Source organism: Hymenobacter sp. AT01-02, from assembly GCF_000961955.2.
Lineage (GTDB): Bacteria > Bacteroidota > Bacteroidia > Cytophagales > Hymenobacteraceae > Hymenobacter > Hymenobacter mucosus.
Map to the genome: position 1 here is coordinate 1 of NZ_JZIR02000025.1, position 57,671 is coordinate 57,671.

Annotated in this window: 42 protein-coding genes and 4 pseudogenes (1 of these 46 running past the window's edge); 29 read left to right on the top strand and 17 right to left on the bottom strand. The window is 55.5% G+C overall.

All coding sequences use genetic code 11. The features are described 5' to 3' along the window. The coding region (locus VI25_RS25115) for a hypothetical protein (RefSeq protein ID WP_055562460.1) at positions 1–479 on the top strand (479 nt) is incomplete at its 5' end. Between the two features lie 102 nt (positions 480–581). Here the strand turns inward: VI25_RS25115 and VI25_RS09825 are convergent. Continuing rightward, a complete protein-coding gene (locus tag VI25_RS09825) occupies positions 582–1,244 on the bottom strand; it encodes a DsbA family protein (RefSeq protein ID WP_055562461.1) in 663 nt (220 codons plus the stop codon). Positions 1,245–1,609: 365 nt separating this feature from the next. Here VI25_RS09825 and VI25_RS24020 point away from each other — a divergent pair, with 365 nt between their 5' ends. Beyond that, positions 1,610–2,896, top strand: a complete 1,287-nt coding sequence (locus VI25_RS24020; protein WP_152981560.1) for a T9SS type A sorting domain-containing protein — start codon at positions 1,610–1,612, stop codon at positions 2,894–2,896. Positions 2,897–2,969: 73 nt separating this feature from the next. On the opposite strand, the gene rho is transcribed toward VI25_RS24020, so the two are convergent. Beyond that, positions 2,970–5,231, bottom strand: a complete 2,262-nt coding sequence (rho, locus tag VI25_RS09835) for a transcription termination factor Rho (RefSeq protein ID WP_055562462.1) — start codon at positions 5,229–5,231, stop codon at positions 2,970–2,972. 483 nt (positions 5,232–5,714) lie between these two features. Between rho and serS the strand changes: the two genes are divergently transcribed. Further along, a complete protein-coding gene (gene serS / locus VI25_RS09840; protein WP_055562463.1) occupies positions 5,715–6,989 on the top strand; it encodes a serine--tRNA ligase in 1,275 nt (424 codons plus the stop codon). Positions 6,990–7,071: 82 nt separating this feature from the next. Here the strand turns inward: serS and VI25_RS23335 are convergent, their stop codons facing one another. From VI25_RS23335 to VI25_RS09855, 4 genes are all read right to left on the bottom strand, one after another. Next, the gene (locus VI25_RS23335; protein ID WP_072144789.1) at positions 7,072–7,338 is read right to left on the bottom strand and encodes a UBP-type zinc finger domain-containing protein; all 267 of its coding nucleotides are present in this window, start codon (positions 7,336–7,338) and stop codon (positions 7,072–7,074) included. A gap of 266 nt (positions 7,339–7,604) precedes the next feature. Beyond that, positions 7,605–8,258, bottom strand: coding sequence for a hypothetical protein (locus VI25_RS09845; protein ID WP_045687586.1), 654 nt, complete (start codon positions 8,256–8,258; stop codon positions 7,605–7,607). A 250-nt stretch (positions 8,259–8,508) separates the two neighbouring features. After that, positions 8,509–9,567, bottom strand: a complete 1,059-nt coding sequence (locus VI25_RS09850; protein WP_045687587.1) for a glycosyltransferase family 9 protein — start codon at positions 9,565–9,567, stop codon at positions 8,509–8,511. Positions 9,568–9,867: 300 nt separating this feature from the next. Further along, complete coding sequence (locus VI25_RS09855) at positions 9,868–11,505, bottom strand: helix-hairpin-helix domain-containing protein (RefSeq protein ID WP_316934298.1); 1,638 nt, start codon at positions 11,503–11,505, stop codon at positions 9,868–9,870. A gap of 212 nt (positions 11,506–11,717) precedes the next feature. Here VI25_RS09855 and VI25_RS09860 point away from each other — a divergent pair, with 212 nt between their 5' ends. From VI25_RS09860 to VI25_RS09875, 4 genes and pseudogenes are all read left to right on the top strand, one after another. Next, positions 11,718–12,113 (top strand): hypothetical protein, encoded by a 396-nt coding sequence (locus VI25_RS09860; RefSeq protein WP_045687588.1) that lies wholly within the window; start codon positions 11,718–11,720, stop codon positions 12,111–12,113. 68 nt (positions 12,114–12,181) lie between these two features. Continuing rightward, positions 12,182–12,588 (top strand): annotated as a pseudogene (locus tag VI25_RS09865) (EVE domain-containing protein). A gap of 175 nt (positions 12,589–12,763) precedes the next feature. Then, positions 12,764–14,323, top strand: coding sequence for a hypothetical protein (locus tag VI25_RS09870; protein WP_045687589.1), 1,560 nt, complete (start codon positions 12,764–12,766; stop codon positions 14,321–14,323). A gap of 66 nt (positions 14,324–14,389) precedes the next feature. Continuing rightward, positions 14,390–14,950, top strand: a complete 561-nt coding sequence (locus VI25_RS09875; protein WP_045687590.1) for a DUF4252 domain-containing protein — start codon at positions 14,390–14,392, stop codon at positions 14,948–14,950. Positions 14,951–15,384: 434 nt separating this feature from the next. On the opposite strand, the gene VI25_RS28445 is transcribed toward VI25_RS09875, so the two are convergent. The 3 genes from VI25_RS28445 to VI25_RS09890 form a co-directional block, all read right to left on the bottom strand. Beyond that, positions 15,385–16,260, bottom strand: a complete 876-nt coding sequence (locus tag VI25_RS28445; protein ID WP_052695031.1) for an OmpA family protein — start codon at positions 16,258–16,260, stop codon at positions 15,385–15,387. Then, positions 16,224–16,850 carry an outer membrane beta-barrel protein gene (locus tag VI25_RS09885; protein ID WP_055562464.1) on the bottom strand — a complete coding sequence of 209 codons (627 nt, stop codon included), beginning with the start codon at positions 16,848–16,850 and terminating at the stop codon, positions 16,224–16,226. Before VI25_RS09885 ends, VI25_RS28445 begins: the two co-directional genes overlap by 37 nt. Before the next feature lie 331 nt (positions 16,851–17,181). Next, entirely contained in the window at positions 17,182–18,477 is a 1,296-nt protein-coding gene (locus VI25_RS09890; protein WP_045687592.1) for an aminopeptidase P N-terminal domain-containing protein, read from the bottom strand. Between the two features lie 274 nt (positions 18,478–18,751). On the opposite strand from VI25_RS09890, the gene VI25_RS09895 reads away from it, so the two are divergent. The 9 genes and pseudogenes from VI25_RS09895 to dnaE all read left to right on the top strand — a co-directional run bounded on the left by VI25_RS09895 (position 18,752) and on the right by dnaE (position 32,912). Continuing rightward, positions 18,752–19,786 carry a glycosyltransferase family 9 protein gene (locus VI25_RS09895; RefSeq protein WP_045687593.1) on the top strand — a complete coding sequence of 345 codons (1,035 nt, stop codon included), beginning with the start codon at positions 18,752–18,754 and terminating at the stop codon, positions 19,784–19,786. Positions 19,787–19,971: 185 nt separating this feature from the next. Next, a complete protein-coding gene (locus VI25_RS09900; protein ID WP_045687594.1) occupies positions 19,972–21,204 on the top strand; it encodes a M16 family metallopeptidase in 1,233 nt (410 codons plus the stop codon). 125 nt (positions 21,205–21,329) lie between these two features. Beyond that, positions 21,330–21,767, top strand: coding sequence for a YDG/SRA domain-containing protein (locus tag VI25_RS09905; protein ID WP_045687595.1), 438 nt, complete (start codon positions 21,330–21,332; stop codon positions 21,765–21,767). Between the two features lie 90 nt (positions 21,768–21,857). Next, entirely contained in the window at positions 21,858–22,502 is a 645-nt protein-coding gene (locus VI25_RS09910) for an O-methyltransferase (RefSeq protein ID WP_045687596.1), read from the top strand. 126 nt (positions 22,503–22,628) lie between these two features. Continuing rightward, a complete protein-coding gene (locus VI25_RS26745; protein ID WP_072144790.1) occupies positions 22,629–23,159 on the top strand; it encodes a carboxypeptidase-like regulatory domain-containing protein in 531 nt (176 codons plus the stop codon). Between the two features lie 671 nt (positions 23,160–23,830). Beyond that, on the top strand, positions 23,831–25,597 hold the full coding sequence (locus VI25_RS09915) for an outer membrane beta-barrel protein (RefSeq protein ID WP_236705002.1): 1,767 nt from the start codon (positions 23,831–23,833) through the stop codon (positions 25,595–25,597). A 327-nt stretch (positions 25,598–25,924) separates the two neighbouring features. Beyond that, complete coding sequence (locus VI25_RS09920) at positions 25,925–28,075, top strand: lytic transglycosylase domain-containing protein (protein ID WP_045687598.1); 2,151 nt, start codon at positions 25,925–25,927, stop codon at positions 28,073–28,075. 61 nt (positions 28,076–28,136) lie between these two features. Then, entirely contained in the window at positions 28,137–28,850 is a 714-nt protein-coding gene (locus VI25_RS09925) for a LysM peptidoglycan-binding domain-containing protein (protein ID WP_045687599.1), read from the top strand. Between the two features lie 376 nt (positions 28,851–29,226). Next, positions 29,227–32,912, top strand: a pseudogene (gene dnaE, locus VI25_RS09935) (DNA polymerase III subunit alpha). Between the two features lie 65 nt (positions 32,913–32,977). Here the strand turns inward: dnaE and VI25_RS09940 are convergent. Further along, on the bottom strand, positions 32,978–33,859 hold the full coding sequence (locus VI25_RS09940; protein ID WP_045687601.1) for a YsnF/AvaK domain-containing protein: 882 nt from the start codon (positions 33,857–33,859) through the stop codon (positions 32,978–32,980). 36 nt (positions 33,860–33,895) lie between these two features. Further along, positions 33,896–34,378: a YsnF/AvaK domain-containing protein gene (locus VI25_RS09945; protein WP_045687602.1), complete on the bottom strand. Its 483-nt coding sequence runs from the start codon at positions 34,376–34,378 to the stop codon at positions 33,896–33,898. A gap of 309 nt (positions 34,379–34,687) precedes the next feature. Here VI25_RS09945 and VI25_RS09950 point away from each other — a divergent pair, with 309 nt between their 5' ends. The 9 genes from VI25_RS09950 to ureG all read left to right on the top strand — a co-directional run bounded on the left by VI25_RS09950 (position 34,688) and on the right by ureG (position 42,269). Beyond that, the gene (locus VI25_RS09950; protein WP_045687603.1) at positions 34,688–35,209 is read left to right on the top strand and encodes a GbsR/MarR family transcriptional regulator; all 522 of its coding nucleotides are present in this window, start codon (positions 34,688–34,690) and stop codon (positions 35,207–35,209) included. A 101-nt stretch (positions 35,210–35,310) separates the two neighbouring features. Then, positions 35,311–36,228: a TIGR01777 family oxidoreductase gene (locus tag VI25_RS09955; protein ID WP_052695034.1), complete on the top strand. Its 918-nt coding sequence runs from the start codon at positions 35,311–35,313 to the stop codon at positions 36,226–36,228. A gap of 70 nt (positions 36,229–36,298) precedes the next feature. Further along, a complete protein-coding gene (locus tag VI25_RS09960) occupies positions 36,299–36,667 on the top strand; it encodes a hypothetical protein (protein WP_045687605.1) in 369 nt (122 codons plus the stop codon). A gap of 202 nt (positions 36,668–36,869) precedes the next feature. After that, positions 36,870–37,199, top strand: coding sequence for a thioredoxin (gene trxA / locus VI25_RS09965; RefSeq protein ID WP_044003005.1), 330 nt, complete (start codon positions 36,870–36,872; stop codon positions 37,197–37,199). Between the two features lie 226 nt (positions 37,200–37,425). Then, positions 37,426–38,025, top strand: coding sequence for a hypothetical protein (locus VI25_RS09970; RefSeq protein ID WP_045687606.1), 600 nt, complete (start codon positions 37,426–37,428; stop codon positions 38,023–38,025). Positions 38,026–38,070: 45 nt separating this feature from the next. Beyond that, on the top strand, positions 38,071–38,805 hold the full coding sequence (locus VI25_RS09975) for an urease subunit beta (protein ID WP_045687607.1): 735 nt from the start codon (positions 38,071–38,073) through the stop codon (positions 38,803–38,805). A 169-nt stretch (positions 38,806–38,974) separates the two neighbouring features. Further along, the gene (gene ureC / locus VI25_RS09980; protein WP_045687608.1) at positions 38,975–40,690 is read left to right on the top strand and encodes an urease subunit alpha; all 1,716 of its coding nucleotides are present in this window, start codon (positions 38,975–38,977) and stop codon (positions 40,688–40,690) included. An 88-nt stretch (positions 40,691–40,778) separates the two neighbouring features. Then, positions 40,779–41,459, top strand: a complete 681-nt coding sequence (locus VI25_RS09985; protein ID WP_045687609.1) for an urease accessory protein UreF — start codon at positions 40,779–40,781, stop codon at positions 41,457–41,459. A 57-nt stretch (positions 41,460–41,516) separates the two neighbouring features. After that, positions 41,517–42,269 (top strand): urease accessory protein UreG, encoded by a 753-nt coding sequence (gene ureG, locus VI25_RS09990; RefSeq protein WP_045687610.1) that lies wholly within the window; start codon positions 41,517–41,519, stop codon positions 42,267–42,269. 69 nt (positions 42,270–42,338) lie between these two features. Here ureG and VI25_RS09995 read toward each other — a convergent pair whose 3' ends face one another. Continuing rightward, positions 42,339–43,199, bottom strand: a complete 861-nt coding sequence (locus tag VI25_RS09995) for an urease accessory protein UreD (protein WP_045687611.1) — start codon at positions 43,197–43,199, stop codon at positions 42,339–42,341. Positions 43,200–43,481: 282 nt separating this feature from the next. Between VI25_RS09995 and VI25_RS10000 the strand changes: the two are divergent. The 3 genes and pseudogenes from VI25_RS10000 to VI25_RS10010 all read left to right on the top strand — a co-directional run bounded on the left by VI25_RS10000 (position 43,482) and on the right by VI25_RS10010 (position 50,867). After that, a pseudogene (locus VI25_RS10000) lies at positions 43,482–44,428 on the top strand (1-phosphofructokinase family hexose kinase). Between the two features lie 329 nt (positions 44,429–44,757). Continuing rightward, positions 44,758–49,274 (top strand): annotated as a pseudogene (gene gltB, locus VI25_RS10005) (glutamate synthase large subunit). 123 nt (positions 49,275–49,397) lie between these two features. After that, positions 49,398–50,867 carry a glutamate synthase subunit beta gene (locus VI25_RS10010; RefSeq protein WP_045687612.1) on the top strand — a complete coding sequence of 490 codons (1,470 nt, stop codon included), beginning with the start codon at positions 49,398–49,400 and terminating at the stop codon, positions 50,865–50,867. 68 nt (positions 50,868–50,935) lie between these two features. Here VI25_RS10010 and VI25_RS10015 read toward each other — a convergent pair whose 3' ends face one another. From VI25_RS10015 to VI25_RS26755, 4 genes are all read right to left on the bottom strand, one after another. Then, entirely contained in the window at positions 50,936–51,895 is a 960-nt protein-coding gene (locus VI25_RS10015; RefSeq protein WP_052695035.1) for an energy transducer TonB, read from the bottom strand. A gap of 451 nt (positions 51,896–52,346) precedes the next feature. Continuing rightward, a complete protein-coding gene (locus VI25_RS10020; RefSeq protein WP_045687613.1) occupies positions 52,347–52,814 on the bottom strand; it encodes an AsnC family transcriptional regulator in 468 nt (155 codons plus the stop codon). Positions 52,815–53,538: 724 nt separating this feature from the next. Then, on the bottom strand, positions 53,539–54,453 hold the full coding sequence (locus tag VI25_RS26750; protein ID WP_236704998.1) for a thioredoxin family protein: 915 nt from the start codon (positions 54,451–54,453) through the stop codon (positions 53,539–53,541). Continuing rightward, a complete protein-coding gene (locus VI25_RS26755) occupies positions 54,417–55,733 on the bottom strand; it encodes a cytochrome c biogenesis protein CcdA (protein WP_236704999.1) in 1,317 nt (438 codons plus the stop codon). The genes VI25_RS26750 and VI25_RS26755 overlap by 37 nt, the downstream gene beginning before the upstream one ends. A gap of 206 nt (positions 55,734–55,939) precedes the next feature. Here VI25_RS26755 and VI25_RS10030 point away from each other — a divergent pair, with 206 nt between their 5' ends. Beyond that, positions 55,940–57,274 (top strand): hemolysin family protein, encoded by a 1,335-nt coding sequence (locus VI25_RS10030; RefSeq protein ID WP_045687614.1) that lies wholly within the window; start codon positions 55,940–55,942, stop codon positions 57,272–57,274. Positions 57,275–57,370: 96 nt separating this feature from the next. Here the strand turns inward: VI25_RS10030 and VI25_RS10035 are convergent, their stop codons facing one another. Continuing rightward, a protein-coding gene (locus VI25_RS10035) for a gamma carbonic anhydrase family protein (RefSeq protein WP_045688929.1) crosses the window boundary here: on the bottom strand, positions 57,371–57,671 show its 3' portion. 218 nt of this gene lie beyond the right edge of the window; 301 of the gene's 519 nt are visible here — the last part of the coding sequence; its start codon lies off the right edge, out of view — the gene reads right to left on this strand; the stop codon is at positions 57,371–57,373.

Here is a 57,671-nt window from a genome sequence, read left to right on the forward strand (position 1 = left end):
GGGCCGCGGCCGTGGACGCGCAATCGGACACGTTGAAGGTGGTTCGGAAACGCCACGTATTCTCCTCCCCCTCCGTACCCGACGTCTTTATGCTAGTGCTACGGGGCCCCAACTTGCTGAGCGCAGAAGCGGCCTTCACCATTACAACCGCTAGTGGTCAAGTGATTTTTCGGGAAATGCTGAGCGCCTCTGACTTGGAGGCAGCACTAGTGTATGAGATGAAAGGCCCAACTGCTACCCAGGCCGAGCGGGAAGCCTACGTACGCCGCCGCATGGACGAATTTTTCGCCGACAAGAATTTTCAACGTCCCGCCGTACCGGCTTCCGCTACCTACCAGCCGGGTTTGGCCGACCGGGCCGCCTGGGATGATCTGCGCCGCCGTCCCGATGCTACCGGCTTCCATTACCTGGTAGGTAAAGAAGACCGCCGGGTCATTGCGTGGTCAGTGCCCAGCAAACAAGTGGTACGAGTGCAGTAATGCATTCGTAATTTCTATAGAAAAGCCCTGCCGGCGTATAGTCAGCAGGGCTTTTCTATGCGTAGTAACTGCCTCTGTTTGGCACCAGGCCTGGTACAGGACCTAACGCGATTCTTCTTCGGCCTGCATTAGTGCCTGCTCTAGCCCTGCCGCAAACACCTCGTACGGCTGATACCCGCGTGCTAGAACATAGCCTTGCTGACCAACGCGTAAGATGCAGGTTGGGAACCCCTGGACGCCAATTTTAGCCACGGCCGCAAATTCCAACTGAGTACCGCGGGCAGTTTCGGGTAGGGCCAGCTGGCGGCGAAAACTAACCATATCTACTCCGTAAGCAGCGGCTAAGGGCTCGTAGGTACCCATATCATTCAGGTCGGCGCCATCGTGGAAGTAGGCGCGCTGCACGTCATGGGCAAAAGGGGCAGTGTGCTCCTGCCGGAGTTGTCGGAAAGCGTGAATGGCCCGGCATGGCGGCTCTGAGTTTTGCACGTAGGTACCGGCAGCTCCCAGCGCCCGAAAACCCGCGCCAAATGGCACTCCCGTTACGGTCTCTACCTGCTGCAAGCCAGCTTCCATATCGGGCCAGTCTTCACCAATAGGTCCTACCTGATTGCCGGTAACCATACCGCCACATAGTACCGAAACCTCAATTCGACCGGCCCACTCCTGCTGTATTCGCTGGATAGTGGGGCTCATACCATAGCACCAGCCACACAGAGGATCAGAAATGTAAAGAATTTCGGGGAGGTCGGGCTGGTGCTGCATATTCCGCAAAGAACCGACAGTTTCCCCTTTCTGCAAGCCAAACCGCCTTTTATTACCATTTAGCTACTGCTCAGCTTCACTCAGCAACATAATTGGCGCGTTCAACGAGAAGTACAGCCCGACATCATATTTTTCATATGAGCATTTTAATACCTAACTTGAGAATCGATGATCCTATTTTGGGAATTAGCTTTAATACACCCCGTTAGCGTCATCCTTTATCTAGTTAACTGCTTGCCATGCAAAAGCACTCTGGTTGTGCCATTGCCAGCTCTCGACTAGCCGAACACCACTACATATTCTAGTTGTAATCTAATTCTCAAGCTTCCGGTCATCACACCGTGCCGGGCATACTCACCACCTTCATGAAAGTTCCTCTACTCTCTCCCACACACCACAAACTCGCAGCAAAAATTTTATCAGCAGGTGCTTTATTCCTCCTAGGAACCGCGCTTCCTGGAATGGCTCAGTTTACGAGTACTCAAAATTTCGATGGTACAGGCAATTTATCTTACACAAACAGCACAATAGGCAATACAGGGTATCCTGGAACTATAAGATCAGGTAATGCATCAAGTATCAGTGGTAGCAATGCGCTTCCTAATCAAGGAGCTAATTACCCCAATAATTATACAAGCAGTTCAAGTGGATTTGTAGTATACAATCCTAATGGTACTGGTATTGCAAGGCCTATTTCTCAGTTGACTTTCTCTCCTGTATCCTTTTCTAGATCGGAGGGCAGCACAATTAGCTTTCGTTTAGCAGCTTATTCAGATGGTGCCAATAGTGGTCTTGATGCCACTGGAAGAGTTGTATTGAGCTTAGCAACTAATCTTAATAGTAATTTTACTGATTACATTACAGTACAAGGCCCTTCTTCACGTGGCTCTTATTGGGATTTTGGGGCCAATGGTGTAGCATCATCCACTTATCCAACAGTTGCCAATGCAGTGCCTACACCAGTAGGTAACCTTGGAAGCAGTACTTATGGTGGAAATGGAACTGGCACTAGCACTGTTAGACTAACCTTACCTGCTGGCATAACTACAGCCACTCTTCGAATTACACTAGAGGCAAATGCTAAGTCTGCTTTAGTTATAGACGATGTAATTATCACTAGTGCTAGTCCACTTCCTGTTAGTCTAACCAAGTTTGCAGCGGCTCGTCAGGGCAACAACGTATCAGTAAACTGGGCTACGGCTACGGAGCTGAACAACGCGTATTTTGAGATACAGCGTAGCAGCAATAGCAAAGCTTTCAAGACCATTGGCCGAATTGAAGGAAAAGGCACTACCAATACGGCAGCTACCTACACGTTTACGGACAATAACCCACTAAATAGTACGGCTTACTACCGCTTGCACCAGGTAGATACCGATGGCAAAGACACGTACTCTGCTGTGGCCGCAGTTGCAGGACTCAACCAACTAGAAACTGCCGTGTACCCCAACCCAAGCGCCGGCACCATCACCCTACCGGCCACCGACGAAACGGTGCAGTATCGCATCTATTCCGCTACGGGCCAAACAGTAGCAGCAGGCACTGCTGCTGGTGGTGCAACGGTAAACATCCAGAATGTACCCGCTGGCATGTATTTCCTAGAATTGACTACGGGTGGCAAACATTCTACCCAGCGCTTCGTGCGTCAGTAGTAACCCACGTTGCCAACAAAAAGCCCCGCTCATTTCTCGTGAGCGGGGCTTTTTGTTGGGTTAAACTAGGGTCCTAGCCATTCATAGCCATCAAGAACTCCTCGTTGTCCTTGGTGCCTTTCATGCGGTCTTTCAAGAACTCCATAGCTTCGGAGGCAGTCATGTCCGACATGAACTTGCGCAGAACCCAAATTCGGTTCAGTTCATCCTTGCTCATGAGCAGGTCTTCGCGGCGGGTACCGGAAGCAGGTACGTCAATGGCGGGGAAGATGCGCTTGTTAGCCAGCTTGCGGTCCAACTGCAACTCCATGTTGCCGGTGCCTTTGAATTCCTCGAAGATAACCTCGTCCATTTTGGAGCCAGTTTCAATGAGGGCCGTAGCAATGATAGTGAGCGAACCACCATCTTCCACGTTGCGCGCCGCGCCAAAGAAGCGCTTGGGCTTGTGCAAAGCGTTGGCATCTACACCACCCGACAAGATCTTACCCGATGCAGGCTGTACCGTATTGTAAGCACGCGCCAAACGGGTAATAGAGTCAAGCAGGATTACCACATCGTGGCCGCATTCCACTAGGCGCTTGGCTTTCTCCATGGCGATAGTGGCAATTTTCACGTGGCGGTCGGCCGTTTCATCGAAGGTAGAGCTGAGTACCTCAGCTTTCACCGAGCGCGCCATGTCCGTTACTTCTTCCGGGCGTTCGTCGATGAGCAAGATCATCAGGTACACCTCGGGGTGGTTTTCACTGATGGAGTTGGCAATTTCCTGGAGCAGCACCGTCTTACCGGTTTTCGGCTGAGCCACAATTAGCCCCCGTTGCCCTTTACCAATTGGCGAGAACAAGTCCAGAATGCGCGTGCTATACTGCCCCGATTTGGTAGTGAGCTTAAGACGCTCCTCCGCAAAGAGTGGAGTCAGGTTGTTGAATGGAATACGGTCGCGAGCTTCTTCTACCGAACGTCCGTTAATGCTTTCCACCCCCACCAGCGCGAAATACTTTTCGCCTTCGCGAGGCGGACGTATAGTGCATTTCACCGTATCGCCGGCTTTCAGAGCAAACTGCTTCACTTGTTGCGGCGACACGTAAATGTCGTCGGGAGAGGCGAGGTAGTTATAGAACGGACTGCGGAGGAAACCATAGCCCCCATCGGGCATCATTTCCAAGGTGCCGTCGCCGGGAATGACAATGTCGAACTCCGGCCGTGAAGCGGGGCGGGGCTGCTGCTGATCAACAACGGGGCGGGGCTCCGTACCATTCAGGCGGGCTTCTCCGTGCTGACCCTGGCGCTGCTCTAGGCGCTCGGCCTGGCGCTGCTGGCGTTGCAGTTCACGTGCTGCGTAGCGCTCCTCCCGGCGTTGCTCCCGTCCTTCACGCCCATCGGGGCGGACGCCATCGCGCAGGGGACGCTGCACTACATCACGGGGCTCGCGAGGCGCATCGTTGCGGAAGTCGCTGCGGGGCTGGTCATTGGCGGGGCGAGGCTCCCGGCCATTCTGCCCAAGCTCCGAGCGACCATCGCGGCCATCTCGTTGAAAACGTTGGTCGCGACCATCGCGCAAGGGCGCAGGTGCCGTGGGGTCAATTGGGCGCAGCTCGCGGGGTAGGCTTTGGGGAGCCAAGGCGGGCGCTGGAGCTACTGAGGCTTCTACTTCCGCAACCGGAGTTTCTGCCACGGGAGTTGAGTCTTCTGCGGGGGCTTCTAACACCGCCACTTCAGAAGCGGTAGCAACAGCGCCGTTAGTGGGGCGGCCGGCACGGTCGGTGCGCTGGCGACGCTCTGGGCGCTGGTATAATTTCACAGGGCGGTCGGGGCCATCGGCAGCCGCGGGAGCGGGTAGTGCTTCTACTGGCGCAGGGCTAACCTCTGGTGCAGCACTAGGCACCTCCGTGGAAGGCACTTCTACGGGAGCAGGAGCGGGTGCTTCGGCTACTGGTGCCTGCGGTGCTACTTCTGCAACGGGGGCGGCAGGGGCTTCTACCACCGGGGTTTCAGCTAACGGGGCTGCGTCGTCAGGTACGGCGGCGGCAGGAGCAGCTTTCGGAGCACGGGCAGGACGGGCACTGCGGGCCGGACGAGGGGCGGGAGTTGCGGCAGGCTCGGGGGTTACTTCAGCCGTGGCTACCTCCTCCACTACTGGGGCCGCACCAGCAGCCTTGCCCGTAGCGGGCTTTGTTTTCTTAGGAAGCTTATCGGCGGGCGTAATAGCCTGCTGATCAAGGATCTTATAGATGAGATCTTGCTTACTGAGTTTTTTGAAGTTACCAACGTTCAATTCTTCAGCAATTTCCTTCAAATCGGACAACAGGCGGTCCTTCAACTCTTCAATAGTGTACATAATAAGATGCGGGGCAAAAATCAGGCGGGGGTACTAAGCCGAACAACAGGCAGCACAGGCCATTCTGGGCACAAAAGGCACGGCCACAGCAGTGCGCAATCAACAGAAAGCGGAAGCAAAAAGGAGGGTGGTAGCGGAAGGCGCTGGAAAAATTGCGGGCCGCACGCATGTACAATTGTAGACTGCGGGCCCGGCATCAGCCGCCGGCTTGCTAGCGCAATGTTAAGGTAATACACGGGAACTGCCAAATCATATTCCAGATTTTACAGTCTGTGTTCATAACGCGGTTTTTGGTCATAAGGATTCACGTAAACAGCTTCTTACCCAAAGAAATTTTGCAGCCTGTAGCTGCGTAGCCGAAATAGTACCTGTGTATTAGTGCCAAACGGCCGCTGCCTATCGTAAGCAAATCGGTGGCGTTTGCTGCATCTGCCAAATAAGAACTATACTTTTGTTGTATTCCAATTCGCGTTTTCTGCCGTTATGCTGCAAGTTTCTGTACTGAAAGAGCACACCGATGCGGTGCTGGCCGCCCTGGCCAAAAAGCATTATAAAACTGCGGAGGCCGATGTGCAGGCCGTACTGACGCTCGACCAGCGCCGCAAAGACCTGCAAACGGCTCACGATGCCAGCCAGGCGGAAGCCAATGAGCTAGCCCGCCAAATTGGCGGCCTGATGAAGTCTGGCGACAAAGCCGGTGCTGAGGTATTAAAAGCTCGCACTGCCGACCTGAAGCAGCAAACCAAATCACACGCCGAAGAGCTTACGCAGGTGGAGTTTGCCTTGCAGCAAACGCTCTACAAGCTTCCCAACCTACCCCATAGCAGCGTACCCGAAGGCCGCACCGCCCAAGACAATGAGGTAGTACGCGAAGGGGGCCAGAAGCCCGAGCTGCCAGCCGATGCCCTCCCCCACTGGGAGCTAATCAAGAAGTACGACATCATTGACTTCGAGCTAGGCAACAAAATCACGGGCGCCGGCTTTCCCGTGTATAAGAAGCAAGGCGCTCGTCTTCAGCGGGCTTTGATCAACTTCTTCTTGGACCAGGCCCGCGATGCGGGCTATGACGAAGTGCAGCCTCCGATTTTGGTGAATGAGGCCAGCGGCTACGGCACCGGGCAGCTACCCGATAAGGAGGGCCAGATGTACCACGATGCGCAGGACAATCTCTTCCTGATTCCGACCTCCGAAGTACCCATCACCAACCTATACCGCGACGAGATTATTGCCGCCGATCAACTGCCGATTCGTAATACGGGCTATACTCCCTGCTTCCGGCGGGAGGCAGGTAGCTGGGGTGCCGATGTGCGCGGCCTCAACCGCCTGCACCAGTTCGACAAGGTGGAAATCGTGCATATTACCTATCCCGAGAAAAGCTACGAGGCCCTCGACGGTATGGTAGCGCATATTGAAGGGCTGTTACAGCAGTTGGAGCTACCCTACCGAATTCTGCGTCTGTGCGGCGGCGACATGGGTTTCACTTCGGCCCTCACCTTTGACTTGGAAGTATGGAGCGCCGCCCAGCAGCGCTGGTTGGAAGTAAGTTCGGCCTCTAACTTTGAAACCTACCAAGCTAACCGTCTTAAGCTGCGCTACCGTGGTGAAAATGGTAAAACGCAGCTACTTCACACGCTCAATGGCTCGGCCTTGGCCCTTCCCCGCATTGTTGCAGCACTGTTGGAGAACAACCAAACCCCAGAGGGTATTCGCTTGCCCGCCGTACTACATAGCTACTGTGGTTTTGATACCATCAAGTAAGCAGTAGTACAACAGTTACCCCAAACTAAAGAGGCCCGCTACGGCGGGCCTCTTTAGTTTGGGGTAACTGTAGCAACGGTATCTAAAACTCGGCCAGTTGGCTGTCTACGTAGCACCACGCCCATTGCTCGCCAGGTTCGGCGGAGGTGACAACGGGGTGCTCGGTAGCACGAAAATGACGCGTGGCATGCTTGTTCTTAGAGGAGTCGCAGCAGCCAACATGCCCGCAGGTCTGACATACGCGCAAGTGCACCCACGTGTCGCCCATGGCTATGCATTCTGGGCAGACGTGCTCACTTGGGGCCGGCAATAAGGTGTGTAAGGAGTGAAGGTGGTTGCAGAGGGCCATGGGCAGCAAGGCATAAAGTGTGGGCGAGTATAGCTAACTATCTTTATTCTGCTCCTATTAAGTTGATTGTCAACCGCAGTGCACCGCTTGTTAAGGTTTTTTTACACGGGCCACCTCCCAGATATAATCCGCAGGCGTTGCTGCTGCTCAAGGCTGATGCTCTAGTTCTACCTCAATATTTCCCCTGCCCCTTTCTAACAAAAAGCCGCTTCTACCAAAGCAGGTAGAAGCGGCTTAGAGTAAGCCTCCTGAAATCAGGGGTATCCTTATGATTTGGGAGTGTAAGGAAATTTCTTGGATGCGTTGCGCATCAGCACATTTACCATGCCTTCCGTGGAGCTGCCTACTGAGCCAGAAGCTATGTAGTCGTATTTCCACAAAAGCTTACCAGCATCCGACTCGTGGATGTTAACGGTGATGTTTGCTTGGTTAGTGGCACCCCAGGCACCTACCAGCAGGCCTACTGCTACGGCAGCGCCGTCGCTCATGGGCTTAGACGTACGTACGCTCGTAGTAAGCACAGCATCTACTCCAAGGAGTTTGGCTAGCTCCTGCGGCGAATGGCTACGCAATTCAGTATAGGGGATATTGCTTTCGCGCAAACGCGTATTGGTTTGCATTATATCCTGAAATTGTACGGTATACCCACGTTGCTGGCTCCGACGTAGCAACCATGCGTAAATTTTCTCCTGGAAGTCTATCCCGCTCTGCTGCTCAGTAGCACGCAGTTGCTCCATTGACATCCGACGAGCCTGGTTAGGACGGAGCTGCATGGTAACTGCAGCAGGCAAAATAGCTACCGTTTTATGCTTGGGAGCATACGAACGGAAATCCTGAGCCATATAAATGCTGGGGCCGCAGGCGGTAAAGAGTACTGATACTAGCAAAACAGCTAGCACTCGAAAAGTAAAAACTCGCATAGAGAGCTGTAAGAGTGAATGTATGAAATAGGATTATGCCTGTTTAAAACGCTTGCAATTATACAACATTCCGCAACATATAGAAACGCCGTTAATTATATTTAACACATAAAGCGAAACAAAATTCAGGCAAACGCGTTGCGCCGAAATATCCGCGTTATCCGTGGCTGGTACAGTACAGTGAAGCTCAGCCCAGGATAGATATGGACTAGCCGTTACAGTTGGCGGAAACACAACTAGGCTGCTTAGGCTAGCGACCAGCTGGTGAAGCTGGAAAGTCCAAGTCGAAGCGGATGTCGCGCATGCACTTAAAATGCCCTTGAGGGCACTTTTCATAGCCAATCTTGGAGCAGGGTCGGCAGGGCAGCCCGTTTACTTCCAGAATGCGAAACTCTGTGTGGTAAGGATACATGCCAAACTCCGGCACGGTGTTTCCCCACACACTTACAATCTCCTTACGAAACGCAGCAGCTATGTGCATCAGGCCCGTGTCGTGGCTTACTACTAGCTGCGCCTGACGAACTAATGAGGCCGATTGGTTGAGTGAGAACTTACCACAGGCGTTGTAAATCAGAGGAGCCTTGGTGACGGGAGGCGCCGGGAAATACGCCGGGCTGTCGGGGATGCGGCCGGGAGCAGGTGAAATTGCGGCGGCCTCTTTTTCGAAAGCTAGTTCTACCACGTGCCCAGTGCTTTCATCACCGGGGCCACCGAGTAGGACAATGGGCTGGCGCAACTGCCCGCACAATTCAATAATGCGCTCTACGGGCAGACGCTTGGTAGCATGCTGGGCACCAATGGCAAATGCAATATATCCCCGCTGGAAGCCCGCCGGCAGGTCCGTATGAACATCTACCTCATCCTTGGCAGGAATGAAATAATCTAGCCCGCGCCCATCGTTTTGCACTCCCAAAGGTGCCGCCGCTGCCAAGTACCGATCCACGATATGGACGCGCGGCATGGTGTTTACCTTTAGGTTTACCAGCAGCCACTTACGCCAGTTTAGCTTATTGAAGCTGGAAGACTTCACGCCTAATTGCAGCTTAATTAGGCTAGTGCGCAGATTATGGTGTAAGTCCACCACAAAGTCAAACTGCTCGGCCTTCAATTCCGCTACCAGTTCCTTGAGGCTTCCGGTTAGGTAATGACCTTTGTCAACGTACGGATTCGGCTCAATAAGGCCCCGAAACGCTGGCTTGGTAGCCACGTGTACTACCGCACCCGGCACCTGTAATTTCAGGCCGCGCAGTACGGGAGTTGTGAGCACAATGTCGCCAATGGAAGAAAAGCGCAGAACAAGGATTTTCATGCAGCAAGGGTTCGGCCTCTGGTGGCCTAAAGGCTGAAATCGGCAATGAGTTCCACCTTCCTGGAAGTGAAATAGGTAGAAGCACTTACGTGGCGGCACTAGCTTCCGTAGGCAAAGCGTTGGTTTACGCGTCCGCAATTGCCTACAGAAGGCAGTGTGCAGCGCCCGCCAGCGCTAGCCGGGGTTACTATCCAAATAAGGAATCCTTAAACTCCAGAGGTGGCTTGATGGCGGCCTTACGTTGGGCAAAATACTCGGCTACCTCCGCCGCCGACTTGGCGTTGAAGGTCATTTCTCGGGTTAGCCCGCCTTTTCGGCCCATAAACACTCCGTACCGCATATCGGCGTAGCATTAGTGTGGTGGGCATCCGGGTTGATGCTGAGTTGCACGCCTTGCTCCAGTGCGTAATGCACCCACCGCCAGTCTAGGTCAAGACGCCAGGGGTTGGCATTTATTTCGATGATAACCTGGTGTTGCGCGCACGCATCAATAATGGCTTTGTGGTCGAGAGGGTAGCCCTCACGGCGTAGCAGCAGGCGGCCGGTAGGGTGGCCTAGCATGGTAGTGTACGGATTCTCGATGGCCCGCAGCACCCGGGTGGTGGCTTTACGCTCATCCATTTTCAAGTTGCTGTGCACCGATGCGACAATAAAGTCGAACGTTTCGAGGATAGCCGGTGGGTAGTCCAGGGAGCCATCGGAGAGAATATCTGACTCGATGCCCTTGAAAATGCGAAAAGGACCCAATTCTTGGTTTAGTTCATCTATTTCGCGCTGCTGCTGGCGCACGCGCTCAGGCTGCAAGCCATTAGCATAGTGAGCAGCTTGCGAGTGGTCACAAATACCCAGGTACTCGTACCCCTGGTCGCGCAGGAAAGTGGCCATTTCGCGTAGGCTGTGGCTGCCATCGGAGTAGGTACTATGGTTGTGCAGGGAGCCGCGCAAATCCTGGTCTTCCAGCAAGCGGGGTAGCTTGTTTTCCCGGGCCAGGGCTAGCTCCCCCAGCCCTTCGCGCAATTCAGGCTCCACGTACTGCACGCCTGCTTTCTGGTAGATGTCGGCCTCCGAGGCAAAACGCTCCCGCTTTGCCCACTGGCGCAGGGTAGCCGGTTGCCCAGCCCTTGCCTCACCCAATGGCTCGGTCAGGTGGGCCTCTGCTGCTGACTGCAAGAATACTTGGTTAGTAAAATCAGCTGGTGCTACAAACAACACTTCCACTTTGATGCCGGATGCCGTGGCCGTGCCGCGCCATGCGAATGGGCCGCTCAGCAACGGATCGGCGGTGATACCTTCTAACTGGTTGAGCACTGCATGCGCGGCTGCGGGGTCGGTAGTGGCTGCTACCACGCTCACCGTTTCAACTATTTCCAAGCGGCGGCGCACTTCACCCGTCACGGCGGTTTGCGATACGCCAGCCGCGCCCTTTACGTGTTCCACCAAGCTAGTGGCTAGTTCCTCGGCTTGGGGATAGAGCACTTTGCCCTGGCTCTGACTCGTGAATTCCAGGGCCGCTAGAATAGCATCCTGCGTTTTCTTGCCAAAGCCTTTCAACTTACTTACTTGGTCGGCCTCGGCTGCTTCGCGCAGCTGCTCGGGGCTCTCAATGCCTAGTTCCTTCCACAGGCTCCGGATTTTTTTGGGGCCAATGCCCTTGATGCCTAAGAGCTCTACTACACCGGGCGGCGTGCTATTAAGGAGGCGCGTAAGTTCCTCAAACGTACCCGTATCGAGCATTTCGGCTACTTTGGCGGCGGCTGTTTTGCTTAGGCCCGTGCGGTCGGGCAGGCCGTGCCGCTCTAGTGTAGCCACGGGTACGCTTAGCTGCTCCAGGGCACTGGCGGTGCCTTCGTAGGCTCGAATTTTAAAGGGGTTTTCTTCGTGCAGCTCCAGTAGCTGGGCCGCAAGACGGAAGGCACGGATGAGGGCACGGTTGTCCATAGCTGGCAAAGGTAGCGGGTGGGATGAATGTACCTAGGCTGGGGCGTATACGTATGTTGGCTACCCATCTTGGGCAGGACGCGGTCAATTTGTTTACTTTCGGCAGTTGGGTCGCAACAGCTACGCTGGAAGTGCCGCGGCCGCCAACTTGCGTTGCGTTTGTTTCCATACGGCCCTAGGGCTTCGGCCGGCCACCTTTTTGCTTATTCTGTATGCGCCTGTTCACTCTCCTTGCCTGCCTGAGCGTGCTGCTCCTGGCCGCTACCTGCCAGTCTGGCGCCGAATCTGCCGCCCAACTCAAGCAGCTGGAGCGCACTTGGTTGCACGCCCACGAGGAAGACCAGGCCGATGTGCTCGTATACCGCCCCAATACTTATGACTTCCCCCCTTCCCGGGGCCGCACGGGCTTTGCCTTCGACCACAATGGCTTGTTTACGCAGTACGATATTGCCCCCACCGATGGCATAGAGGGCCGCAGGGGCCGTTGGACGGCGGAAAACGACCATACCCTCCGCATTACCCTCGAAGACAAGAAGGACCCCGACTATACGCTAGAAATAGTATCCTTGGAGAAAGACGTGCTGAAAGTGCGGCGGGTGGAGCTGTAGGTTAACGCTGAGCACTAGCGGGTTCCGAAGGTGGCAGCACCAGAAGCTTCTTTCGTAGCTTGCAGGCCATGAACTATTGGCTTGTAAAATCTGAACCGGCGGCCTACTCCTGGGCCGATTTCACCCGTGACGGCAGCACCGACTGGACGGGTGTGCGCAACTATCAGGCACGCAACTTTCTGCAGCAAATGCAGCCCGAGGACTTAGTCCTCTACTACCACAGCGTGAGCGACAAGGAAGTGGTGGGCGTGGCCCAAGTAGTAGCGCCTGCCGCACCCGATGTAACGGCGGAAGCTGGCAGCCCTTGGGTGGCCGTGCGCCTGAAGCCTTTCAGCCCTTGGCGCGTGCCGTGTCGTTGGCCCACATCAAACAAGATGCTCGCCTAGGACAAATAGGGTTGCTCCGCCAGTCGCGCTTGTCGGTAATGCCATTGCGGCCAGAAGAGTTTGATGCCATTCTTGAGTTGGGAAGCTAACTCGTCATCGGCTACTTGTACTACCCCGCGGCTGCCCAATTTGGGCAGCCGTTTTTATTTGCTAGCACGTATGGAAATCTATCGAAACCGGCATCAACTATCCGCGGCGGGAACTGGTATTGCCTGGGCTTCGTCGTATCTTACTTAGGTATTCCTAGGGTCTTGCACCTGCGCTATGAAACACTCCTACGTTCTTCTGCTACTCTGCTGGCTGGGCGGGCTGGCCACTACCGTGGCAGCTCAAACCCCAGACCCGGCGCCTACCCAACCCGCCCGCTTAGAGCTTGACTTAGATGCGTACGAGAGCGATGTGCACGTAGTACCCATGCCCGAAGACAGCAGCGTGGTGTTGCTGGTAGAAAAGGAGCAGCGTACATCCTCGCGCTCCGAGTTTAGCTTCCAGAAGTACGATTACCGCTTGCACGCAAGCCGCCATCAAGTGCTGGAAGTGCCCCGGGAGTACGAATTCAGCCAGATTTGCGCCGAAGGCACCGATGTATACACGTTGTTTCGCTCCCAAAGTACCCCTGGCAAGCTGTGGATAGCTGCGTTTGACACCCGCACGGGCGAGCTAGGTACGGGCGAATTTGATACCAAGCTGGTTCGCTCCGTGCACGACCTGAAAGCATTGGGCGGCAATCTCTTCGTGACAGTGTCTTTAGATCGGCACCTAACCATTTTGCTGCTGGATTTGCATACTGCACAGTTCCGCTTTCTTCCCTCCGTGTATGAGCCCATGCCGGCCACCTTGTCTTTCCTGGCTGACTCCGTGACCAAGCGGGCTGAGTTCGTGCTTAGCGAGTCAAACGGCTTTAAGTCGCGGTTGCAGGTAAAGCAGCTTTCTGACCAAGGCCAGCTACTCCGCTCTGAGTTTGTGCAGGCGGAAAGCGAGCGGGGTCTTATTGCGGCCCAGCTTAGTCCTGGCGACAGTGCCGCTCGCCTCCTGGCTGGCACCTATACCCTTCGCGACGCTCGTTACTCCCAGGGCTTGTTTGCGGCCGACCTAACCGCGGGCACCACTGCTACCGGGCAACGCCGCTCCCTGCGCTTCTACGATTTCCTCAATCTGAAGCACTTTTTCGACTTTATGAAGCCGTCGAAGGTAGCGCGCATGCGGGAGCGTAATGCCCGTCTCAAAGCTGAGTCGCGCCAGAAACGCCTCCACTACCGCGTGCTCATGCACGATATGCGGCCGTTCGAGGGTGGGTATGTGCTGGTAGCAGAAATGTATTTCCCCCGCTACCTGTACGGCAATACCTACAGCCCCTTTGCCTACATGCCTGGCTACTACCCCGGCTACAATCCGCGCTATAACTCGTACTCAGCCCGCGGCAATGAAACCTACCGCACTACCCAAGCGCTGGTGTGCAGCTTCGACCGACACGGCAATTTACTATGGGACAACTCTTTCCTAATGGAGGACGTGGAAACCACGACCCTGCAAGAGGTAGTACGGATGCAGCCCTTACCTCGAGGCCGGGTGGCCCTGTGCTACCTCGACGAGGAAAAACTACGCTATAAGATCATCGACCGCGCCCTACCTTCACCCAATGACCAGTATGTGCTATTAGCCACCAACACATCTGGCCTCAAGGAAAAATCAGTGAACGTGCAGCAAACGGGACTGCAAGCGTGGTACGGCAGCCGTTTTGTAGCGTATGGCTACCAGGATGTACGGCCCGAGCATGGAGAACATCGTAACGTATTCTTCCTGAACGCCATCAATTTTCAATAGTCGTTCTTGGAAAACAGGCGCGGGCCAGCTGCGTATGTCAGATGCACATTCTGTTCATTTGCTACTATGAAACTCCGTACCCTCTCCTTCCTCACGGCCCTCGCCCTGTTACTCCTGGCCGGCTGCCGCGCTGGTGGCCCTGGCAACCCCGCCCGCACCGTTGCTGAGTTTTTCAGCAAGTATGAAAACCGCCCCGGTTTTAAAGCTACCGACTGGTCGGCGGGGCTTACGACGCGTTTGCTACTCGGCCGTATTGGCAAGCTTGGTGGCGAAAACGACATCAGCCAGGCCCTATCGGCCGTGCGGAGCGTGAAAGTCCTCACTTTCGCCCCTACTACTTCTAGTGCCCGCGAGCTGGTAGCAGAAGGCCTCACCAAGGAAGTGGATGGCTTGCTGGCCAACGAACGGTATACGCCCCTAACTACCTCTGCTACCGACCAGACCGCCGTGCTTCGCTACTCAGCCCGCCAGCAGGGCGACCGAGTAACGGAGTTTGTAGCTACCGGCAATGTGCAAGGCGCCCCCGACTCCTTTATGCTGATTTCGGTGGCTGGCAACTTCACCCGGGAGCAAGTCAATCAGCTTACCAAATTTTTGCCCAGCGTAGCCGGTGAGCTTGCCCGATAACGGTTCTAGTTTTTTCTTCTACTTACTTGGCCACTCCACTCCTGGGGTGGCCTTTTTGTGTTCCGTATCCAGCAATGGAAGCTAGCCTAAAAGCCTTAGGGCTTGTTAACCCCGTGAGGGTATACGTTGCTCATTCATTGTTTCCTGCTTGTTCTAGCGGCATTGCCACGTACCGTTTGCCAGCCTACTTCTGCTACCAGTCCACTACAGCTAGTGGCTGACTCGTACTAAGCCTTGCCGTCAGGCACAGTTGAGCCCACACTTATACTGGTATACTTACTACATCAGCACAGTGACAGCAGAGAAGAATCAGAAGCTAACAGGAGTACACGGCCAACGGACTAAGGCCGCTTAGTTTGTCTTAGTAAACCTACAGGCACAAAAAAAGCGGCGCACCTTTCGGTACGCCGCTTTTTAGCTATGCGCAGGGCCGGTTAGGGCTGAGGCGCGTTCGGGATGTAGAACTCGAAGCGGAACTCTACGCGACGGTTCTTTGACATGTTGTTTGACGAAGTGTTCGGAGCAGCTGGCTCAGATTCGCCACGACCTTCCGTAGTTACACGGGTGGGGTCAACTTGCTTGCCAGTGAAATAGCGCTTCACCGAGCTAGCACGACGCTCCGACAGGCCTTGGTTGTACTCGTCGGTACCGCGTGAGTCAGCGTGGCCGATTACCCGGATGCTATACTCGGGGTGATCTTTCAGCGCCTGTACCATTTTGTTCAGGGCAGGGTACGAAGTGCGCTTAATTACCGTGCTGTTGGTCTCGAAGCGGATAGGCTGCTCGAGTTTCCGGATGGCCGGATCAATTTGCAGCGGGCAACCCGTGCTATCTACGCGGGCACCACGAGGCGTATCGGGGCACTTATCAGCAGCATCTGGAACACCATCACCGTCGGCGTCAACTACCAGCGGGCAGCCGTTGGCGTCTACTTGCGTACCGGCAGGAGTGTCGGGGCACTTATCGTTCTTATCTGCTACGCCGTCACCGTCAGCATCTGGGCAGCCGCGCAGGGCGGGCAGGCCAGCCTGGTCAGGGCATTCGTCGTCTTTGTCAGCTACACCGTCGTTGTCACGGTCGGGGCAGCCTTGCAGAGCCACGGTACCAGCTTCAGTGGGGCACTGATCTTGGTAATCTGGAACGCCGTCCTTATCGCCGTCAAGCGGGCAGCCGTTCTCGTCTACTTGTACGCCCGTGGGTGTATCGGGGCACTTGTCTTTGCGGTCTGGAACACCGTCCTGGTCGGCGTCCTTGGCTTTACCAAAGGCAACGGTTAAGCTACCGTGTGCTGTAGGAACTTGTCGTCCCACTTGTTGTCGTCGCGGGCAGGGTCGCCGTCGATGTTAGCATTCAGCGGAATGTGCTGACCGGTTTGTACAAACAGGCCTACTGCATCGGAGAGGCGGAAGTTGATACCAGCGGCCCCAAACAGGTCGAAGTAGCTCTTGTCCTGGTCGGTGTTCTCAGTGCGGTTGTTACGAACAATGTTTCCTTCGCGGCTCGTGTACGTCCAGCCGGGAGCGGCCAGCAGGTAAGGGCGAATGAAAGACTCTTCTTTCAGCAGCTTGAATTTCAAGCCCAAGTTCACGTTTACTACGTTGGTAGCGAAGTTGCTACCATAGTAAGGAGCGCCTACGGGAGCGTTTTTCTTAAACTCTACGTAGTTGCCACTCAGCATCAGGTCGAGGCCCGAGGTGAGGTAACGGTTGATGGAAATACCAGGACCGTATTTGTTCTCGCTCCACTTCCAATAATCGGAACCGAAGTTGCCTTTGTACTGAAAGGCATTACCGGTTAGGCTAATGGCCGTCTTGCGGTCGGCGGTCTGGGCTTGGGCCCGCGGGGCCGCCGCCAGTAGCGTCAGACCCAAGGCCGTTGAAGTTGCTAAAAGGTGTCTCATAGGAGCGAAGTTAGGTGGAAGAAATATCACCGCTTAAGATGGGCTGCACAGGAACAGCTATATCCCAGCTAAGCAGCCTATACCCCGCCTTCGAAAATAAAGTTGTTGAATTGTCGGAAAAAACCCCTTCCAGCCCACAAACCGAGTGGTAATGAATAGGACTACAAGTATTTATATAGTTCCACAGTTGTATTCGAAATCCTGCTTCAAAGTATTTATCAATAAAACTATTCCTAGAAACAGGGATTTTATCGGTTACGCAAAAAAAATAGGACAACCATCCGGTCATCCTATTTTTTACTGCTTCAATCCTCTGTTTGGGGTTTCGCTGCTACCGGTTGGCTTGCATCAATCGCTCAATATCGTCTACTTCAAGAGGGATATTTTTCATGAGGTCCTCGTTTCCCGAATTGGTAATGAGAATGTCATTTTCGAGACGAACACCCAATCCTTCTTCGCGGATATAAATACCCGGCTCGCAGGTGTACACCATGCCTGGCTCGAACACGCGGTACTTAGCGCCCACGTCGTGCACATCAAGGCCAAGGTAGTGCGAAGTGCCGTGCATGAAGTACTTCTTATATAAAGGCGCAGCCGGATCTTGGTTGCGCACATCAGACTCATTCAGTAGGTCTAGCTTGATAAGCTCTTGCTCCATGAAGCTCCCTACGGCAGCGTGGTACTCCTCAATCTGATTGCCGGCTATGAGCTTGCCGGTAGCAAACTTCATTACGCGCAATACCGCTTCGTACACGTCGCGCTGGCGCTTCGTGAACTTCCCATTCACCGGGATGGAGCGTGAAAGGTCGGCGGCATAATTGGCGTACTCCGCGCCAAAGTCCATGAGCAGCACGTCGCCATCCTTGCATTCCCGGTCGTTGCTCACATAGTGCAAGATGCAGGCGTTGGCACCCGAGGCAATGATGCTACCGTAAGCGGGGCCACGGGAAGCATTGCGCAGAAACTCGTGGGAGATTTCGGCCTCAATTTCATACTCCATCACGCCGGGCTTCACAAAGCCCAGCAGGCGGCGGAAGGCCTTATCGGTAATGTCGCAGGCGCGGCGCATCAAACGAATTTCCTCGTCGCTCTTGATGGCCCGCAGGTGGTGCAGGATGGGCGCGGCGCGGCGGTACTGGTGCAGCGGGTAGGCCTCACGCAGCCACTTGCCGAAGCGGGCGTCGCGGGTTTCTACCTCCACCACGGCCCGAATGTGCTCGTTGGAATTCAGGTACACGTTTTCGGCCTCGTTCATAAGAGCCGGCAGCACCGTTTTGAAGGACTCAAGCCACATAATGGTGCGCACGCCGGTTTGCTCGCGGGCTTGCTCTTTGGTCAGCTTATAGCCTTCCCACACCAAAATATGCTCGCTGGTTTCTTTTAGAAACAGAATTTCCCGGTACTGGGGCAGGGCGGCATCTGGGAAGATTACCAGGATGCTTTCTTCCTGATCTACGCCCGAGAGATAAAACAGGTCGCTGTTCTGGCGGAATGCCATCGTACCGTCGGCATTGGTCGGCATGATGTCATTGGATTGGAAGATGGCCAGGGAGGCCGGGGGCAGCTGCTGGGTAAAGCGGCGGCGGTTCTGAATAAACAGGTCGGGCGAAATTGAGCCGTAGCGCATGGGCACAAAGCAAAGTAAAGTGGCACAAACGGAAGCCGCCGAAGCGGCCGGGGCAAGTTAGGCAGTTCCCAGCGGGTTTAGCTTATGAATGGCTCCGTAGCGTATCTTTCTAGCGTTCGGCTGGGTTTGGCTCCGAAGGGAGGGAAATAGTTGTGGCTACCCAAGCCGCCGCTTTCCGGGGCTAGCCAACTAGAGCTAGCAGGCTACGCTGCCCTGGTGCATGTAGCGAACCGCTCACCCGTGCGGTATCTTTGCCCTTTGCTTTTCCGTTGCCATGCCTGCTTCGTCCCGCCCTGCCGTTCTCCTTATTCAAACTGCCTTCATCGGCGACGTGATTTTAGCCACGGCGCTGCTGGACTACCTGCACCGCACCGAGCCCGACACGCCGGTAGACTTTTTGGTGCGCAAAGGCAACGAGGGCCTGCTGAAGGGGCACCCGCACGTGCGGCACGTGCTCATTTGGGATAAGAAGAAAGAAAAGTACCGGGGCTTGTGGCACCTGCTCCAGCAAATCAGAAAAACACCTTATGGACGCGTGGTTACGCTCCAGCGGTTTGCATCCACGGGCTTTCTCACGGCTTTCTCAAATGCTGCGGAACGCGTGGGCTTCGACAAAAACCCATTCGCGTTCCGCTTCACGCGAGCCGTACCGCACGTGCTCGGCGACGGTGTGCACGAAGTAATGCGCAACCTGCACCTGCTCGACCTAGCCTATAACGGCCCCACCATTCCGCCCCACCTCTACCCTACCCCTCCCGACGAAGCATCCGCTAGCGAGCTGGCACGCTTGGCGGCGGGTGGGCCCTACATCTGCATTGCGCCTACCTCGGTGTGGTTTACCAAGCAGTTTCCGGAAGAGCAGTGGCTGAAGCTGCTAGCGGCACTACCGCCCCGCTACACTGTATTTCTGCTAGGTGGCCCTCCCGATGTAGAGGCTTGCGAACAGCTCCTGGCGCGCACTACCCGAGCCAACGTGTTTAATCTGGCGGGCAACATGTCCCTGCTGGCTTCGGCGGCGCTTATGCGGGGGGCCGTGCTCAACTACGTCAACGACTCGGCCCCTATGCATCTGTGCTCGGCAGTAGGCGCTCCGGTTTGCGCGGTGTATTGCTCCACGGTGCCCGCCTTTGGGTTTGGGCCCCTCAGCCCATTTTCTAGGGTAGTAGAAATTCCCCACCCCCTGGAGTGCCGGCCCTGTGGGCTGCATGGCTACAAAGCTTGCCCCCTGGGCCATTTCCGCTGCGCCCATGATATTCAGACCAGCCAACTCCTAGCCGTACTGGCCGAGCGGGAGCAGGAACTGGCGTAAGGTGCGCTTAGTTGCTGGCAAATGGGTAGTGCGCCCTTGCTGTACCAGCATGCCGCTAGGGCTTGAGTAGGGAGTGCGGCTGCGTACCTTTGCAACTTCCTGAAACCTACCGGCCGGGCTGGATAGTTATACAAGGCCGGAGCAGTAGTATACGCTTCGGCTTATCGTCTTTTAGACCTCACACAATGCCTGACTACGACCTGTACGAGTTGCCTAATGGCATCCGGGTTTTACATAAAACTGTTCCGCACACCAAAATTGCGCATTGCGGCTTCCTGCTCGACATTGGCTCCCGCGACGAAAAGCCAAGTCAGCAAGGCTTGGCGCATTTCTGGGAGCATATGGCCTTCAAGGGTACCGAGAAACGCAAAAGCTTCCACATCCTCAACCGCCTAGAGACGGTGGGCGGGGAGCTGAACGCCTATACCACCAAGGAGAAAATCTGCTTCTATGCTTCTCTGCTAAGCACCCACTTCGAGCGGGCTTTTGAACTGCTGACCGATCTTACTTTTCACTCGGTATTTCCCGAGAAGGAGATTGAGAAGGAGCGCGGGGTGATTCTGGAGGAAATGTCTATGTACCACGATGCTCCCGAAGACGCCATCATCGACGACTTCGACGACGTGGTATTTGCCCACCATTCCTTGGGGCATAATATCCTGGGGACCCGGGAAAGTGTGAGTGGCTTCCAACAGGCCGACTTTCGGCAGTTTCTGGCCGAAAACGTGCGCACCGACCGGTTGGTGTTCAGCTCCGTGAGCAACCTACCCTTCAAGGATGTGAAGCGTATGGCCGACAAGTACCTGGCACCCATTCCGGCCCAGCTGGGCGAGCGTCCCCGCCGACCGTTTACCAGTTACCAGCGGCTGGAGCGTATCGAGCGCAAGCCTATTACGCAGGCTCATTGCCTGATTGGGGGCCCAGCCTACGCTATTGAAGATGAGCGACGCATTCCGTTTTTCCTGCTGAGTAACCTACTAGGTGGGCCCGGCATGAACTCCCGCCTCAACTTAGCCGTGCGCGAAAAGTATGGCCTGGTGTATACCATTGATGCTACCTACTCGCCTTATACTGATACGGGCCTGTTCGGCATTTACTTCGGCACCGAGAAAAAGCAAGTGAACCGCACCATTTCGCTGGTGCAAAAGGAGCTAAAGCGCCTGCGCGAACAAGCCCTGACAACTACCCAGTTGCACAACGTGAAGGAACAGCTCATGGGTCAGTTGGCAATGGCGGAGGAAAGCAACGGGGGGCTTATGCAGCTCCTTGCTAAGAGCACCCTCGATATTGGGCGGGTAGAGTCGCTCAATGAAATTTTCGAGCGGGTGCGCCGGATTACAGCCCCGGAACTACTAGGGCTAGCCAACGATATTCTGCACGAGGACAACCTGAGCGTACTGCAATACGTGCCCGAGTAACCTCAACCGCTAGCTTAGGTGGGAGGTAGTGGGGCTAAGCCACGGCCTAGCGTAGCGTATTGCTACCGGCGTGTCTTGGCTAGCTCTATCTTCCTGCTCCGGCTCTTTCCTCCTACCTATCCGCCATGCCCATCTTCGGTCATATTAGCTACTACCGGCCCGGTGACTTGTTTGCCAATCGGCTGGAGTTGAGCCGGGCCGGACTGCACCGACCTACCCGGGCGGGTGTAAGCGGCAGTGAAGCCGAAGGCGCCGACTCCATTATCCTGGCCGACCAGTATGAAGATGACGATTTTCGCGAGGAGGAAATTATCTACTCTGGCAGTGGTGGCCGCGACCCACGTACGGGCAAGCAGGTGACCAACCAGGAAATGACGGGCCGCAACCTACTGCTGCGCTACAGCTTAGAAACCGGGCGGCCCGTGCGGGTTTTTCGCAAGGTGCCTACCGAAGCCAGTATGAGCTACCGCTACGAAGGCCTCTACCGCGTAGTAGGTGCTGTTTATGAAGCCGGTAAGGCGGGTTTTCTGGTTTGGAAATTTCGCCTGCTCCCCATTTTCTAACCTTATCTACTGGGCCCACCTGAAGCTGTCTTCTACAAGACAGCTTCAGGTGGGCCTTTTGTGGTAGCATAACACCTTATTTTCCCACGCATGTACTCCCCCGACGAAGCTCAACTCTACGCCGACCAGCATACTACCGCCGAAAACCCCCTCCTCGCCCGCCTCAACCGCGAAACTCACGTGCAGCTGCTGCACGCCCGCATGCTGTCGGGGCACGCCCAGGGCCGCTTGCTGAGCATGGTGAGCCATATGGTGCGCCCGCATCGGGTACTGGAGTTGGGCACCTTCACGGGCTATTCGGCGCTGTGTTTGGCGGAGGGGCTGGCCGCCGAGGGCGTACTCCACACCGTGGAGCAAAATCCAGAACTCGAAAGCCGCATCCGGCGCTACCTGCGCGAAGCCAGCCGGGAAACCCAGATTCAACTGCACATTGGCGACGCGCGCACTATTTTGCCTACGCTGCACGAACCCTGGGATTTGGTGTTTATTGACGCCGACAAGATCAATAATGACACCTACTACGAATTGGTCTTACCCCAGGTGAGGCCAGGAGGGTTCGTGCTGATCGACAATGTACTTTGGGGCGGCAAAGTGGTAGACTCCTACCCCGTCAAGCCCTCCGATAAAGACACGCACGCAGTCCGCGCCTTCAACGACAAGGTGCAGGCCGACGAACGGGTGGAGAACGTGTTTCTTCCCCTGCGTGATGGATTATTGCTAGTGCGTAAAAAATAGAAATACGCTGCTTAGGGGGTAGCACTGGACTTTCTTTGCTTTTCATGGATTTAAAGCGCCGCGCGCATTAAACGCGGCGTGGTCTTTTGCGTCTATTGCGGCTAGTGGTTCATCCTCCCCTCGTTTATGCCAAAACATCTTCTACTTATTTTACTGCTGCTGTGGGCCAGCGTTGGGGCCGCGCAGGCTCAGTCCTCCGTGAGCGGGCGCATTCTGGACGGTAAGGATCAGTCGCCGTTGATTGGGGCCAACGTACTGGTGCGCAGCCTCTCCGCCGACTCCGTAAAAAGCGGGGCCGCCGCCGATTCTGATGGCAACTTCACGGTAGCAGGTCTGCCCGCTGGACGTTACGAGCTTTCGGTTTCTTTCCTGGGGTACCAAACCTTACAGCGCCAATTCTCGCTGGCGGGCCAGCCAGTAGCGCTCGGCACGCTCAGTATGTCGTCGGGCGGAGTAGCCCTTAAGGGAGTGGAAGTGGTAGCAAAGCTGCCGCCGCCGTGCAAAAGGGCGATACGTCGCAGTTCAACGCTGGCTCTTACAAAACCAACCCCGACGCAAATGCGCAGGACCTCATCACCAAAATGCCGGGCGTCACGGTTGACCCCGCTTCCGGCAAGGTGCAGGCCCAGGGCGAGCAGGTACAGCGCATTCTGGTAGATGGCAAAGAGTTTTTCGGCAACGACCCCGACGCCGTGCTCAAGAACATCCCGGCCGAAGTTATCGACAAGATTCAGGTGTATGACCGCGCCTCCGACCAAGCCCAGTTCACGGGTTTCGACGACGGCAACCAGCAGAAAACTATCAATATTGTCACTAAGCCCCAGTTCCGCAATGGTCAGTTTGGGCGGGTGCAGGCCGGGTATGGCCCTCAGGACGACCGGTACCAAGTCAGTGGCAACATCAACCAGTTTAAGGGCAAGCAGCGCCTTTCCGTGGTGGCCCAGAGCAACAATATCAATCAGCAAAACTTTGGCACCGAGGACTTGTTGGGGGTAGTAGGCAACTCGCGCCAGAGCGGTGGGGGCGGCCAGGGCCAACGGGGCCAAGGCGGCGGCCGGGCCGGCGGGGGCGGTGGTGGCGGTAACGCCAGTGACTTCCAAGTGGGCCAGCAGGGCGGCATTTCAAAAACGCACGCTATCGGCCTCAACTACTCCAACATGTGGGGCACCAAGACGGATGTGCAAGGCAGCTACTTCTTCAACCTGAGCGACAATACCGCTAGCAGCAACTTGCTACGCCGCTACGTGGCTCCAGGCGGCCTCAGCCAGGACTTGCGCTATAGCGAGAACTCACTGAGCACTAGCCGCAATATCAACAACCGGTTCAATATGCGCCTCGACCACAAGTTCGACTCGCTGAACTCGCTTTTGTGGCGGCCCAGCCTCTCGGTGCAGCGCAACACCGGCAACAGCCTGCTCGACGGCCGCACGTTTGAGGTAGCGGCCAGTGAAGCAGAGCAAAGCCAAGGGGGCAACAACAGCTCCTACCGCTCGGCCCTCACGGGCATTACAGCAGGCAACCAGCTCCTGTACCGCCACCGCTTCGTGAAGAAGGGCCGAACGGTATCCGTGGGGTTGAACACCACCTACAACGACAAAAACGGCGACAACACGCTGCTTTCCAATACTTCCTCGGTTGATACGACGGGCGCTACCCAAACGGCCCTGCTCAATCAGTTCTCCGAACTGACCCAAACGGGTTGGGCGTGGAATGGCAACATCAACTACACGGAGCCGCTGGGCCAGTACAGCCAGTTGCAGGCCGAGTACCGGGTATCCTACACTCCCAACGATTCTGATAAGAAGACCTACAACTTTTCGCCCGGCGAGCAAGAATATTCCCTTCTCAACGATACGCTCAGCAGTGTATTCGAAAGCCGCTACCTGACCAACTCCGGAGGCCTAACGTACCGGTTTCAAAACAAAGAGTTTCAGTGGATGGCCGGCGCCACAGTGCAGCACGCCCAACTCCGTAGCGACCAAACTTACCCGCGGCCGGCCCTTACAGAGCGCACCTTCCTGAACGTGCTGCCCAACGCCATGGTACGCTACAACTTCTCGCGCCAGCAAAACCTGCGTCTGAACTACCAGATGCGCACCAACTCGCCTAACATCAGCCAACTGCAAGAAGTAGTCAACAATGCAAACCCGCTGCAGCTCACAACGGGCAACCCCAACCTGCGCCAAGAAAACCAGCACAATCTGTTTCTGCGCTACTCTTCGGCCGTTCCAGAGAAGTCAACCTCCTTTTTCGCCTTGCTGAGCGGCTCCTACACGAATAACTACATCACCAATAGCACCGTGTACGCCGCCAGTGGGCCCGTTACGTTTGAAGGCATTGTAATTCCGGCCGGTGGTCAGCTCACGCGCCCCGTCAACCTGGATAAGCAATACAGCCTACGGTCCTTCATCAACTATAGCTTGCCGCTGAGCTTCATCAAGTCTAACCTCAACGTGAATGCCAATGCTACCTACTCCCAGTCGCCGGGCTTGGTGTTTGGCGAGTTGAACTATAGCCGCACGCCTTCTGTGGGCCTGGGGGTAGTACTGAGCAGCAACGTGAGCCCCGAGCTAGACTTTACGATTTCCTCTAATTCCAGCCAGAGCTACGTAAGCAATACCCTGGCCAGCCAGGTAAACCGCCAGTACTTCCGGCAGAATACTTCCCTGCGCCTCAGCTGGATTCTGGCCAAAGGCATTACGCTACAGTCCGACATTCGCCATCAGCTGTACACGGGTCTGACGGCGGGCTACAACCAAAACTTTGTGCTCTGGAATGCGTCCCTGGGCAAAAAGATATTTGCAAAGCAGCAAGGCGAAATTAAACTCTACGCCTTCGACCTGCTAAAGCAGAACAACAACATTCAGGTCAACAACACGGCGGCCTACTTTGAAACGACGCAGACCAACATCCTGCAGCGTTATTTCATGGTGATGTTCACGTACAACATTCGTTCCTTCAACGGTGCCAGCCGCGACGACACAGCGCCTAGTGAAGAGCGCCGCCCGCAGGGGCAGCGCCCGGGCGGCTTCGGCCCACCCGCTGGTGGGGGGCGTCCGGGCGGCTATGGCCCGCCTGCGGGGGGCGGCATGTAGCCTTCACTCTCCTTTGTTCTAAACACTATAGCAACGCCGTCGCCTCACCGCGGCGGCGTTGCTGCTTGTACGAAGGGTTTGCACGCGCACCTCATTCGCTACTTTTGGCGCCGGCTACAGCTTAGAAATTTACTTTCTGGCTTGCTGAGCAAGGTACTGCCGAGGCAGTAGGACCGTCGGGATAGAATCAGTACGGCGCCAAGTAGTATTCTACCATTCTGTTGTACTTGGCGCAGGACATGGCCAACTCCCCTGATTTTTCTTCTACTTTGTAGGCACAAAGCCGGCTACGTGCATGTGCAGGGCCCGCGTGTTGCCTGTTTTTCAATGAAACGACTTGTATTCTTCCTGTGCGGCCTGCTGCCTCTGCTCGCCGCCGCTCAGTCGGTGCCAGTACCGCGCACCGTGGACGTGGCCGGCTTGCACCTGCGCCTCACCGATGGCGGCCGCCAAGCCGTGCAGCAAAAGGTAGACGCGTTGCGGCGCCACCCCGCTTCATTCCAGGCCCGCGTAATTCTGGCCGATGCTTATTTTCCCCTCATCGACCGGGTATTTCAGCAAGAAGGCCTTCCCCTGGATTTTCACTTCTTGGCCCTCCAAGAAAGCGGCCTGCAGGGTGATGCCCAGAGCATTCATGATGCGGTGGGGTACTGGCAGTTTAAGCGCGAATCGGCGGCCGACTTTGGGTTGCTGATGAACGACGCTATTGATGAGCGCAAACACATTACGGCCTCTTCTAAGGCCGCTGCCCAGTACCTGTTGCGCAATAACAAAACCTTTCACAACTGGGTCAACTCTCTGCTGAGCTACAACCTGGGGCTTACGGGTACCAAGCCCTACACCCTGCCCACCGACTACGACGCCACGGATGTCGAGCTAACGGAGCAGACCCACCCCTACATTCTCACGTTCGTAGCTCACAAGCTGGCCTTCGAGTCGGCCGTGGGCCTCAACACCAAACCCCCTCTGCTGCTGCAGGAGTTTCCGGCCCCCGCCGGGCAACCCTTGTCTATCATGGCAGAAGGCTTGCAGCAAGAGCCAGCCGAGCTAGCGAAGTACAACCGATGGCTGCTGGCACCCACCGTACCCACCGACCGGGTATACACCATGGTGGTCCCCATCACCGACCCCATGCAGATGACGGCGCTAGCAGCCCAGCAGAAAAACGCTACGGCTGGCCAACTGCTGAACAAGCCCACCCCCGACCCTGAGGATGCGGAGTTTGTGCGCGTGAATGGGCTGCGGGCGGTGGTTGCCCTGCCCGGAGACACCAAAGAGTCATTGGCTAAGCGGGCCAAGCTGAAGATGCGCAAGTTCATGCAGTACAATGACTTGTTTGCCTTTGACAACATTGTACCCGGCCAGCCTTACTTCGTGCAGAAGAAGCGCGACAAGGCCGAAGTAGAATATCACGTAGCCCGCCCCGGCGAAAGCGTTGCTACCGTATCGCAGAAGTACGGCATGCGTGCCAAAGCTATCTGGAGCAAAAACCGCATGCCGCGCAACGAGGAACTGCGCCCTGGCCGGGTACTGTGGCTGCAGCACACACGCCCGAAAAATGTACCCGTGGAGTATGCCGACGGCAACAATGCTACGGCCCTAGCGGCTTTCGAAAAGCCCGTTGCGGCAGCTTCTGCCCCTGCTAAGCCCCAAGTGGAGAAGGAACCGTATCGGGGCCGCACCGCCGAGGCAATGCGGGTGCTGGAAGACACTACCTCTGAGACAGAAGACACCTCAGCCAACGGTACCGTGGTGCAACCCGACAGCGCAACCGACGACCACACCGAAAACTTAAACGAGCTTCCACCGGCACCTACCCAGCCGGCTCCTACTACCGCTTCTGCTCCCAGCGTTTATACCGAGCGCCCTGCTATCCCAGCCGCCGCTGCTCCGGCGCCTCGCAAGCCCTTACCAACGCCAGCACCCGTAGCCGATGAGCCCCGCGAAACGGAGGAAGAGCCCGTACCCGCAGCCACTCCTACCCCAGTACCAGCCCCAAGGCCCGCTACACCAACGCCTGTGGCGCCGCCAGCTACCTCCCCTCCTGCTCCGGCGCCTACGCCCGTGCCTACGGTGGTGGAACCCATACCGGCTAGCGGCCTGCACACCGTAGAGCCTAAGGAAAACCTATATTCCGTAGCGCGCCGCTTCTCCCTGCGCCCGGCCGATATTTTAGCGTGGAACAACTTGGCCCCGAACCCGAGCCTGCGCATCGGGCAAGTGCTCCGCGTAGCGCCCCCCACCAACAGTGCTCCTCCTGCCTCGCCGGCCCCTACCTTGCCTGTTACCAAGCCTGTTCCCGCTACGCCGGCTCCTACGGCCCCTGCTGCTACCCGCCACACAGTACAAAAGGGGGAAACCCTGTACAGCATTGCCCGCCGCTATGGCGTAAAGCCAGCCCAGTTACAGGAGTGGAATAGCAAGCCCGATATGGGGGTTAAGATTGGGGAAGTTCTTATAGTCCAAGCGGCGCAGTAAGGCAGCACTACGGGCGTACCCTTCCCTTCCGATTACGTTATAATTTTTCTTTTCCTTTCTGATGCGTGCCTTCAGTACCTTTTCCCTACTGGCTGCTTTATCTCTGTGTTCTTTTGCCAGCCGGGCCCAACAAGTAACTCTTTCGCCAACCCTTTCCGACGATTCTGTGCGGGTGATGTCGGGGCTAGTGCAAACGAGCGTACGCCAGTTGCGTAGCATCTACTACGAGCCCAACGATGCCAAAGCCATTGAGTTGATTGATGCCGCCGTGCGCGACATTACGCCCCTCAACCAGCGGTTGCGTCAGTATACGGCAGATCTTAATCCTGAGCAGCAGCGCGTACTCACTCAGCGCCTACGCCAGCAGCCCTGGCAAATTGAGTTGCAGACCTTATTGCGTAGCCCCCAGTACAAGGGGTTCAACGCCCGAGCCGCCAAGAATCCAGCCCTGAAAACGGCAGCCGAACGACTGCAAGCAGCTGGCTTTATAGGCATGCCCAAGGCGGCTACGGCTGCGCGTACTGCCCCTACTCCAACGGTAGCAGCGGTTTCCCCTGCTACGTCTGCCCGGCCCACCAACAACCTGGTAGCTAGCCCTCCCACCCCTGCTACCTCCTTAGCCGCCGCCAAAAAGCACACGGTGCAAAAAGGCGAAACCCTATTCAGCATTGCTAAGCAGTACAACGTGAAGCCAGCGCAGTTACAGGCTTGGAACGCCAAGCCAGATAATGGCGTAAAAATCGGCGAAGTACTGCTTGTGGAAGCCGCCCAATAATCTTATCAAACGCATATTTCACTCAGGAAAGGCAGCACGTGGTGGCTGCCTTTTTCTGTTTATGGATAGGTGTGAACGTGCTGCGCAACAAGGCCCTTGGGCAGCCTACGGTTCAGAACGCTCTGCAGGAATCCAAGGGGGCCAAGCTAAAAAAACAGTTCTCGAATCTTTTTTTCTCAGCCTATTTTCTTCACTCGCAACTTTGTGTAGGCTGGCCGCACCAGTATTCGTGCAGCTTGGGGGTGACATAAAACAAACGCTGGAGCTGATTATAGTAATACGCCAAAATCCCTTAGCGCGCAATCTTTCCCCACGGCTGTTTCATGGGTAACTTTACTTTCCGCTTCGCGCCCTAACGGCGCAAAGCGCCTTGCCCATGCCCGTTTTCTCGCACCTTCACTGCCACACCCAATATTCCCTCCTCGATGGTCAGGCCAGCATTTCGGCCCTAATGAAAAAGGCTCAGGCCGATGGCATGCCCGCCGTAGCTCTCACCGACCACGGCAATATGTTCGGAGCCTTCAACTTCGTAGCCGAGGCAAATAAGTACAACGTGAAGCCTATTGTGGGCTGTGAATTCTACCTGGTGGAAGACCGGCACAAAAAGGCTTTCAGCCGGGAAAAGGGCGAGCGGGACGTACGTCACCACCAGCTGCTGCTAGCTAAAGACCAGGCCGGCTATCAAAACTTGGCGAAGCTCTGCTCCATGAGCTTCATTGAGGGCGTGTATTCCAAGTACCCCCGCATCGATAAGGAACTGCTGCTCCAGTACAGCGAAGGCTGATTGCCACCTCCTGCTGCATCGGGGCCGAGATTCCGCAGGCTCTGCTGTGGAAAACGGAGGAAGAAGCTGAAAAGCTGCTGAAGTGGTGGTTAGATGTTTTTGGGGAAGATTACTACATCGAGATTCAGCGCCACGGCATCGAGAACATCGACAACACGGGCAAAAGCCAGGAGGACCTGAATCAGGTGCTGCTAAAGTGGGCTAAGAAGTACAACGTCAAGGTAATTTGCACCAACGACTCCCACTACGTCAATCAGGACGACTTTGCGCCCCACGACTTGCTGCTGTGCGTGAATACCGGTGAGGAGCACAGCATTCCGGTGGGTGACTTCCAAACCAAGTACTTCCGGTTGATGTCCTCGGACAACAAAGTACTCTACGACCATTTGGACAACCTGCGTCCCCTGGCCTCGTCCGACGACCAAGTGCGTCGCCAGCTTATGCGCATTGATGAGGAAGCCCAGATGCCCAAGCCCCGCTCGCGCTTTGGTTTCCCCAACGACCAGTTCTATTTCAAGAGCCAGGAGGAAATGAACCACTTATTCCGGGATGTGCCGGAAAGTGTGGACAACACCAATGAAATTGTGGATAAGATTACGCCGCCCAAGCTGCAGCGCGATATTCTGCTCCCCAACTTCCCCCTACCTGTTGAGCACCCCACCGCCGACGCTTTCCTACGCCACCTCACGTACAAGGGTGCATTCGAGGGCGACCGGCCGCGCTACTCCGAGCGCACCGCGGAAATAGAGGAACGTCTCGATTACGAGTTGCGCATCATTGAAACGATGGGCTTCGCGGGTTACTTCCTCATTGTGCAGGACTTCATCAACCGCGGCCGCGACATGGGCGTGGCCGTGGGGCCAGGCCGGGGCTCGGCGGCTGGCTCAGCGGTGGCTTACTGCGTGGGTATCACCAACATCGACCCCATCAAGTACTCCCTGCTGTTTGAGCGCTTCCTGAATCCTGAGCGTGTGTCGATGCCCGATATCGACATCGACTTTGACGACGTGAACCGCCAGCGCGTGATTGACTACGTGGTGGATAAGTACGGCAAAACTCAGGTAGCCCAGATTATCACCTTCGGTACTATGGCCGCCAAGTCCAGCATTAAGGACGTAGCGCGGGCCATGGAACTGCCCTTGCCCGCTACCAACGAGCTAGCTAAGATGGTGCCCGAACAAGTGGGTACTACCCTGCAAAAGGCCTTTGCTGAAAACCAGGAGCTGGACATGATCCGGCGCGACGATGCCCCCGACAACCTGCGCGGGCAGATTCTGCGCCTGGCTGAGAAGCTGGAAGGCTCGGTGCGCAACACCGGCATTCACGCCGCGGGCGTTATCATCGCCCCCGACGACATCACCAAGTACATACCCGTCAGCACCTCTAAGGACTCGGACCTGCTGGTAACCCAGTTCGACGGTAAGGTGATTGAGAGTGCTGGGATGCTCAAAATGGACTTCCTGGGGCTTAAAACACTCACGATTATTGTGGATGCGCTGGCCCTGATTAAGAAGAACCACGGCGTTGATATCAACATCGATGACATCCCGCTCGACGACCCCAAAACCTACGAACTCTACCAGCGCGGCGACACCATTGGTACGTTCCAGTTTGAATCCGAGGGTATGCGCATGTACCTCAAGGACCTTAAGCCGACCAATATTGAGGACCTGATTGCCATGAACGCCCTGTACCGCCCGGGCCCCATGCAGTTCATTCCAAACTTCATTAACCGCAAGCACGGACGCGAGGAAATTGAATACCCGCACGAGCTGCTGGAGCCCATCTTGAATTACTCCCAGGGCATTATGGTGTACCAGGAGCAAATTATGCAGGCCGCCCAGATTCTGGCTGGCTATTCCCTGGGTGGTGCCGACTTGCTACGCCGCGCTATGGGTAAGAAGGACATGAAGAAGATGGCCCAGGAGCGGGAGAAATTCTGCGAGGGAGCTAAAAAGCTGCACGGCATTGTGGCCAAGAAAGCCAACGAGGTATTTGACGTGATGGAGAAGTTTGCGGCCTACGGCTTCAACCGCTCCCACTCCGCGGCTTACTCGGTAGTAGCCTACCAGACGGGCTACCTCAAGGCCAACTATCCTGCCGAGTACATGGCCGCCGTGTTGACCAACAACATGTCGGACATCAAGAAGGTAACCTTCTTCATTGAGGAAGCCCGCCGCCAAGGGGTGGCCGTACTCGGCCCCGACGTAAACGAATCCATCCTCAAGTTCAACGTTAACGAAAAGGGCCAGATCCGCTTTGGCATGGCGGCCGTGAAGGGAGCGGGCGAGGCGGCCATTGAGAACATTGTAGCCGAGCGCGACAAGAAAGGGCCATTTACCGACATCTTCGACTTCTCGAAGCGGGTAAACCTGCGCGCCGTCAACAAGAAAACGTTTGAAAGCCTGGCTTTGTCGGGGGCCTTCGACTCGTTTGAGCGGTATCATCGCCGCCAGTTTGTGGAAGCCCCAGCCGGCGACCAGAACCTGATCGATAAGGCCGTGCGCATGGGCCAGCAGTACCAGCAGGAGCAGGAATCGGCCCAGCAGAGTTTGTTTGGGGGTGGAGCTTTCGGGGCGGTAGCCATGCCTCTTCCGAAGGTAGCCGACATGGAAGCCTGGCCTGCCACGGAGCAGTTGCGCCGCGAAAAGGAAGTAGTAGGCTTCTACCTATCTGGCCACCCGCTAGACGACTACAAGCTCGAAATTGACTCCTACTGCACCTGTGGGTTGGATAAGGTAGAGAACTACAAGAACCGCGAGGTGACGGTGGCCGGACTGATTTCCAACGTGCTATTCAAAACCACCAAGACGGGTCAGCCCTTCGTTTCGTTCAGCGTGGAAGACTACGAATCAAGCCTTAATTTAGCCCTGTTCCGCGACGACTACTCCCGCTTCTCGGCCCTTATTAACCCGCGTAACTACGACAAGGAGCAGGTACCACCCATGTATATCCGGGGTAAGTACGCCCAACGTTTCCGCGACTCCGACCAGTTTGAGTTCAAGATCCTGACCATGGAGCCCTTGTTCAACGTGGCCGAGAAGCTAGCAAATGGTGTGCGCGTACAGCTCGATCTGCGCACCATTACGGAGCCCTTCATGGACCGCTTTATGGAGGCAGTAGAGGGTGCCGCCGGCTCTAAGAAGCTAGAAATTAAGTTTGCCGAGCCGCACGAGCACCTAACCGTAGACACGTACTCCCGCCGCTACCGCATCGAACCAAAAGAGTTTATTCGGAAGATGCGCGAAATGGAAATTGACGCTTGCCAACTGATTTAGGCAATCACCAGAACACAAAAAAGGGCGCCACAAGTGGCGCCCTTTTTTGTGTTCTGGTGATAAGACTACGAGCGAAGTTGCTCTTCGTCGGTGGTGTAGCCAGTCCGGTTGGTAGTCGTATCGTTGAGGCGCTCCACGTCTACTTCCGTTTTGCGCACCGTGTCGCGAATGGTTTCTTCGCGCTCAGTTACTTCCTTACCAAGGGTTACTTCTTCTACCACGCGGGCTTCTTTACCTACTACAGCGCGTTCGGCACTTTCCGTAATCTCTACTTCACCTTCTTTAAAGGCAGCGAAATCAGCTTCGGTAGCCGGGCGGTTAACGGGGTGACGCTCTACGTTCACATGCTCTTCGCGCAAACGCACGCTTGCTTCTACTGGGCGCTCTACAATGCGGCTGCGTAGACGGGCACCGCCCGTCTGCTCTACCCGCTTGCCTACTTGCAGGTTCTCTTCAATAACCTGGGCCGATAGGCCAGCATCCGTCGTGTTGGCAGTAGCTTGGTTTGTTTGATCAGCTTGGAGGTTGTTGGCTACGTAGCCGGTTTGGGCGGCACGCTCATCTACGTCCACGGCACCAGCTTGGTCCAGAATTTCAGCGGCACGGTGTGCGTGCTCAGCTGACTGGCAATGGACGGTTACTATCGAGCCGCTTTGGCGAGCTACGTGCGAGTAACGGCTGCTGGCGTCATTATCGTCGTCGCCGCCGAACAGATTGCTGAAGAAATTGCTGATACCATCGCCCGTACGGCCGGCGGCGTCTGCTACTCCTTCGGTGGCGGTGCCTGTGCTATTGTAATAGTTGCTGCCGGAAGCATTGCCCGACTGATTGGCTCCGTGGGAGGCTACATCAACACTATCTTGAGTAAAGCCAGCGGCGGCGAGTTGACGGGCGGCTTGTTGGGCTTCTTGTGCGGTATCGAAAATTCCTACTACGGTCTGGTTCATGACAAAAAAATTAGGTGAATAGGTTAGGAGAAAGAATTAAGAATTAGTGGAAGGCGTATTGGGTGAGAGTGGGGTAGCAGCACTGGCCGCAGCGGGCTGGCGCTCTACGTGTAGTTCTTCGTGGCGCAGTGTTACGGGCTCAGTGTGTGTGGTTTGCACGACACGCTTTAGCACCCGAATCTCCTCCACCACGAGTAGGCGCGTCACAACTACTTCTCGTAGCACGGGAATAATTGTAACGTTGTCTTCATAGCGGGTACCTGGGGTAGGCGCACCGTCAGCCACGAATTGGTTGATGGCCACGCGTTCTACCAGTATCTCCTCGTGCTGAAGCGGTATTTCCAAGTGTTCCTCCCGCTCGTGCACGGTTTTGGCAAGCCGGACACGCCCGCTTTCTACCACTTCGCGAGAAACAACGGCGTGCTCCTCAATAATTGGTATTACCAGCCGCTCCTCGCTGGTGGCGGGTACGCGGGGAGGGTTCTGGGAGGGGAAAGAAGAATTCGTGCTTGTATCCATCGAGGGCTAATACGCCCTTCACTGGCTGCTGTTCTTAGTGCCGAGCTTGTTATTTTCTACGTCCAATGCTTACTAGTGCAATTATTTCCTGATACATAAATGCATCTATACTATTTAATATTCAGCTTCTTAGTAGCAAGAAGGACGGTAAGGAAGTTTTATAAGCTCAACTAGGCAGTTGTACTATAGAAAGAGGTTCAAAATTTTGCCATAGTGAGTAGCACGGGTCAAAGCCAGTGAAAACAGAAAAAGCAGTTTTTTATTTTCAATTTTTATTGAAAGTTTAAAATACACCTGTACATTTGAGCTATGCAACTCGACGAAGCCAAGCGCAAATTCATTGAAGGCTGGGGTACCCTCGGTTCCGCCTGGGGCGTTAGTCGCACAATGGCGCAGGTACACGCATTATTGCTGGTATCGGTAGGGGCGCTGAGCACCGAGGATATCATGGACCAATTGCAGATTTCGCGCGGTAACGTCAACATGAATGTCCGGGCCCTTATGGACTGGGGCATTGTGCGCAAGGAGTTGCGCCCTGGTGAGCGACGTGAGTTTTTCTCAGCTGAGAAAGATATTCACCGCGTAGCTACCTTAATTCTACAGGAACGCCGCCGACGCGAACTTGAGCCGATTATGCGCGTGCTAGGCGAAATAAGCCAGGTAGAGCCCTCGCCCGCTGCCACGGCTGAAGAAACAGAGGCTTTTACCAAGATGATAGGCAACATTCAGAACTTTGCTGATTTCGCAAACCGGGCGGCCTCTACCCTTATTAAAGCGGATGAAAACTGGTTCTTGAGCACCTTTATGAAGCTAATGCGCCCTAATGGCTAAAAAGGGAGCTTATTTTTTTGCTTATGTATTTCAATTTTTATTGAAAGTTTAAAATACACCATCACATTACCCCATCCATTGCTTCTTTATCTCTTACTGTCGTGGCACGCCCTAAAATGATTCTGGCTGGTGGTAGCGGTTTCTTAGGAAGACGCTTAACGCGTCATTTCACCCAGTTGGGTTACCATGTGGTGCTATTGAGTCGGCGAAACACTCCCAATACCGTTCAGTGGGATGGCCGCACCCTAGGGCCATGGGCAGCTGAGTTAGAAGGAGCCGCCGTACTTCTCAACATGGCTGGTCGCTCAGTAGACTGCCGCTATACGGCCCGCAACAGAGCGGCTATTACGCAAAGCCGCATAAAAAGCACCCGCGTGTTGGGCGAAGCTGTGGCAGCCTGCCAAAACCCGCCGGCCGTATGGATAAACTCGTCTACTGCCACCATATACGAGGACACTACCGGCGACGCACCCGCCAATACGGAAGCCACGGGCCGCATCGGTCGCAACTTTTCGGAGATGGTAGCTCAGCAGTGGGAAGCTATGTTCTGGCTGATGCCTACCCCAAGTACGCGGCGCATTGTGGTGCGGACAGCTATTGTGTTGGGGGCCGATGGCGGGGCATTACCTGTAATGGCTCAGCTAGCAAAGTTTGGCTTGAGTACACCCCAAAGCACCGGGCAGCAGTGGGTAAGTTGGCTGCACGTGCAGGATTTCTGCCGGGCCGTAGAATTTCTAATAGGGCGCCCCGTGCTGGAAGGAACCTTCAACGTGTGTAGTCCGCATCCTATTCTGAATCAAGAATTTACTAGCCTGCTCGATACGCACTACCGGCCAAAGTGGCACATACCGCAGCCGAAGTGGCTGCTAGAGGTCGGAGCCTTCCTGCTGGGTACTGAAACCGAGTTGGTTCTGAAAAGCCGCAAGGTAGTTCCTCGGCGCCTGCAGGATGCTGGCTTTCAGTTCCGATACCCTACCTGCGCCGGGGCCTTAGCCGATTTATTAGCGCAAGTAGCTTAGCCGCCCTCTTCCCCATCTGCTTTTTTACGCGCTTTTACTTTTTCTCACCTTCACCTTAATTCTCAAAGCCATGAATTACTATTTGCTGGTGTACGGGCTGTATTTGCCCACCACGGTGCTCCTCACCCTATGGGTAGCACGCACGCTCTTTACCAATGGCCGCACCTTCCTAGTCGATATTTTTCATGGCAATGAAGCTCTGGCCGACTCCGTGAATAAGCTTCTGCTCACTGGGTTCTACCTCATCAACGTTGGCTACGCTACTCTTACGTTGCGCAGCACCGATACCATTAGAAGCTACCAGTCGGCAGTAGAGACGCTTAGCATCAAGCTGGGCACCATCCTTCTCATTCTGGAAGCTATGCATTTCCTCAACCTGTATGTCTTTTATAAGCTACGCAACCGGGCACAAGCATACGCCCGGGCCTACCACTCGTAACTATTAGTAGGTGTGCAATACGGTCCCGGTGGCCTAGGCAGCGCGTGGTTGGCATCATCGGGGCTTAGCCGCCATTGGTGGGGTAGGCTGTCATCTTGGCCGAGTGAACTTTCCGGCCCGACGCTTGTTGAATCGCAATCTGCTACCTTGCGGCCCGGTTGACCGTAAACAGCACTCACATTCCATTAAACCCCCTACTGTTATGGGACATAAAGCCATCGAGATTACCGATGCTAACTTCGACCAGATCATCAACTCCGATAAGCCCGTGCTCGTGGATTTCTGGGCCGAGTGGTGCGGCCCTTGCCGCATGGTAGGCCCGGTAGTAGAAGAGCTGGCTGGTGAATACGAAGGCAAAGCCGTTATCGGCAAAGTTGACGTGGACTCTAATCCGCAGACTTCTGCTAAATTTGGTATCCGCAGCATTCCTACGCTGCTGGTGTTCAAAAACGGCCAAGTAGTAGACAAGCAGGTAGGCGCCGTGCCTAAGCACGTGCTTGCTCAGAAGCTTGATGCTCAGGTAACTGCCTAAGGCTTGTCGTTTTGGAACGCTGAAAAGCAGTAGCTTTTCATACTCCCATAAAATGCCCCACTTCTCTCAATGAGGAGTGGGGCATTTTACGCTTATAGGGGTTTGTTTAGCAGTAGGCAATCAGATAAAGCAATACATTTTTTCGCCCTACCCCTGTCAAAATACCCCTGCTTTCCAGTTAGGACGCTATATTTAGCCGTTAACCCCTAGTGTAGCGTAGGTCCCGATGGAAGCTGTCTTACCTATTTTGTTTGCCTCAGTAGCGGGCATGGGCCATGCCTTTGAGCCCGACCATTTACTGGCCGTAGGTAACATGATTTCGCGCCGCGATACGCTGGCGGAAGCCTTGCGCGACGGCGTCTATTGGGGGTTGGGCCACACAACCATGCTAGTACTAGTTGGGTCGGTCATCATTCTGGGGCGGGCTACATTTCTGCACTCCGGTTATTTTGAGGCGGCAGTGGGTGCCATGCTCATTGCTATGGGCATCATGCGCCTGCTCGACTGGGGTAAGCCCCCCAAATCCGGCCGCTACCAACACCGTTTTGCCTACACCGTGGGGCTCATGCACGGGCTAGCCGGTAGTGGCGCCCTGGTTTTGCTGGTGATGAGCGAAATCCGCACTACCTGGCTGAGCATTCTGTACTTGTTTATTTTCGGCATCGGCTCCATTTTGGGCATGTGTGTAGTAGCGGGCCTGTGCAGTGTTCCTTTTACCCAGCGCATGAAAATCAACCGCTACCTCAAGGCCGGGGCCGTTACCGTGTCGTCGGTGATTTGCATTGTATATGGCGGCTGGATGATTTATACCAACGTGCTTGTCTAACCCCTTGCTGCGGCTGTAGCGGCCTTTCCCTTTTGTCTGCTTGTTATGCACCTATCCCCCAAAGACCTCGATAAGCTGGTGCTGCACCAGGCCGGTTTTGTGGCCCAGAAGCGCTATGCGCGCGGCCTCAAGCTAAATTACCCCGAGGCACTGTCTCTCATTGCTACCCAGCTGCTAGAGTTCATTCGCGACGGTGAGCGGGTAGATGTACTCATGAACAAGGGCAAGCAAGTACTGGGTTTCCAAGACGTGCTGCCTGGTGTGGCAGAGCTATTGGCCGAAGTGCAGATAGAAGGCACCTTCCCCGATGGTACCAAGCTCGTCACGGTGCATCACCCCATCTGCCGCGAAACGGGCGACCCTACGCTGGCCCTCTATAGTTCGGGCCTAACGCGGGCCGAGCCGCTTGCTACCCCCGACAACACCAGCAGCCCCATTCCCGGTGAGTACCACTTAGCCCCCGGCGAACTGCTTCTGAACAAAGGACGCGCTACCGTGGAACTGGACGTAACCAACATGGGCGACCGGCCGGTGCAAGTCGGCTCGCACTACCCCTTCTTCGAGACGAATGCGTCTCTTCAGTTCGACCGTGCCCTCTCCTACGGCTACCGCCTCAACATTCCGGCCGGCACTGCCGTGCGCTTCGAGCCCGGCGAGCGAAAGCGGGTAATGCTGGTAGCGCTGGGCGGCGAGCGTATCGTGTATGGTGGCAATGGGCTGATTGATGGAAAGCTAGATGATTCAGCAGTGCGGGAAATGGCGGTAGGAAAACTCAATTAGTCGCTACCGATCTGTGCTTCATACTATGGCCTGACTTCTTGACTCATATAAGCCTATAGTTATAGCCTTCTGAAACGTGGCCTATGTCGGGCTCATGCTTTTGATGCTCTTTATTATTAGCCTGATGCACGCATTGTAAGGCCACCAACTACTTCTTAAACCCTTTTTCATGTCCCTTCCCATCGACCGGCGCGCGTACGCCGATATGTACGGCCCCACTACAGGCGATACCGTGCGCCTCGGCGACACAGACCTGCTCATCATGGTGGAGAAAGACTACTCTACCTACGGCGAGGAATGCAAGTTCGGGGGCGGCAAGGTGCTGCGCGACGGTATGGGCCAAGCCGCCGGTATAGGCCAAGCCGACGCGCTAGATTTAGTAATTACCAATGCCTTGGTGCTGGATTACACTGGCATTTTTAAGGCCGATATTGGCATCAAGAATGGGCGTATTGTGGGCATTGGCAAGGCTGGCAATCCGCACATTATGCCGGGCGTGACGGCCGGTATGGTGGTAGGCGTGACGACGGAAGTAGTAGCCGGCGAGGGACAGATTCTTACTGCTGGCGGCATCGACTGCCACATTCACTTCATCAGCCCCCAACAGATTCCGGAGGCGTTGGCTTCCGGCGTGACGACCATGATTGGGGGCGGCACCGGGCCAGCGGCGGGCACCAACGCCACCACTTGCACGCCGGGCGCCTTCTACTTAGAAATGATGCTGAAGGCTACCGAGGCCTACCCGCTCAACTTCGGTTTCCTAGGTAAGGGCAATTCCTCCAAACCCGAGGGCTTGATTGAGCAGGTTGAGGCCGGCGCCTTGGGCTTCAAGCTGCACGAGGACTGGGGCACTACGCCCGCCGCCATCGACCAGTGCCTCACCATTGCGGAGCAATATGACGTGCAGGTGTGCATTCACACGGATACACTCAACGAAAGCGGCTTCGTGGAAACCTCTACTGCTGCCTTCAAAGGCCGCACCATCCACTCCTACCACACCGAAGGGGCCGGGGGCGGCCACGCCCCCGACATCATCAAAATCTGCGGAGAGCCTAACGTGCTTCCCTCCAGCACCAACCCCACGCGGCCCTTCACAGTGAATACCATTGATGAGCACCTCGATATGCTCATGGTCTGCCACCACCTCGACCGCAACATTCCCGAGGACGTAGCCTTTGCCGAAAGCCGCATTCGGGGCGAAACCATTGCCGCCGAGGATATTCTGCACGATATGGGTGCCCTGAGTATTATTTCCTCCGATTCCCAAGCCATGGGCCGGGTAGGCGAAGTAATTACGCGCACCTGGCAAACGGCCCACAAAATGAAAACCCAGCGCGGCTTACTCCCCGAGGACGCGGCAACCCAAACGGATAACTTCCGCGCCCGGCGCTACGTGGCCAAGTACACCATTAACCCGGCCCGCGCCCACGGCATCTCGGAAGAAATCGGCTCGGTAGAGTTGGGCAAGCTGGCGGACTTAGTACTGTGGAAGCCACAGTTTTTTGGCGTGCGGCCAGAAATGATTTTGAAGGGAGGCATCATTGCGCAGTCGCAAATGGGCGACGCCAATGCGTCTATTCCCACGCCCCAGCCTTCCTTTTCTCGGCCTATGTTCGGGGCGCTGGGCGGTGCCATTGGCAAGACCTCCATGGTGTTTGTATCGGCGGCCTCAGTAGAGCACGTGCGCAATACCTACCGTTTGCAAAAGCAGGTAGTAGCGGTGAAGAACTGCCGTACGGTGGCAAAAAAGGATATGGCTCTGAACGACTACCTGCCCAATATCGAGGTAGACCCCGAAACCTACCGCGTGCTCGTGGATGGTGTGCACCTTACGTGTGAGCCAGCTAAAAAGCTCCCGCTGGCTCAGTTGTATAACCTGTTCTAGGCGGCGCACCTCTACGCCGAAAAAGCCCACTGGCTAACCACTTAGCTTAGTCTCAGATTTTCTTCTCCCAGCCTCCTAGCCCGGCATCATGACTCAATTTGCCCGCTTGCTTCACCTAGTCGATTCGTCGATTCCAACGGGGTCGTTTGCGTATTCTTACGGGCTGGAGGCTAGCATCACGTTTGGGCTAGTCACGAATGCATTTGGGTTGCGAAACTACCTGTATGCGTATCTGCAGCAAGTGAGCAGCATGGAGCTACCCGTTATGACTTCCTGCTTCCGGCTGGCCGGTCAGGAGTTAGGAAATGAGTTTTTAGTTCTAGCGGAAGAATACGATGCTCAAATGCTAGTGCCGGCCTTGCATAAAGCCAGCGTAGTACAAGGCCGCAACTGGCTAAAGCTATTGGTTTCCTTTTACCCTACTGCGGGCTTGCAAGCCCTCGGCGAATGGTTTGTCCAGCACCAGCAACCTCAACATTTCACTTTGCTGTTTACCCTGGCGCTTCAGAAAGCCGGTTTTCAACTGCCAGATTTGCAGACGATGTACCTGCATATGCTGCTGCGCGACCAGCTTAGCGCCGCTATCCGCCTAGGTTTCCTGGGCCCTCTGGAAGGCCACCGCCTACAGCACGACTTCTACACCGTGTTCGAGGAGTTGCTGGCCGCCCAGGCCAGCAAAGAATACCAGGATGCCTGCCGCTCGGCTTTTCTGCTTGATACTGCTCAGGTCTTGCACGAAGACCTATATTCCAAGCTCTTTCAAAACTGATTACTCAGAGCTCATTCTACGAAGCTCATTGCCTCCCTTAAATAACAACCTCTTCTAATGGCATTTGTCGAAAAGCTGGCCCTGCTGCTGCACGGGCATACCCACGAAGCCTATGAGTCGCCGGGCGACTTTGAGGAACGGGAAACGCGCCGGCTGCCCTCCTACCGCAACTTCCGCAAACGCGCCTTCACAGTGGGCATTGGCGGGCCCGTAGGCACTGGCAAAACGGCCCTGCTCAAAGCCCTGTGCGAGCGGATGCGCCACGACCACGAGCTAGGCGTAGTTACCAATGACATCTTTACCCGCGAAGATGCCGAGTTCCTCATTCGCAACAGCGCCTTGAGCGAGGACCGGATAGTAGGCGTAGAAACCGGCGGCTGCCCCCACGCTGCCATTCGGGAAGATATTTCTCTGAATATGGACGCCTTGGAAGGCTTGATGGCGAAGTTTAATAATCAGCTCGATTTCCTGTTCGTGGAAAGCGGGGGCGACAACCTGGCTGCTCACTTCAGCCGCGAGTTAGTTGACTACTCCATCTATGTTATCGACGTGTCGGGCGGCGACAAGATTCCGCGCAAGGGTGGCCCCGGCATTACTCAGTCGGACCTGCTCATCATCAACAAAATTGACCTAAAAGACCTCATCCGGGCCGATTTGGGCGTAATGGAGCGTGATTCTCGTAAGATGCGCGGCTCTGGCCCCTTCCTCTTTGCCCGCGCCATCGACGGCCACGGCCTCGACGATATTATTGCTCATATTAAGGAAGCCAAGGCCCGCGCCCTAGCTTCCGTACGCGAAGACCGCCGATAAACAGTGCGCTGCCCCACCTAAAACCGCCCTAGTGCTTTGCTCCTCTAGCACTAGGGCGGTTTTAGGCAGCTAGTATTTTCGCTGCCAGGGATTGTAGCCCAGCAATTCCGGGTTGGCCAAAGCTGCTAAGATTCGATTACAGAGCGGCTGCAACGCAATGCGGCTGTGCGCAGCGGCCCGCAAGAGGTACACTTCTGGTTTGGCGCGGGTAATGGCCACCACGTAGTCGTGGCCGGTTACGGTGAAATGGGGGCCGGTGCTACCGGCTAGCTGCTGCTGGGCCAGGAGGTCCGCGAGTTGCTGAAAGCGTCCATCGTCGGGGCTACCTACCAAGTATACTGAGAGCATCGTTTGGTAGCCAGCAAAGTTGGCCGGCGACGTAGCAATATGGTCTGTTGGTTGAAAAGTAAACCGGTCTAGCAGCACAAGGCGGTCCGCTAAGCGCACTTTCAACTCCGTATGCAAGGAGGTAAAGGCAAATTGCTCGCCCTGGTCCATACGACCAGAATGAAACCAGTCGGCCACGAGCAGCAGGGCGCCAGGTTGCAGGTGCCATTCCTGCACCTGCCGGTAGCGGCTTTCGGCTTGCAGCACCACGGGGTCAGGAAAGACGACGGTCAGGCTATTGTCGGCTAAGTGCCCCACCACGTACTGCTGGGCTACTGACCCATCGGTTGAGCGAAAAATCTTGGTATTCGATTGGGTATTGATGAATACCCGAGCCTCCGCCTGCGCTTCCACCCGTAAGCGAATAACGTCGCCGGCCACCATACCGCCCCCGTAGCTGGATAGCATGACGTGGCAGGCAGTAGCCGGCGAGGCCGGATTTAAAATCTTAAGTGGTTGGATGCTTTTGCTGGTAATCAACTGCGTTTTGTGGCGCACCTGGGCCACCTCCACGCTGCTCCAGCCAGAGTCGGGAACATTCATTGCCGCCAAGATAAAATGGGACTACCTACTGAAACTAGCTGGCGGGCTTTATTCCTGTCCCTTCGTACTCACTAGGCAGCCGAAGGATACCTTGGGACTGCCAATGGCACCTTACAGGTACCTAGGCTAAACCTGCTTTTCTACCTGCTTCTAGCCCCACCCTGGCCCCAACCGACGCAGTATTTCTACCAGCCAGGGCGGCACGTTGTTGAGGCTCGTCCGTAACCAGCACCCAGCATGCGAGTATAGACAAGCTCCTTTCTTTCCTACTGCCTCTCGCCTATGAAACCTATCATCACGCTCACGCTTAACCCTACGGTTGATAAAAGCACATCGGTTGACAAGCTGGTCTCGGAGCAAAAACTGTCGTGCGCCCCGCCAGTGTTCGAGCCGGGCGGCGGGGGCATCAACGTGTCGCGGGCACTGCGGCGGCTGGGCACCGATTCGGTAGCGGTATTTCCGGTAGGTGGCCCTACGGGCGCCATCCTGCGCGAACTGCTAACCCACGAAGGCATTACCCAGCAGGCCATTGAAACAACCCACCGCACGCGCGAAAACTTTATTGTGGTGGAGAGTACTACCAATCACCAGTTCCGGTTTGGAATGCCGGGCACGCCGCTAGAGCCCCAGTACCAGCAGCAAATTCTCCAAACTCTGCGCGACCTGGCTCCTACTGCCAGCATGTTAGTAGTGAGCGGCAGCCTTCCGCCCGGCGTCGACCCGGCTTACTTGGGAGAGGTAGCACATATGGCCGAGCAAGTGGGCATTCGGCTTATCGTGGACACCTCTGGCCCAGCCCTGGAGCGGGCCCTCGATGAGAAGGTATACCTCATCAAACCCAATGTAGGCGAGTTGAGCCGGTTATCTGGCGTTGACGCCCTGGATAGTGAATCGGTGCCGGATGCGGCGCAAAGCATCATTGCCCGCGGCAAGTGCGACATCATCGTGGTTTCATTGGGGCCCAAGGTGCTTGCCTCATTACCAAGGACACCGTGGACCACGTACCGGCACCGGCCGTAAAAAAGCGCAGTACCGTAGGAGCCGGCGACAGCATGGTGGCTGGTATGGTATGGGCGCTGTCTAATGGGCAAAGCTTGCGGGAGGTGATTCGGATGGGAGTGGCTTGCGGCACGGCGGCCACCATGAACCCTGGTACGGAGCTTTTCCATCCGGCCGATGCCAACAAGCTGTACCGGTGGCTACTACAGATGATGCCAGCACTTGCCTAACGCGCAACCGGCAGTACGCTCTACATCTCCACTAGCAACGTAGCCCGGGCTTCATCAGTGGTTGATAAGCCCGGGCTACGCTTTTTAGACTATACCCTGCACTTAACACATTTTTTTCTGCACTTGCGCAATAGAACTTTACACTGCGTTGAAATGGCTTTGCAGCGTTATAACAGCCACTTATTGAGCACCTAACAACCTTACTGGGCAGGTTAGAAATCGTAAAAAAGGCTCGTGGCGACGCACGTGCTTGGAAGAGGATAATATCTTGCTAATTCGACCTATTAACGAAGGGCAGAATCTTTCCAACCACGACACCACATATTTCCATGACGCCTGATACCTCCCTGGGCCTGTACCGCCCGGAGTTTGAACACGACGCCTGTGGTACCGGTTTTATTGCCTACCTCAACGGCCGTAAGTCGCACCAGATTATTGCCGATGCGCTGACCATGCTGGAGAATATGGAGCACCGCGGCGCCTGTGGTTGCGACTCTGACTCTGGCGATGGGGCTGGCCTGCTCCTGCAACTGCCCCACTGGTTTTTTCTTGAAGAATGCACAGCCCGCAACATCCGCCTCCCCGAACCGGGCTCGTACGGCGTGGGCATGCTATTCTTCCCCAAAGAAGCCGCGCCCAAGGAAGCGTGCCGCACCCTTATTAATGCCGCGGCCGAGCAGTTAGGCATTCGGGTGCTTGGGTACCGTCCCGTGCCCGTAAACCCTACCGGCATTGGCCCAACGGCCTTGGCTGCTGAGCCGGCCATTGAGCAGGTGTTTGTGGCGCGGCCCGCCGGCATCGCCTCACCCGAGGACTTTGAGCGCAAGCTCTACGTGTTGCGGCGCTACATTACCAAAACCGTTTCGGAGCAGGTGCCAGCCGCCGCCGATGATTTCTACTTCACTTCCCTTTCCTGCAAAACCATTGTTTACAAAGGGCAGCTCACTACCTACCAGGTGCGCGGCTACTTCCCCGACCTGTCGGACGAGCGGGTGACGTCGGCGTTTGGGATGGTGCACTCGCGCTTTTCTACCAACACGTTTCCTTCTTGGCGCCTAGCCCAGCCGTTCCGGCTGCTGGCTCACAATGGAGAGATTAATACCCTGCGGGGCAACCTCAACTGGTTCTACGCGGGCCTGCGCTCCTACGTGTCGCCGTACTTTTCGGCCGAGGAAATGGACATGGTACTGCCCGTTATCGACAGCAACCAGTCGGACTCAGCCTGCCTCGACAACATTGTGGAGGTTCTGCTGCACTCGGGGCGCTCGTTGCCCCACGTGATGATGATGCTGGTGCCCGAAGCCTGGGACGGCAACACGCAGATGGACCCGTTCAAAAAGTCCTTCTACGAGTTTCACGCCACTTTCATGGCTCCGTGGGACGGCCCCGCCGCCCTACTCTTCACGGATGGTCAAATGCTGGGCGCTATGTTGGACCGCAACGGGCTGCGCCCTCTGCGCTACATAGTCACCAATGATGGACGTGTGATGGTGGCCTCCGAAACCGGAGTCTTGCACATTCCCGAAGCGACTGTGGAGAAGAAAGGCCGCTTGCAGCCCGGTAAGATGTTGCTCATTGACACCGTAGCCGGCCAAATCATCACCGATGAGGAGCTGAAAGCCCAAGCAGCCGCCCGTCAGCCCTACGCCCAGTGGCTCGACGAGTACCAGATTCGGCTGGAGGAATTGCCCGAACCGCGCCAAGTGTTTTCCGATCTGGCGGCCGAGGCGGTATTTAAGTATCACCAGGTGTTTGGCTACACTCGTGAAGACATTGATACGCTCATTACGCCCATGGCCCTCGAAGGCAAGGAGCCTATCGGTTCTATGGGGGTAGACGTGCCACTGGCAGTGTTGTCGGATCAGCCTCAGCACCTGAGCAGCTATTTCAAGCAGTTTTTCGCCCAGGTGACTAACCCGCCCATCGACCCCATTCGGGAGCGGTTGGTTATGAGCCTGGCTACCTTCATCGGCAACAATGGCAACATCCTCGATGAGGACAAAATGCACTGCCACTGCGTGGCGTTGCGCCAGCCTATTCTCACGAATCATGAGCTGGAAAAGCTGCGCAGTATTGATACGGGCATGTTCAATGCCAAGACCCTGCTTTCCTACTTCAAGGCCGATGGCAAGCCTGGTTCCATGGAAGCCGGCCTGGACCGCCTGTGCCGCTACGCCGAAGACGCGGTAAATGATGGCTTTGAAGTACTGATTCTGTCGGACCGCGGCCTGGACTCCAAGCACGCGCCTATTCCCTCCTTGCTGGCTGTTTCGGCGGTACACCACCACCTGATTCGCAAGGGCTACCGGGGCTCAGTGGGCCTTGTAGTAGAGGCCGGCGACGTGTGGGAGGTACATCACTTTGCCTGCCTGCTGGCCTTCGGTGCCACCGCCATTAACCCGTACTTGGCCCTGTCTACGGTGCAAACCATGCACGCGGGCGGTCAATTCAACACCACGTACGACTACCCTCAGCTAGCCAAGAACTACATCAAGGCAGTGTGCGACGGCCTACTGAAAATTTTCTCCAAGATGGGCATCAGCACCCTGCAGTCGTACCACGGCGCGCAGGTGTTCGAGATATTGGGCCTCAACCAAAGCGTAGTGGACCGCTACTTCACGGGAGCCGTAACGCGCATTGGGGGGCTTGGGCTAGACGAAATAGCCCGCGAAACGCTTTATAAACAGTTTCAAGGTTTTAAGAGCAGCTCTTCGGAAGAGCAGCAGTTGCTTCCTGAAGGCGGCATCTACCAGTGGCGCCGCCGAGGCGAGGCCCACATGTTCAACCCCGAAACGGTGCACCTGCTTCAGCACGCCACCCGCACTGGCAACTACGACGTGTACCGCCGCTACGCCCGCCTACTGAATGAGCAGCCCGAGCGCATGTTTACCTTACGCGGCCTGCTCGATTTTGCTCACCATCGTCCCGCCATTAGTCTGGAAGAGGTAGAGCCGGCGGAAAGCATCATGAAGCGCTTTGCTACCGGGGCCATGTCGTTCGGTTCTATCTCGCATGAAGCGCACAGCACGCTGGCTATTGCCATGAACCGCATTGGGGGCAAAAGCAATACCGGCGAAGGTGGCGAAGACCCGCTGCGCTATGAGCATATGCCCAATGGGGATTCTATGCGCTCAGCTATTAAGCAGGTAGCGTCGGCCCGCTTCGGCGTTACGGCGCACTACCTCACCAATGCCGACGAGCTGCAAATTAAGATGGCCCAGGGTGCCAAGCCCGGAGAAGGCGGCCAGCTGCCGGGCCATAAGGTAGACGAATGGATTGCCAAGGTGCGCCATGCTACGCCCGGCGTAGGCCTGATTTCGCCCCCGCCCCACCACGATATCTACTCGATTGAGGACCTGGCCCAATTGATTTTCGACCTGAAGAATGCCAACCGTGCCGCTCGCATAAATGTGAAGCTGGTGAGCAAAGCAGGTGTGGGGACCATATCGGCGGGGGTAGCCAAAGCCCACGCCGATGTGATCCTCATTGCGGGGTACGATGGGGGAACCGGGGCCTCACCCATGAGTTCCATCAAGCACGCTGGCCTGCCGTGGGAACTTGGCTTGGCTGAAGCTCACCAAACCTTACTTCGCAACCAACTGCGTAGCCGCGTGGTGCTGCAAGCCGATGGGCAGCTCAAAACGGGCCGCGACTTAGCCGTAGCAGCCTTACTTGGAGCCGAGGAATGGGGAGTAGCCACGGCTGCCCTCATTGCGGGGGGCTGTATTATGATGCGCAAATGCCATCTCAATACTTGTCCGGTAGGGGTAGCAACCCAAGACCCAGAGCTGCGCAAACTGTTCACGGGTCAGCCTGAGCACATTGTAAACCTGTTCCGGTTTTTGGCCGAAGAACTCCGCGAAATAATGGCGGAGCTTGGTTTCCGGACCGTAAACGAGATGGTGGGCCGAACTCAGTTTCTAAAGGTTCGTGAAGGCATTACGCACTGGAAAAGCCGCACGCTGGACCTGACGGACCTCTTGCAGCCCGTCCCGAATCCCTCGGGCGGCACGCTCTACAACAGCGAGCAGCAAGATCACGGCCTTGCTAATATCCTTGACTGGCAGCTCCTGGCACATGCTAAGCCAGCTCTCGACGAGCGAATTCCGGTATTCGCCACCTTCGATGTGCGCAATACCGACCGCACTATTGGCACGTTGCTATCTAATGAAGTAGCGAAGCGCTACCACGCGGCCGGTCTCCCCGACAACACTGTCAATTACTCTTTCCGGGGGTCGGCTGGTCAGAGCTTTGGCGCATTTTGCGCCAAAGGCCTCTCCTTTGCTCTGGAAGGCGAAGCCAACGACTATGTAGGCAAAGGCTTGTCGGGAGCACGTTTGGCCATTTTTCCGGCGGCGGAAGGCCGTTTTGTACCCGAGCAGAACATCATCATTGGCAACGTAGCCTTGTACGGAGCTACCTCCGGTGAGCTGTTTGTGCGCGGGCAGGCGGGCGAGCGATTTGCCGTCCGCAACTCCGGTGCCACGGCTGTAGTGGAAGGCGTGGGCGACCATGGCTGCGAATACATGACCGGAGGCCGCGCGCTGATTCTGGGTAAAACAGGCCGCAACTTTGCGGCCGGCATGAGCGGAGGCATTGCCTGGGTGTATGACCCTGACGGCACATTCCCCCAGAACTGCAACACCGAGATGGTAGAGCTTGACCCCTTGGATGCCGACGACGAAACCCAAATTCAGGCCCTCTTGCACCAGCATCAGCAGCTTACCGGCAGTCAGCTTGCAGCTACTTGCTCGGTAACTGGAGCGAAGAAGCGGGCAGATTCGTGAAGGTCTTCCCCTCCGAATACAAGAAGGTGCTGCAAAAAGCCCAGTACGCTATGGCGTAATGGAAGCCACGCATAGCACCCTACTTAGCCTACTGTCTACCACCGAAACACACGTAGCGGGAGAAACCAGATGCGTACTGATTTCTCCCGCTAGGTTCTCTCACAGATCAAACAGCCCACAGAATGGGACATATAACGGGATTTAAAGAGTTTGAGCGGGAGCTTCCTACGAAGGCCGCCCCGCAGGAACGCGTGGCTCACAACCGCGAGTTTGTGGGCTTGTACACCGAAGATCAACTAACCAAGCAAGCGGCCCGCTGCATGGATTGTGGCATTCCGTTTTGTCACTCAGGCTGCCCACTCGGCAACATCATTCCTGAGTTCAATGATGCCGTATACCAGCAAGATTGGGAAGAAGCCTACCGCATCTTATCGTCTACCAACAATTTCCCCGAATTTACAGGACGTATCTGCCCCGCCCCCTGCGAGTCGGCATGCGTACTAAGCATCAACCGAGCACCGGTGGCCATTGAGGAAATTGAAAAGCACATCATTGAAATAGCCTTCTCTAAAGGCTACGTGCGCCCCACGGCTCCCGTGTTGAAGTCGGGCAAGACGGTAGCAGTAGTAGGCAGCGGCCCAGCTGGGTTGGCTGCTGCCGCCCAGCTGGCAAAGGCTGGCCACTCCGTAACCGTGTTCGAGCGCGACGATCTACCGGGTGGTTTACTGCGCTACGGTGTTCCTGATTTTAAGCTGGAAAAGTGGGTAATTGACCGTCGGATTCAGTTGCTGGAAGAAGATGGTGTGGTATTCCGCTGTAACACGGAAATCGGCCGCGACCTAGCCGCCCAGGAGCTAACACGCACCTTCGATGCAGTAGTGCTGGCAGGCGGAGCTACCGTGCCGCGCGACTTGCCTATTCCCGGCCGGGAGTTGCAGGGCATTCACTTTGCCATGCCCTACCTTACCCAACACAACCGCCGGGTAAGCAACCTCTCCTTGCTAGAAGCAGAGCTACTTGCCACTAGCCACGATGTGGTAGTAATTGGTAGTGGCGACACCGGTTCTGACTGCGTGGGCACCGCTAACCGGCAGCAAGCCCGTAGCGTTACGCAGTTTGCCCAAATGCACCAGCCTGGTACTGAGCGTCCCGCCCACACACCTTGGCCTCAGGAACCAGCTATTTTCCGCAGTAGCACTTCGCACGAAGAGGGCTGCCAGCGCTACTGGGGCATCAAGACGAAAGCCTTCCTCGGTGACGAGGAGGGCCGCGTGCGGGGTTTACTCGTTAGCGACATTACCTGGGAAACCGACATTATGGGCCGCCGCCTCACGTTTGAGGAAATAGAAGGCTCGGAACGCGAAATTCCTTGTCAGCTGGTACTACTCGCCCTGGGCTTTACCTCGCCCCAATACGCGGGGCTGCTGGAACAGCTCCAAGTACAGGTAGATGAACGGGGAAATGTTCAGGCTACCGACACATCCTACCAGACCAGCACTCCGAATGTATTCGTTGCTGGTGATATGCGTCGGGGGCAGTCATTGGTGGTATGGGCTATTTCGGAAGGGCGCGAGGCAGCCCGGAAAGTAGACCTATTTTTAACTGGCAAAACGGCCTTGCCGAGCAAAAACGCAGTTGGGATGCTTGCCTAAGCATAGGCTACGTTCCGATAAGAACGACAGAGCCTGGGAGCTACTTCATGCTTCTGGGGCTCTTGCTTTTACTCATCGGGACTGGTAGCGCGAGCCTCCGTGGGCGGCACTTGCGGGGGGCGTACTCCCGAGAACAAAGAGAAGTTCGGAGCGAAATAAATAGGCAGTGTAAATGTCATTGCCGTGGGCAGGTTGTATTCCCGTCCAGGCTCAAACAGGGGCAAGCTAGCTACTACTCGGCGAGCCTCTTGGTCGGCATCGGGAGAAAGGCTGCGCACTACTTGCACCTGTCCTACACGCCCGTCCTCGTCTACCGTATAGCGTACGTACACTTTGCCCGTGATGCCTTTACGCCGGGAATTCTTGGGGTAGTTGGTGTTGCGCGCGATGTAGCTCAGCAGCGCGCCTTGCCCACCCGGAAACTTAGGCAGTTCTCGGGCCTGCACTTTCCCCATATAAGCCGAGCCGTCTTCGTTGAAGAAAGCTAGCGCTAAGGGCTTGCCTTGCCGATCGGGGAGCTCTATTGCGCTTAGCTGACCGGTGTCGTAGTAGTAATGCCACTCACCCACAGCCCGCCCATTATGGTAGCGGCCCTCGGAGCGTTTTTGGCCATTGCGGTGTACCGTAATCCAACGGCCGGTTCGTTGCCCATCGGTATATTCTCCGCGCTGGCTAATGCGACCATCTTCGTACCACCCTACGTACAGGCCATCGGCTTCATCATTGTGATAGTGTACTTGTCCGGCTTTGGTGCCGCTAGGGTGGTACCAGGTCAGTTGTCCATTACGCACTGGCGGATCAATGGAGGATAGAGCGCCTTTTAATAGTAAGGTTCCCGATAAGGAATACTCCCGCATTGTGAAGGTCTCCAGCAAGTCGCTCTTGCGGTCGATGATTCGGTAGTGCGACGCGCTATCCGGCACGGTGGCTTCGTCCCGATCATTGAGATAAACTGCGGGTAGACTTTGGGCCAATCCAACATAAGGTGCCGCTACAAAAACAAGCAAAGCATAGTAACGCACAGTCATAAAAGCTTAGTCGACCTCCTGCGCACGGCAGGTAGATGAAATATAATTTATTCTATCACCGCTATCAAGGAGTGGGGCATCATTTCCTGAATAATACCATATTATATATTCATCGATCAATTAGCCTGTTCTGCTCCATACCTCTGCTTATACTGCAAGTAAACATGGGTTCACAGTAACGACCTACATTCACTACATCATCTTATTCTGGTTAAGTAGCCCGAACACTTGCCCAATAGTAAGCTGAAATAACACAACAATCCTGATTTTCTGGTACCAACACTAAACTGTATTATCCTTTGGATGAAGGTGTCCATTACATCAAGCAATACCCAACTGTGTAGGGTTTCGGTGTCGCTAGAGAGTACTAGGCAGCAACCAAGAGCAGCGGCTCCTTTCCACGCCCACAGGGTAGAAAGGAGCCGCTGCTCTTGCCCAAGGTTGGGCTAGGTTAGTCCATCATTTGTATTGGGCGGTTGAAGGCCTCTTCCAAAGAAATCAGCGTCTCGGTGCGCTCAATCCCTTCGATTAGCTGAATCTGATCATGTAGCACGTCACGCAAATGCGCCGTATCACGACAGATAATCCGTGCAAAGATGCCATAAGCGCCCGTTGTAAAGTCAATGCTGACTACCTCCGGAATACGCCGCAATTCCTCAACCACACTACCATACACCGAGCTTTTTAGCAGATAGATGCCAAGAAAAGCCCGCACGCCGTAGCCTAGCTTCTGGTAATCAATCTTTAAGGTAGCACCCTGCACAATGCCCAATTCCTCTAACCGAGCCATGCGCACGTGCACCGTACCACCCGATACGTGTACTTTGCGAGCTATTTCAGTGTAAGGCATTTTGGCATCATCAATCAGTAATGCCAGGATTTTACGGTCGGTGTCGTCAAGTTCGTAATTGCGAGCCATTTTTGAGCAAGTTGATTACTTGATTAGCAAGTAATGTTTACGTTATTTAAAAATAATGTATTTTTTTAGCCAAAAGCCTGCTTATATTTTATAATTCAGACCAAGGTAGTACATTTGTCATAATCCAACGCAAACGGCGCGAGATTACTACAAAACAATGTAGAATGATGAAACTGGCAGACATGCCCTCCTCTCTCGGGGGTGGAGATTCGGGAAAAACTGGTCCGGCGGCCGGCTAACTACTCCGTGGAGGTTCGAATCCTTCTTCTACAGCACTTTTCTTCTTTGGGTGGGCAAAATCGTGAGGAGGAAAAAACGGAACGTATCTGGGTGGGTGCGTTCCTTTTAAAGAGGCGGCATCTGGGTGGGTGCCGCCTTTTATTATGCCCAGCAGTTCCGGCGTTCTACCTGCTTGTTGCAAGCAAAAAGAACAGGTTTGCTAAACCGGCCGCAAAGAACGGTATTTCCCATTCGATTTACCCGCCAAACTCCAAAAAACTCCTCTCTGTTCTAAAAACACTATTCTTTCTATAAGGCTGCTTCTGAAAGCTACTTTCAGTATACAACTGGATATACTTGGCTCGTTGAGGTATCTCCTACCACGTGTTGTTTCACGAAGTGTTTTCTTAAACAGTTCGGACTTGGTGAGATAAATAGCCACCTACCAAAAAGAACACCGCATGCAGCACAGGCTACATGCGGTGTTCTTTTTGGTAGGTGGCAGCTAGCGCTGTGCTACTGGAGGCTGCTGATAACGAGTTAAACCTGCATCCAAGAATTGGATAAACTTATTAATATCTGACTCATAGGCCACTGCCGTTGTGAGAGCCAATGGCTGCTCCATTGTGCTGGCCGGGTCCAAAATCACGTAGTAGGGTTGCGCGTTCATATTGAACCGGCTAATCTGAAAATCCAGATTCTGCTCGCCTAAGGTCTTTTTCACGCGCTGGTCGCGGGTAGACGTGTACCACTGGCTTTGGGGCAACTCTGTTTTATCGTCGGCATAAAGAGCTACTACTACAAAGTCTTCGCGCAAGCGCTTGAGCACGCGGGGGTCGCTCCACACGGTGGCTTCCATTACGCGGCAGTTACCGCAATTGTGGCCTGTGAAGTCGACAAACAGCGGCTTTTTACGCTGACGAGCGCACTCTAGGGCTTCCTGCAAGGTGAAGTATCCTGATAGATTGTGAGGTAGCTCTAGGTCGCCCTCGAAGCGTGGCGTAGTGCACGTTGTCTGCTGCGCGGCCACTGCTGGCGTAGCGCTGCTACTAATCCAAGCAAAATCCTGACGGCTAGCTGGCGGCGCCAAGGCTGAGAGCCCGTTGAGCGGAGCACCAAAAAGGCCGGGCACCATGTACAGCATAAACGATAGCACAACGGCAGCCATCAGCAAGCGGGGTACACTCACGTGCGACGATTCACTATCGTGCGACAAGCGGAATTTGCCTAGCAAGTACAAACCAAGCAGGCCCGCCAGTACAATCCAGATGGCCAGGAATACGGGCCGGGGCAACAATCCCCAATGGTATGAAAGGTCGGCGGAGCTTAGAAACTTGAACGCCATGCCAAGCTCTACAAAGCCCAAAGCTACCTTCAGCGTGTTTAGCCACCCTCCGAGCGGGGCATAGACTTCAGCCACGTAGGGAACAGGGCGAACAGTACGAAGGGCAAAGCAAACGCCGTGGAGAAGGCCAGCATAGCCAAAGTAGGCCGCAGCAATTCTCCATTAGCAGCCGAAATAGCTACCGAGCCTACAATAGGCACCGTGCAGGAAAACGATACAAGAACTAAGGTAGCAGCCATGAAGAACAGGCCCGACCAGCCGCCTTTATCAGCTTGCGCATCTACTTTATTAACTAAGCTGCTAGGCGCGTTGATTTCGAATAGGCCCAAAAAGGACATTCCGAAAATAATGAATATGACAAAGGACAGCAGGTTGGGCAGCCAGTGCGAACTGATTAGGTTCGCAGCATCAGCCCCGAACAGCAGGCTTAACAAAACGCCTACTCCGGTATAAATGCCAATGATGGACAAGCCGTACACGAGCGCCTTGCTAATCGCCTCGCCCCGGCTGCGGCTATTGTTGGTGAAGTACGATACCGTCATGGGGAGCATGGGGTACACGCAGGGCATCAGTACCGCTACCAAGCCAGCCCCAAAGGCTAGCAGCAAAAATTTCCATAAGGAAAGGGCAGTACCCGCTGGCTGCGTAGTGCTTACGGGGGCAGCAGCTTGCGCTACTGCAGCCGCAGCAGGCTCGGCCTGTGCTACCACCGCAGTACCTGAATCGGTGGCAGGGCTTACTACCGGGGCTGAAGCCGCTTGAGTGGTAGCAGCTGTGTCAGCTACGGCTGCGGTAGCCGTAGTGGTGGGAGTCGAGGTGCTTGGTACTACGGCTCCGGTTTTATCAGGTGTAGAGGGGGCTATGGCCGTGCCGCTAACTTCCACGGGGCCAAAGCTCAGGGTTTCATTGCCCGGAATACAACGACCGTCCACATCGGTGCAGCTCTGGTATTCCACATCGGCCTTTACCGTAAGGGCGCCGGGCTGCAACACCCGAATGCGCTGGCGAATTGTGCCTGTTTTTTCGAAGTACGTAACGTCGCCCTTGAACGTCTCGTCGAAGTGTTTCTCGGCCCCCACCGACTTGGGCTTTCCTACCAGTTCATAGGCGGGGCTTTTGGCGAAGGTGAAGGTGAATACGGTCGGGCCCAAGTCAGGATCAAAGTCGGTGGCGTAGAGGTGCCACGTATCCTGAATGCGCGCATTTACGATGAGGTCTGCTTCCTCCCCAACCTTTAGTGCCGCTTTACTTACGGCGGTGCTCAGCTTCGTTGGCGTGAGCACTTGTGCCAGTGTGTTTAGGGCACTCAGCAACACCAGCACTACGGCCAAACCAGAAATTTTTAAGGGTCTCATGCAAAAAGAGATAGTCAAAGAAGAGGAGGTACCAAGCTCACAAAGTACGGTACTACCCAACAGAGTTCCCAGGAACCTCGTTGCACCAACCGCCCCGAGCGCTCCAGGTTTACGCTGTTTCTCAACCTTCTCGGAACCGCTTGCCCGGATTCTCGTACTTTTGTAGCATAAAGGGAGCCAAGCCGGTCGAGCCATGCCCCGCATCTATGGGTTTAAAAATTCTATTTACCGTTCTGCTGGTGTTGCTGAACGGGTTTTTTGTGGCGGCAGAATTTGCGCTGGTGAAAGTTCGCAGCTCTCAGATTGAACTGCGCGCCCAAGGAGGCAACCGCCTGGCCAAGCTCACCCTGAGCATGCTACAAAACCTGGACGCCTACCTCTCCGCTACGCAGCTCGGCATTACGCTGGCCTCGCTGGCTTTGGGTTGGATTGGTGAAAGCGTAGTTTCCGATGTAGTGCTCAGTATTCTGCACTCACTCGGCATTGGCGTGAGCAGTGTTACGGTTCACACGTTTTCGGTGGTGGCCGTGTCCTTCATTGTCATCACGTCGCTCCACATTGTTATCGGTGAGCAGGCCCCAAAAGTGCTGGCTATTCAGCGCCCCGAAACGATCTGCATGGCTGTTGCAGCACCCCTGCGCGGCTTTTATGTTATTACGTTCCCGCTGATTTGGCTGCTCAACAAGCTCTCTAACATGGTAGCGGGCTTGTTTGGGGGCCACGTTACGCATAACTCCGAGGCCCACTCGGCCGACGAGCTACGCCTGCTGCTGGATCAAAGTAAGCAGAGTGGCGAGATTCAGGATTCGGAGCACGAACTCATCGAGAACGTGTTTGAATTCAACGACCGTATGGTGAAGCAGATCATGGTGCCTCGTACTAAGCTCTCGGCCATTGATGTGCACACCACGCAGGACGCCATTTTGGAAGTAGTATACAACGAAGGCTACTCCCGTATTCCGGTGTACGAAGGCAACATCGACAATATTGTGGGGGTGCTATACGTGAAGGACCTGCTGCAAATTATCCGACGTCAGGAGCCCATCGAGCTGCCCAAGATCATGCGTCCTGCCTACTTCGTGCCTGAGACTAAGAAGATTAACCGCCTATTGCGTCAATTTCAGCGCAAGCACATGCACATGGCCATCGTAAGCGACGAGTTTGGTGGAGTGTCTGGCATCGTCACCATTGAGGACATCATGGAGGAGCTGGTGGGCGAAATCCAAGACGAGTACGACAACGAGGTACCGGTAGTGGAGAAGGTATCGGAGGGTGAGTACCGCGTAAATGCTGCTACTGCCGTGCCTGACGCCAACGAGTACCTCCCCTACCCTTTGCCCGAAGGCGACGACTATGAAACGGTAGGGGGCTTGCTCAACGTTATCTATGGCAACATTCCGGAAGTTGGCGACGTGGCCGTGCTCGACAACTATGAGTTCAGGGTGTTGAAACGCTCCCGCCGCTCGGTAGAGCTGGTGCAGCTTCGCGTAACTGCTCAAGAAGAGAGTGAACAGGAAGCTGACGAGGCGTTAGAGTTGTAACACAACAGCAACGCATAGCCAATCAGAAAGAAAAAGGCCTTCATCGTGGTGAAGGTCTTTTTCTTTCTGATTGGCTATGCCTCAACATATGGAGGGTTAGGTACCACTGAACCAGCTGGCATACAGCACATAGTTATCTGCTGTGCGCTGAATAGTAGCCTGCTGCTCTTCCGTAATGGGCTTAATCTTGCGGGCCGGAATACCTGCATACAAGTAGCCTGGCTCACATTGTGTGTTCTCCAGCACCACCGCGCCGGCCGCAATAATGCAGCCTTGGCCCACCACGGCCTTATCCATCACAATAGCGCCCATCCCAATCAGGACGTCATCCTCTATGGTGCAGCCGTGCACAATGGCCTTGTGGCCAATGCTCACGCGGTTGCCAATTGTAGTAGCG

Excerpts from the sequence above, each read along its gene's own strand:
- VI25_RS09825 (WP_055562461.1), bottom strand. The coding sequence starts at position 1,244 with ATGCAGCACCAGCCCGACCTCCCCGAAATTCTTTACATTTCTGATCCT.
- VI25_RS24020 (WP_152981560.1), top strand. The coding sequence starts at position 1,610 with ATGAAAGTTCCTCTACTCTCTCCCACACACCACAAACTCGCAGCAAAA.
- rho (WP_055562462.1), bottom strand. The coding sequence starts at position 5,231 with ATGTACACTATTGAAGAGTTGAAGGACCGCCTGTTGTCCGATTTGAAG.
- serS (WP_055562463.1), top strand. The coding sequence starts at position 5,715 with ATGCTGCAAGTTTCTGTACTGAAAGAGCACACCGATGCGGTGCTGGCC.
- VI25_RS23335 (WP_072144789.1), bottom strand. The coding sequence starts at position 7,338 with ATGGCCCTCTGCAACCACCTTCACTCCTTACACACCTTATTGCCGGCC.
- VI25_RS09845 (WP_045687586.1), bottom strand. The coding sequence starts at position 8,258 with ATGCGAGTTTTTACTTTTCGAGTGCTAGCTGTTTTGCTAGTATCAGTA.
- VI25_RS09850 (WP_045687587.1), bottom strand. The coding sequence starts at position 9,567 with ATGAAAATCCTTGTTCTGCGCTTTTCTTCCATTGGCGACATTGTGCTC.
- VI25_RS09855 (WP_316934298.1), bottom strand. The coding sequence starts at position 11,505 with ATGGACAACCGTGCCCTCATCCGTGCCTTCCGTCTTGCGGCCCAGCTA.
- VI25_RS09860 (WP_045687588.1), top strand. The coding sequence starts at position 11,718 with ATGCGCCTGTTCACTCTCCTTGCCTGCCTGAGCGTGCTGCTCCTGGCC.
- VI25_RS09870 (WP_045687589.1), top strand. The coding sequence starts at position 12,764 with ATGAAACACTCCTACGTTCTTCTGCTACTCTGCTGGCTGGGCGGGCTG.
- VI25_RS09875 (WP_045687590.1), top strand. The coding sequence starts at position 14,390 with ATGAAACTCCGTACCCTCTCCTTCCTCACGGCCCTCGCCCTGTTACTC.
- VI25_RS09885 (WP_055562464.1), bottom strand. The coding sequence starts at position 16,850 with ATGAGACACCTTTTAGCAACTTCAACGGCCTTGGGTCTGACGCTACTG.
- VI25_RS09890 (WP_045687592.1), bottom strand. The coding sequence starts at position 18,477 with ATGCGCTACGGCTCAATTTCGCCCGACCTGTTTATTCAGAACCGCCGC.
- VI25_RS09895 (WP_045687593.1), top strand. The coding sequence starts at position 18,752 with ATGCCTGCTTCGTCCCGCCCTGCCGTTCTCCTTATTCAAACTGCCTTC.
- VI25_RS09900 (WP_045687594.1), top strand. The coding sequence starts at position 19,972 with ATGCCTGACTACGACCTGTACGAGTTGCCTAATGGCATCCGGGTTTTA.
- VI25_RS09905 (WP_045687595.1), top strand. The coding sequence starts at position 21,330 with ATGCCCATCTTCGGTCATATTAGCTACTACCGGCCCGGTGACTTGTTT.
- VI25_RS09910 (WP_045687596.1), top strand. The coding sequence starts at position 21,858 with ATGTACTCCCCCGACGAAGCTCAACTCTACGCCGACCAGCATACTACC.
- VI25_RS26745 (WP_072144790.1), top strand. The coding sequence starts at position 22,629 with ATGCCAAAACATCTTCTACTTATTTTACTGCTGCTGTGGGCCAGCGTT.
- VI25_RS09915 (WP_236705002.1), top strand. The coding sequence starts at position 23,831 with ATGCGCCTCGACCACAAGTTCGACTCGCTGAACTCGCTTTTGTGGCGG.
- VI25_RS09920 (WP_045687598.1), top strand. The coding sequence starts at position 25,925 with ATGAAACGACTTGTATTCTTCCTGTGCGGCCTGCTGCCTCTGCTCGCC.
- VI25_RS09925 (WP_045687599.1), top strand. The coding sequence starts at position 28,137 with ATGCGTGCCTTCAGTACCTTTTCCCTACTGGCTGCTTTATCTCTGTGT.
- VI25_RS09940 (WP_045687601.1), bottom strand. The coding sequence starts at position 33,859 with ATGAACCAGACCGTAGTAGGAATTTTCGATACCGCACAAGAAGCCCAA.
- VI25_RS09945 (WP_045687602.1), bottom strand. The coding sequence starts at position 34,378 with ATGGATACAAGCACGAATTCTTCTTTCCCCTCCCAGAACCCTCCCCGC.
- VI25_RS09950 (WP_045687603.1), top strand. The coding sequence starts at position 34,688 with ATGCAACTCGACGAAGCCAAGCGCAAATTCATTGAAGGCTGGGGTACC.
- VI25_RS09960 (WP_045687605.1), top strand. The coding sequence starts at position 36,299 with ATGAATTACTATTTGCTGGTGTACGGGCTGTATTTGCCCACCACGGTG.
- trxA (WP_044003005.1), top strand. The coding sequence starts at position 36,870 with ATGGGACATAAAGCCATCGAGATTACCGATGCTAACTTCGACCAGATC.
- VI25_RS09970 (WP_045687606.1), top strand. The coding sequence starts at position 37,426 with ATGGAAGCTGTCTTACCTATTTTGTTTGCCTCAGTAGCGGGCATGGGC.
- VI25_RS09975 (WP_045687607.1), top strand. The coding sequence starts at position 38,071 with ATGCACCTATCCCCCAAAGACCTCGATAAGCTGGTGCTGCACCAGGCC.
- ureC (WP_045687608.1), top strand. The coding sequence starts at position 38,975 with ATGTCCCTTCCCATCGACCGGCGCGCGTACGCCGATATGTACGGCCCC.
- VI25_RS09985 (WP_045687609.1), top strand. The coding sequence starts at position 40,779 with ATGACTCAATTTGCCCGCTTGCTTCACCTAGTCGATTCGTCGATTCCA.
- ureG (WP_045687610.1), top strand. The coding sequence starts at position 41,517 with ATGGCATTTGTCGAAAAGCTGGCCCTGCTGCTGCACGGGCATACCCAC.
- VI25_RS09995 (WP_045687611.1), bottom strand. The coding sequence starts at position 43,199 with ATGAATGTTCCCGACTCTGGCTGGAGCAGCGTGGAGGTGGCCCAGGTG.
- VI25_RS10010 (WP_045687612.1), top strand. The coding sequence starts at position 49,398 with ATGGGACATATAACGGGATTTAAAGAGTTTGAGCGGGAGCTTCCTACG.
- VI25_RS10015 (WP_052695035.1), bottom strand. The coding sequence starts at position 51,895 with ATGACTGTGCGTTACTATGCTTTGCTTGTTTTTGTAGCGGCACCTTAT.
- VI25_RS10020 (WP_045687613.1), bottom strand. The coding sequence starts at position 52,814 with ATGGCTCGCAATTACGAACTTGACGACACCGACCGTAAAATCCTGGCA.
- VI25_RS26755 (WP_236704999.1), bottom strand. The coding sequence starts at position 55,733 with ATGAGACCCTTAAAAATTTCTGGTTTGGCCGTAGTGCTGGTGTTGCTG.
- VI25_RS10030 (WP_045687614.1), top strand. The coding sequence starts at position 55,940 with ATGGGTTTAAAAATTCTATTTACCGTTCTGCTGGTGTTGCTGAACGGG.